A 55,225-nucleotide genomic window follows, 5' to 3' on the forward strand; every position below is an offset into this window, starting at 1 on the left:
GGCTGCGACACAGTCGATACATCTGCATACAGGGAATGCGGAGTACAACGAGCTGACGACCCGAAGGTGACCACCCGAATGAGCCTGACCACTGAAGAGCCCGCCAAGGTGAAGGCGACCCCGATGCGCGGGCGCGTGCGCGGCAAGGTGGTCATCCTGCTGTGCGTCATGTACGCGATCTCGTACATCGACCGCACCAACATCTCGACGGCGCTGCCTGACATCAAGGCCGACCTGTCGCTCACCGACACGCAGCTCGGCATCGTCGTAGCGGCATTCTCGATCCCGTACGCGCTGCTGCAGATCTTCGGCGGCCGCCTCGGCGAGAAGTTCGGGGCGCGCAAGGCCCTCTTCGTCATCGCGATCCTGTGGGGGATCGCCACGCTCGCGACGGGCATGTCGGTCGGCTTCTGGTCGCTGTTCATCGCCCGCCTCGTGCTCGGCTTCAGCGAGTCGGCGGCGTTCCCGACGGCGACCAGCGCCATGACGCGCTGGGTGCCGGCCGACCGCAACGGCTTCGTGCAGGGCGTCGTGCACTCCGCCTCCCGCCTCGGCAATGCCGCCGCGCCCCTGATCGTCGCCTACCTCATCGTCGCCTTCGGCTCGTGGCGCGAGATGTTCTTCATCCTCGGCGGCATCAGCGTGCTGTGGGGGATCGTCTGGTACTTCTACTTCCGCAACCGCCCCGACGAGCACAAGAGCATCACCAAGGTCGAGCTGGAGGAGATGCCCGACCGTCCCAAGAACGCCATCGCGCCTCCCGTGCCGTGGAAGCGCCTCGCCCGCACGATCCTGCCGGTCACCTTCGTCGACTTCGGCTACGGCTGGACCCTGTGGGTGTTCCTGACCTGGCTGCCCTCCTTCCTCGGCGACAGCTACGGCCTCAAGCTCACGACCTTCGCCCTCTTCACCTCGCTCGTCCTGCTCGGCGGCGTGGTCGGCGACACGTTCGGCGGCATGATGAGCGACGCGTTCTTCCGCCGCTCGCGCGACATGCGCACGGCCCGCCGCAACACGCTCATGATCGGCCTCATCGGGTCGGGGATCTGCCTCGTGCCGGTGTTCGTGTTCCACAGCCTGCCTGTCGCGATCGTCTCGCTGACCCTGTCGTTCTTCTTCCTAGAGCTCTGCAACGCCGTGCTCTGGGCGATCCCGATGGACACCGCCCCTGAGTGGTCGGGCACGGCCTCGGGCATGATGAACACCGGCTTCGGCATCGCCGGGATCTTCTCGCCCATCGTGTTCGGCGCCCTCGTCGACGCGACAGGCTGGCAGTGGCCGTTCGTCGCCTCGATCGTGCTGCTCGCGGCCGCCGCGTTCGTGGCCTGGCGCATGAACCCGCAGCGCATCTCATCGACCGACGGTCTCGCGAGGCAGCCGAAGCTCGCCTAGGCCGCGGCGCAGGTGAGTGCGGTCGGGCGTCAGCTCCGGGTCACCGTCGCCGTGACGGTACCGGCGCGCCAGCTGGCGGTGAAGCCGCTCTCGTCGAGCGTGATGCCCAGTGCGACGAAGGCCCCGACGTCGGCGCACGAGGTCGATCCGGGGCTGCCGTCGGGCGCCGAGACGCCGTCGTACGCGACCAGGCAGTAGCCGCCGCCCGCGTCGTCGGAACGCGCCACCCACAGTCGCCGGTCGCCGGTCGCCGTGGCCACCAGGCGCGTCGACGAGCGGAGGAAGCCGCTGAGGCCGGCTGCGGCCGGGAGGGCGTCGCCCTTCGTCGCCGGCGTCCTCAGCAGGATCTCGGCCGCCAGGATCGTCCGCCGCGAGTTGGCAGCGACCGCCGGATCGGACGCCTCGTCGCCGCCCCCGCCGAGCGTCGCGATGGGGGCGGCGGTCGCGCCAGCCGGTACGGCGGGCTGCGCCTGCTCCCGACCCCGGGCCAGGCCGAAACCCGCGACGCCGCCCATCACGAGCACCACCCCGACAGCGATCGCTGCCCGGGCCACCCGTCTCGGCCGGGCCGCGTCACTCGTCTGGGCCCCGCCTCTCGTCTGGGACCCGTCTCTCGTCTGGGCCCCGTCTCCCGTCTGGGGCGCAGGAACTCCCTCCGGCACCCCCGCCGACAGCCCTTCGGCCGCGTCGTCCCTCCGCCGCAGCTCGCGCACGGCCGCCGCGCTCGCCTCGGCGTCCGTCTCGGGCCCGAAGGCGTCGCGCTCGAGCGCCGCGCGCGTCCGGTCGTCGTCGCCCTCGGCCTCGCCCGCCGTGCTGCCGTCGCTCACGCGAGGGAGTCTAGGCCGTCGGCGCCTTCTTCTTCGCACCGGGGTGCAGCCCGTGGAACGGGCGCCCGGTGAGCGCCAGCGAGGCCGGAGTGCGGCGCAGGATCTCGACGAGCGCCACGGTGCCGATCACCACGAGCACGTAGAGCACGACGCTGAGCCACGGCGACGGGATCGCGTGCTTCAGCCAGCCGTCGCCGGCCAGAAGCAGGATCCAGATCAGGAACGGGTGGGCCAGGAAGATGCCGAACGACCGGTCGGACGCCGTGTCGACGAGCCGGGCCATCCGAGACGTGGCCACCCGCCGGTCGGCCCACTTCGTGCCGAGCGCGAGGAAGGCCAGCGCGATCGGGATCGACCAGACGATCACCACCGGCTGCAGCGCCTGCACGGCGTCGACGGCGCTCTGGCCGGTGCCGAGGTTGATCACGTACACCGCGATCGACAGCACCGCGCCGGCCACGGTCAGCAGCCCGATCAGCCGCCGGTGGCCGCGCACCCAGGCGAGGAACCCGTCGACATGGTCGGCGGCGACCGCCCCGGCGATGATCAAGAACTGGTAGCTCCAGAACTCGATCCGGCTGTAGCTGTTAAACCAGTCGGTCGCGGCCGGGAAGTACTGGTAGCTGCCGGTGAGCAGCAGCTCGACGGCGAGCGAGACTCCGAGCAGCGTCCAGTGATGCCCCCGGGTCTTCCGGATCAGCCACACGACGACCGGCAGCAGCAGGTACACCTGCATCGTCACGAGCAGGAAGTACAGGTGGTACCACGCGCCGCCGGTGTAGAGGTCGTGCCAGAAGGCCGCGAGCCAGTCGAGCAGGGTGACCCCGTCGGGCTTCACGATCCACGCGAGAGCGTCGTAGACGAGAGACCACGTCACGTACGGCACGATGACGAGCAGGAAGCGCTTCGGCCAGAACTCGCGCAGCGGCCGCGGCTTCGTCAAGAACGAGTAGACGAGCACGAAGGCCGTCAGCGCGAAGAACACCTCGCGGGTGAAGTGCACGAGGATGAGGAAGCCGTTCTGCACGAGCTGGTCGGACGCATCGATCGCGTGGCTCACCGTGTGCACGGCGATGACGCAGACGAAGGTCAGGATGCGCAGGATGTCGACCTCGTAGAGATGCCGACGCCGTCCCGATGGGGCCGCTGCCGGCGGGGCCGTCGGCGCCTCGGGCATCGCGTCTTCCCGGCGCCCGGCCTCGTCGGGCGCCGCCCCGGCCTGCGACGTGGTCACGCGTTCGACGTGCCCGCGACCATGTCGCGGGTGCGATTGCGCTGCACCTTGCCGGTCGGCGTGCGCGGCAGGTCATCGACGACGGTGATCTCCAGGGGCCGCTTGAAGCGGGGCAGCTCGGCGTCGCAGCGCGTCGTGAGATCGGCGACGAGCGAGGCGCGGACGTCGTCCGGCAGCTCGAGGTCGGCCGGGATGACGTAGGCGACCGGGACCGATCCGAGGATCGGGTCGGGCCGGGCGACGACGACGGCCTCGCGGACGCGTGCGTCTTCGAGCAGGACGTCTTCGACCTCGGCGGGGTAGACCTTCTCGCCGCCGCGGTTGATGACGTCGTCGGTCCGGCCGGCGAGGTAGACCCAGCCGTCGTCGTCGAGGTGCCCCAGGTCGCCGGTGCGCAGCCAGCCGTCGTCGTCGAAGCGGTCGGCGGCCCGGCCCTCGAAGTACGCGGTCACGACGCCGGGCCCGCGGATCCAGAGCTCGCCGATCTCGCCTGCGGGCAGCGCTGCGCCGTCGGCATCCCGAGGCTGCACCTCGTCGCCGACCGGGAGGCCGACCGAGCCTGGCCGGGGCTCCTGGCCGAGCGGGGTCGCGGTGATCTGGCTGGCCCCCTCGGTCATGCCGTAGCTGACGATCATCGGGATGCCGGCGAATGCGGTGCGGACGGCCTCAGGCAGCGCGCTCGACGCGCTGCGGACGAACCGCAGGCCCTCGGGCGGCACGGCCGGGCCGGACTTCGCCAGCACAGCGAGGATCGCCGGCACGGCGTTCAGCCAGGTGATGCGCCGCTCGGCGAGGAGCTCCCAGAAGCCGGTGCGGTGGAACCGCTGGTCGAGCACCAGCGTCGCGCCGGCGACCAGCGTCGAGAGCAGGCCGACGACCTCGGCGTTCACGTGGAAGAGGGGCAGCGAGCTGAAGCCGCGGTCGGCGGCGGTCAGGCCGTTGTGCTCGGCGATGGCGCGCGCGACGAAGAGCAGCTGCTGCTCGTCGAGCTCGACGCCCTTCGGCTGGCCGGTCGAACCCGACGTGAAGAGGATGACGGAGCCCGGGCTCTCGGCAGTCGTCAGCGGCTCGGAGGCCGCGGCGGGGGAGCCCGCCGGGGCGAGGGTCGCGGCGTCGGGGCGGATCAGCATGACGTCGGCCTCGCCCGGCTCGGCGCGATCGGTGACGATCGCCTCGCAGGAGCCGAGCCCGACGGCTTTGAGGATCTCGCCCCAGGTGCCGCCCGGGTTCACCGGGACTCCGCGGCGGCCCGAGGCCACCACCGACAGGTGGGCGACGGCGAACGACAGCGGATCGGCGACATCGAGCACGACAGTCGCTCCGGGGGAGACCGAGTCGGCGTCGAAGGCCGCTGCCCACTCGCCGACGAGGCGACCCAGGTCGCCGAACGTGACGGTGCGCTCGGACCGGGCGTCCTCCAGGTAGGCGGAGGAGGGCGTCTCAGCGGCACGCGACCGGATCAGCGATGCGAGGGTGTCCATCCGCTCAGATTAGACGCGGACCCTATGACACGCCTATGCCGGTGCCGGTGCCGGTATCAATACCAGTTGTGCGCGACCTCGTGCGACCAGGCGCCGCACGGAGAGCCGTAGACCGACTTGATGTAGCCGAGGCCCCAGGTGATCTGGGTGCGGTAGCTGGTCTGCCAGTCGAGGCCGGCCGCCGAGAGCTTGATGGCGGGCAGGGCCTGCGGAATGCCGTAGGCGCCGCTGGAGACGTTCAGCGCGCTGGTGCGCCAGCCGGACTCCTGGTTCCAGAGGGAGACCAGGCACGACATCTCGGACGACGCCCACCCGTACGACGGCAGCGCGCCGCGGGCGTAGGCCTGGGCGCCGGCAGGGTCGTCGACCACGCCGGATCCGAGGGATCCGCCGGACGATCCGCCGGAGCCTCCCGACGACACCGGCGTCCCGCCCGATCCCGACGATCCGGCGTCTCCGGAGCTCGACCCCGAGCCGGACGCGCCGGAGCCGGACGACCCCGAGGCGGCCTGCTCCTGTTGCTGAGCGGCGGCCGCGGCGGCAGCCCGGGCGTCCGCGGCCTTCTTGGCCAGGGCGGCGGCGTATGCGGCCTTGGCGGCCACGCCCTGGCGGTACCTCTTCTCGAGCGACGCCGTCGTGTCGTTGAGCGAGGCGAGCTGCGCGTAGAGGGTCTTCTGGTGGGCGGTAGCCGAGGCGACCTCGTCGTCGGCCGCCTGCTGCGCCGTCTGGGCGCCCGCCAGGGTGCTGGCGGCTTTGCTCGCCAGGGTGTCGCGCTCGTCGGCCGCGACCTTCGCCTGGGCTTCGAGCGACGACACCGACCTGCTTGCCACGGTCGCCTGGTCGAGCACTGTCTGCCACTGGGTGGTCAGCTGCGAGAGGGCCCCGAGCCTGTACAGGGTCTTGTCGGCGTCCGTCCCGGTCAGGAGCTGGCTGTCGAGCGACGACCCGCCGATCCTGTAGAGGTGCGCGGCCAGCTGGCCCGCCTCCTGGTGGGCCTCGTCGGCCTTCTTCTTCTGCGACGACACCTGAGCGGCCAGCGCCGATGCCTGCGCCTTCGCGACCGCGAGCTTCTGCTGGGCGGTGGAGTTCGCGGCGTCGGCCTTCAGCGCAGCCTCGCTGGCAGTCGCGGCCGTGCTCTCGAGCGAGTCGAGAGAGGAGGTGATCGTCTGCACCTGCCGCTTGGTGGCGCTCGCGTCGCCCTTGGCGGCCTCGACCTCGGACCATGTCGGGTACGCCGACGCCGACAGGGGGGCGATCAGGACGCCGCACGCGATGAGCACCACGGCGGCACCGCTCACGGCTGCCAGACCCCGGTTCCGGGGCGTGCGAGAAGGGCGCATGAAGCCGACTGTACTGCGAATCACACGAGTAACACCAGTAACACGGGCACCATGCCGCGCGTTCTGGGGGAGTGCGACACGCCGGGTGGTACCCTGTGACACTAAGAGCCGGCTGGCTCACGCTGCCGCAGAGACGTCGATCCGACGTCGCGATCGAGTGCACCATCTCGTGCCTCGAAGCCGCTCCGTGTCCTCCAGAAGACTCAGCTCTTCCTGGAGCGACACAGCACGACATCGCCTTCCACACGGGAAGACGATTCAAAACAAAGAGGAGAAAACCCCCATATGGAGGGTCCAGAAATCAAGTTCGCCGAAGCTGTCATCGACAATGGCAAGTACGGCACCCGCACGGTCCGGTTCGAAGCCGGCCGTCTCGCGCAGCAGGCTCAGGGAGCCGTCGCCGCGTACCTCGACGAAGAGACCATGCTTCTGTCGGCTACCAGCGCCTCGAAGAACCCGAAAGACAACTTCGACTTCTTCCCGCTGACCGTCGACGTCGAAGAGCGCTCGTACGCCGCCGGCAAGATCCCCGGCTCGTTCTTCCGTCGCGAGGGCCGCCCCTCCACCGAGGCGATCCTCGTCTGCCGTCTGATCGACCGGCCCCTGCGCCCGTCGTTCGTCGAGGGCCTCCGCAACGAGGTCCAGATCGTCATCACCGTCCTCTCGATCGCACCCGACGAGTTCTACGATGCGCTCGCCATCAACGCGGCGAGCATGTCGACCCAGATCTCGGGTCTGCCCTTCTCGGGCCCCATCGCCGGTGTGCGCCTCGCGCTCATCAAGGGCCAGTGGGTCGCCTTCCCGAAGGCGTCGCAGCTGGAGGACGCCGTCTTCGACCTGACCGTCGCCGGCCGCGTCGTCACCGACGCCGCGGGCAACGAGGACGTCGCGATCATGATGGTCGAGGCCGAGGCCACCGAGCACGCCTGGGGTCTCATCCAGGGCGGCGACGTCAAGCCCGACGAGGCCGTCGTCGCGCAGGGTCTCGAGGCGGCCAAGCCGTTCCTCAAGGCCCTCGTCGAGGCGCAGGCCAAGCTGGCCGCGCAGTCCGCCAAGGAGATCGCCGAGTACCCGGTCTTCCCGCCCTACACCGACGAGGTCTACTCGGCCGTCGCCGCCGTGGCGGAAGAGGACCTCAAGGGCGTCTACCAGATCGCAGCGAAGACCGAGCGCCAGGACGCCGACGACGCTCTCAAGAGCCGCGTCAAGGAGGCCGTCGCCGCCAAGGTCGAGGCCGGCGAGCTGCCCGGCACCGCCACCTCGCAGGTGTCGGCCGCCTACAAGTCGGTCACGAAGAAGGTCGTCCGCGGCCGCATCCTCTCCGAGCAGATCCGCATGGACGGCCGCGGCCTCGCCGACATCCGTCCGCTCGACGCCGAAGTGCAGGTCATCCCGCGCGTCCACGGCTCCGCCATCTTCCAGCGCGGCGAGACCCAGATCCTGGGCGTCACCACGCTGAACATGCTCAAGATGGAGCAGCAGATCGACTCGCTGAGCCCCATCACGAAGAAGCGGTACCTGCACCACTACAACTTCCCGCCCTACTCGACCGGTGAGACCGGCCGCGTCGGCAGTCCGAAGCGTCGCGAGATCGGCCACGGCTTCCTGGCCGAGCGCGCGCTCGTCCCGGTCCTGCCGAGCCGCGAGGAGTTCCCCTACGCGATCCGTCAGGTGTCCGAGGCGCTGTCCTCGAACGGCTCCACCTCCATGGGCTCCGTCTGCGCCTCGACGCTGTCGCTGCTCAACGCCGGTGTGCCGCTGAAGGCCCCCGTCGCCGGTATCGCCATGGGCCTCGTGTCCGACGAGGTCGACGGCCAGACCCGCTACGCGGCACTGACCGACATCCTCGGCGCCGAAGACGCCCTGGGCGACATGGACTTCAAGGTGGCCGGCACGTCCGAGTTCGTCACCGCGATCCAGCTCGACACCAAGCTCGACGGCATCCCCTCGGCAGTCCTCGACGCCGCTCTCAAGCAGGCGAAGGAGGCCCGCACGGCCATCCTGAACGTGCTGACGAGCGCGATCGACGCCCCCGACGAGATGGCCCCGACCGCGCCCCGCGTGATCTCGGTGCAGATCCCGCAGGACAAGATCGGCGAGCTGATCGGCCCGAAGGGCAAGACGATCAATGCGATCCAGGACGAGACCGGCGCCGACATCTCCATCGAGGAGGACGGTACCGTCTACATCGGCGCCGTCGACGGTCCGTCGGCCGAGGCCGCCCGCGCCCAGGTCAACGCCATCGCCAACCCGACCAACCCCGAGGTCGGCGAGCAGTTCCTCGGCACGGTCGTCAAGATCGCGACGTTCGGCGCGTTCGTCTCGCTCCTCCCCGGCAAGGACGGCCTGCTGCACATCAGCGAGGTCCGCAAGCTGGCCGGCGGCAAGCGCGTCGAGAACGTCGAAGACGTGCTCGGCGTGGGCCAGAAGATCCTCGTCGAGATCACGAAGATCGACGACCGCGGCAAGCTCTCGCTCGCCCCGGTGGTCGCCGAGGAGGCTGACACCGACTCGTCGGGCGCGGCTTCCGACTCGGTCGACGCGTCCGTCGAGGTCTAGTCCCTCAGCACGACCGCGAACCCCCGCTCTACCTCGGTAGGGCGGGGGTTCCGCGGTTCCTGCACCCGTGCACTGCCTGCTGATTGACGAAGGGCCCTTCGCGATCCCCACCGCGAAGAGCCCTTCTGACACCGGCCATGCGTACCGGCACTCGTGACGGCACCGCTCCCCACCACAGAAAACGATGCCCCGGCACCCTCCCAGGAACCGCACGAGAGAGACGTTACGGACGGCCCCTGTGCGGAGCACTCGGCGCCGCTATGTGTTTCCTGAGGGGTCTCGCCGAGCAGCCCCGTCGCCGGGCGGCGCCGCTCCGAACACCTGTCACCCCAGCACTGGGGTAACGATTTAGGTGAAGTTCTGGTGCGTCGGCGCCGACACCCGTCGAACAAGACGTAACCTCGACTTACAACCAGGATCAGGAGGCGCAGGTGACGGAGACCCGATCACGCATCGAGTCAATCGACACCGAGCCTCTTCGCGCCGAAAACCCCGCGCACGGCCGTCGTTCGGCGGTTCCGACACCGCTGTCGACGGTGCCGGTGGATCTCGGGATCATCCAGCCTCGCCGTCGTCTCGGCGTCTCAGACCTCCGCGTCTTCCCGGTCGCCCTGAGCGGCAACGTCTTCGGCTGGACCACCGACGAGGCTCAGACCTTCGACGTGCTCGACACCTACGTGCAGGTCGGCGGCAACTTCGTCGACACCGCCGACTCGTACACCCACGGCCGCAGCGAGGAGCTGATCGGCGAGTGGATGCACTCCCGCCGCATGCGCGACGACATCGTGCTCGCCACCAAGATCGGCAAGAGCCGCGACAACCCCGGCCTCACGCCGCTGGCCATCGAGCGGTCGGTCGACGCGTCGCTCAAGCGCCTGGGCACCGACCGCATCGACCTGCTGTACCTGCACATCGACGACACCGACGTCGCCTTCGAGCGCACGCTCCTCGGCGTGGATCGGCTCATCCGAGCCGGCAAGGTGCGCTGGTTCGGCGGCTCCGATCACTCCGGCAACCGGCTCTACGAGGCCCGGATCGCCGCCGGCATGCTCGGCGTCGCCCCGATGGTCGCGCTCCAGAACCAGTACAGCCTCGTCCGTCGCGCCGAGTTCGAGCGCGACCTCGCGCAGGTCGCCTCGCAGCAGCGCCTCGCTGTCATGCCCCGATTCCCGCTCGCCAGCGGGTTCCTCACAGGCAAGTACCGAGGCCGAGGCGACATCAAGGGCCACCGCCGGGGGAGCGAGGTGGCCAAGCTGGTCACCAAGCGCAACCTGAGGGTCCTGCACGAGCTCGACCGCATCGCGTCGCTGCACGCCGCGCCGGTGCCGGCCGTGGCGCTCGCCTGGCTGCTCGCCAAGCCGAACGTTGTCGCACCGGTCGCCAGCGCCACGTCACCGCAGCAGGTCGTGGAGCTCGTCGAGGCCGCCCGGGTGCAGCTCACGCGGCACGACGTGGCCGAGCTCGACCGCGTCAGCCACGGCAGCTTCTGATCGCGGCCGCCGCCCGCGGTGCCGGACCTCGGACACGCCTCGGCACGCCCGGCTGGAGGATTACCGGCAGTCGCCGAACAGTCGGTCGGCCACGCGCGTGAAGGCCGCAGCCGCGGCGATGGTGTCGCCGGCGTAGCCGCCCACCATCGCGCCGTCGCGGGCCAGCAGGAACTCGTCGGCCGCGTCGCCCGAGAGTGGATGGCCGGCCTCGCGGAACAGGTCGACGAGCGTCTCGGTGTACCAGTCGCGGTGCTGCAGGACGATCACGCGCACGGGGTGCTCCGGATCGGCGAACTCGGCGGCGGCGTTCACGAACGGGCAGCCGCGGAAGCCGGGACGCTGCAGATCGTCGACGATGGACACGACGATGCCGCGGAGCGTCGCGAGGGGGGAGTCGCTGGTCTCGCGAATGGATTCGAGCTCGGCCTCGGCGGCCGCGTGACGGCGGTTGACGTACTCGACGACGAGATTGTCCTTCGCACCGAAGTGCTTGTAGAAGGTGGCCTTCGTGACCGTCGACTCGGCGATGAGCCGGTCGACGCCGACGGTGCGGATGCCCTCGTCGTAGAAGAGGCGGTCGGCCGTGGTGAGAACGCGCATCTTGGCGCCGGGGCCGGGCTGATTGAGGGAACGCTGGACGGCCGATGGGGGGAATTCGACCGTCACAGCGTGGCTCCTCAAGGACTTTCGGCGGAAACCGTCGAGGGGGGAACGACGGCGCAGACATCGAAAGTCCGACTTGCCGCTGACCCGTTCCGGCTAGGGGCGAAACCGGTCAGTGAAATCAATATAACACAGAGGAGGACAAACAGACGAGTCTGTCTGTCCACAATCTCCGTACCCCAGTTCGGGTGTCATCGATCCCGTAGGCTCGAAGGCGATGAACGGTCCCGTCCCTCTCCCGCTCGATGTCGACGACATCTCTTTCCGCGCCACGGCCGGCGAGCTCGTTCGGCGAAGCATTCTCCCGACCGGCGTGCGCGTCCTCTCCGAGCAGATGCCCGGCGCGCGCAGCGCCACGGTCGGCTTCTGGGTCGCGGTCGGCTCGCGTGACGAGACCGAAGGCGAGCGGGGTTCCACGCACTTCCTCGAGCACCTCCTGTTCAAGGGCACGGCGACCCGCAGCGCGTTCGACATCTCGGTGAGCTTTGAGTCGGTCGGCGGCGAGCACAACGCCGCCACCGCGAAGGAGTACACCTGCTACTACGCCAAGGTGCGCGACGTCGACCTCGACATGGCCGTCGACGTGCTCGCCGACATGGTCATCTCGTCTCGGATCGACCCCGACGAGTTCGAGATCGAGCGCGGCGTGATCCTCGATGAGCTCGCGATGGCCGACGACGACGCGGCCGACCTCGGCAGCGAGCGCCTCTTCGAGTCGGTCTTCGGCGACCACGCCCTCGGCCGCCCGATCGGCGGCTCGCCCGACTCGATCCGTGCGGCGTCCCGCGACGACGTCGTGCGCCACTACCGCGCGAACTACCGCCCGCAGGATCTCGTCATCACAGTCGCCGGCGCCGTCGGGCACGACGCCCTCGTCGCCCGCATCGAGGCGGCGCTGAAGGCGGCAGGCTGGCCCGACGAGGCAGGCGAGCCCGTGCCGCGTCGCAGCACCGACGCCGTCGCCCTCACGCAGGGTCGACCGGTGCTGGTGGTTCCGCGGCCCCTCGAGCAGGCCACCGTGCTGCTCGGCGTGCCCGGCCTCGCGCTCACCGACGAGCGCCGACCCACCCTCAGCATCCTGAACGCCGTGCTCGGCGGGGGCATGTCGTCGCGCCTCTTCCAGGAGATCCGCGAGAAGCGCGGCCTGGCGTACTCGGTCTACTCGTTCACGCCCAGCTACTCCGACGCCGGCCTGTTCGGCCTCTACGCCGGCTGCGCGCCGCGCAACGCCGCCGAGGTCGCGTCGCTGATGCTCGAGGAGTTCGACCGGCTCGCGGCCGACGGGATCTCCGACCTCGAGCTCGAGCGCGCCATCGGCATGCTCGGCGGCGCGGCCGCGCTGGCGCTCGAAGACAGCGACACTCGCATGAACCGATTGGGTCGGGCAGAGATCTCGACGGGCGAGTTCGTCGACCTCGACGAGTCGCTGGTGCGGCTGGCGCGGGTCACGCCCGCGAGCGTGTCAACCCTCGCCGGCGATCTCCGCGCCGGCGTACTGTCCACCGTGGTCGTCGGAGATGTCGAGCCCGCTCTCTTCGACCCGACCTCCGCTGTTCAGCCTGCGGCAACGTCGCCGCAGGCCAGTTCGTGAAAGAGTCCCTCGTGTCGCACTACCTCTACTTCGTCCGCCACGGTGAGCAGCAGGACGCCGAGTACGGCCTGCCCGACGGCCCGCTCTCCGAGCGGGGCAAGCGTCAGGCGCGAGCCATCGCCGAGCGTCTCGGCGGCGTCCCGTTCGACTCCGCGTGGCACTCGCCGCTCGAAGGGGCCGCCGAGACGGCGCGGATCATGAGCGAGGTGATGCCCGCGCTCCGACCCGAGCCCTCGACGCTTCTCTTCGACTGCATCCCGTCCGGGCCGACTCCCGACATGCCGGCCGCCTTCAAGCCGTTCTACGGCGGCGTCACCGGCGAGCAGATCGAGGCCGGCGAGGCGCAGATGGCCGATGCGGTCGCCGAGTGGCTGACCCCGGCGCGCGAAGACCGCCACGACCTCCTCATCACGCACAACTTCGTGATCGGCTGGTTCGTGCGCGAGGTGTTCGGGGCCCCGGCCTGGCGCTGGATGGGCGTCAACCAGGCCAACGGCGGCCTGACGATCATTCGCGTGCGCTCGGCCAAGCCGCCGGAGCTCGTCACCCACAACGACCTCGCGCACCTCCCCGTCGAGCTGCGCACGGGCTTGCCGGTCGAGCAGCCGCTGTAACTCATTGGGCGGCGGGCGGCCGCGCACCGGACCTCGGACAAGCCTCGGTCGTCCGGTGTGCCGGCTGCCTGCCGCAGGGGCGCTAAAGGGCGGCAAGCCGCCTTCGTTCGCCGGCCGCTAGGGCGCTAAAGGGGGGCGGCAAGCCGCCTTAGCGGAGCGGCTTCCGGTACCAGTTGGTTGCGTTGGGGTTGTCGTTGTAGGGCTCGACGTCCTCGTAGCCGGTCGACCGGTACAGCCCGCCCGCGGCCGTCAGACTCGCATTCGTGTCGAGCACGGCCGAATCGGCGCCGAACTCGCGTGCGCGCCGCTCCAGCTCGGCCAGGAACGCCTTGCCGAGCCCGCGGCCGCGCCCGTCCGGCCCGACGTACAGGTGCTTGACCTCGTAGCGCACGCCGCCGTCGGGGTCGTCCGAGATGCGCCGGATCCCTCCGCACGCCACACCGGAGGCTCCCTCGACGTCGGCCACCAGGAAGACGCCGGCGGGCGGCACGAACGCGGCCGGCTCGGGGAACGTCGTCGTGTAGCCGACCGGGTCGGGGAAGGTCGCGATCCGCTCGTCGAAGTACGCCGCCAGGAGGGCGTGCGCTTCGGGGTCGTCGACGGCCAGGGCTCGGTACTCGGTCACGACGACCGATGCTACCGACCCCGGTAGGTTGGGGGCATGTCAACTCGCGTCGCCGTCGTCGGAGCCACCGGAAGAATGGGCGGCCTCTTCCGCCGCCTCATCGACGGGAGCGACTCGCTCGAGCTGCACGCGGCGCTGTCGTCGCGCGACGACCTGGCCGCCGTCGAGGGGGCCGACCTGGTCGTCGACGTGACCGTTCCCGCCGTGAGTCCGGGCATCGTCGAGACGGCGGTCCGCGCGGGCATCCCGGTGCTCGTCGGCACGTCGGGCTGGTCCGAGCCCCGCCTCGCCGACCTGCGCAGGATCGTGGCCGAGGTCGCGGGCCCAGGCGTCCTCGTGGTCCCCAACTTCTCCGTCGGGTCCGTCCTCGCGACGACGTTCGCCACCATGGCCGCGCGCTTCTACGAGTCCGTCGAGATCATCGAGACCCACCACCCCGGCAAGGTCGACTCGCCGTCGGGCACCGCGATCCGCACCGCCGAGCTCATCGCCGCGGCGAGGCGCGACCTCGGTCCGGTCGTCGCCCCCCATGTCGACCAGCGCGCCCGCGGCCAGCAGGTCGCCAGCGTGCCCGTGCACAGCCTCCGCCTGCCGGGCATCGAGGCCCGCCAGGAGGTCGTGTTCGGCGGCCCCGGCGAGACGCTGTCGCTGCAGCACGACACGACGTCGCAGACAGCGTACGAGCAGGGCATCCGCGTCGCCCTCGCCGCGGCCCCGTCGATCCAGGGCGTGGTCGTGGGGCTCGACAAGGTCCTGCCGCTCGGGCCCGCTCAGCAGTGAAGGGCCGCATCGCCGCGCTCGTGATGTGCGCGCTCCTCGTGGTCTACCTCGTGCTCGTCGCGCAGCGGGCCGTCCTGTTCATCCTGACCGGCGAGGTCGTCGCCGTGATCCTCGGCATCGCGCTGTTCGTGCTGCCGGTCATCGGAGTCGTCGCGCTGCTCTTCGAGCTCCGCTTCGGCATCCTCACCGAGCGCATCGTCACCCAGCTCGGCGCCGAGGGCGCGCTGCCCGTCGACGACCTGCCGAAGCGGCCTTCGGGGCGCTACGAGCGCGAGGCGGCCGACTCGGCGTTCCCCGCCTACGCGACCGCGGTCGAGCAGGCACCGGACGACTGGCGCGCGTGGTTCCGCCTGGGCCTGGCGTACGACGCCTGCGGCGACCGTCGCCGCGCGCGGGGCGCCATGCGGAAGTCGTTCTCTCTGCGGCGCGCGGAGCGCTGAGAAGGCGACCGCCCCGAGTTCCTGCGGGGAAAGCCTGCTGCCCCTACTTCAGGAGGGTGTCGAGCGCGCTCTCGATCGTCTCGTCGCGGAAGACGAAGCCGTCGGCGAGCAGCTTCTCGGGCACGACCTTCTGGCTCGACAGCAGCATCTCCTGGCCGGCGTCGCCCAGCAGAGTGCGGATGGCGAAGTCGGGCACGGCGAGCTTGTACGGGCGCCCGAGGTCCTTGGCGACGCGAGCCGTGAGGCGGTCGCTCGTCGCCGCGACCGGGCCGGTGAGGTTGACGGGGCCCTCGAGCGACGAGGTGAGCAGATGGACGATCGCGGCGGCCTCGTCGCGGAGGCTGATCCACGGCCAGATCTGAGCGCCGTTGCCCAGACGCGAGCCGAGGAACGCGCGGGTCAGCCCCAGGATCGGCTTCATCGCGCCGCCGGGGCCCACGACGATGCCGGTGCGGACCGTGGCGACGCGGGTGCCCTCGGGCGCCTGGTGGGCCTCGGCCTCCCAGTCCGAGACGACGTCGGCGAGGAAGCCGGTGCCGCGGGGAGACTCCTCGGTGAGGATGTCGAGCGGCCTGTCGCCGTAGATGCCTACGGCCGAGCCGCTCAGGAACACCGACGGCGGCGTGGCGGCGTGGTGCATCGCGTCGGCCAGAGTGTGCGTGGCGTCGACCCGGGACTGGCGGATCTCGTCTTTGTACGAGCGCGTCCACGGCAGCTTCGACAGCGAGGCGCCCGAGAGGTTGATGACGGCGTCGGCCCGGTCGAGCAGGTTGTAGTCGAGGATCCCGGCCTGCGGCGACCAGGTGAACTCGTCGCGGTTCGTCGTCGGGCGACGCACCAGCGTGAGGACCGTATGGCCCTTCGCCCGGGCCTGCTTCGCGACCTCCGTGCCGATCAGGCCCGATGCCCCCGCTATCAAGACCGTGAGTCCTGTGCCGTGCTCTGCTGTCATTGCCTGCCCTTCGTCGATCCCTCACACTAGGCGGGCGCGCTGACCGTGTCCGCGACCGCTACGGGTAGTCTCGTTGCGTGACCGATGAGACCCCCACCGCACCCGAGATCGAGTTCCGCAGCGACATGACGGTGGAGCTCGTCCGCTCCAGCGCCCATGACTCCGATGTGCTGTTCGCCGCGCGCGTGTCGACGATGGGCGAGCAGACGCTCGAGTCGGCGCAGGCCCCCGAGAGCGATGGCGCCCCCAAGGGCGCGGGCCTCATCAACTACCTGATGCGCGACCGCCACGGCTCGCCGTTCGAGCACAACTCCATGACCTTCTACGTGCAGGCGCCGATCTTCGTGTTCCGCGAGTTCATGCGGCACCGCATGGCGTCGTACAACGAGGAGTCGGGCCGCTACCGCGAGCTCAACCCCGTCTTCTACGTGCCCGCTGAGAACCGCAACCTCGTGCAGGTCGGCAAGCCCGGCGCCTACGACTTCCTGCCCGGCAGCCCCGAGCAGTACGAGCTGGTGTCGGAGGCCACCCGCGCCTCGTCGACGCTCGCCTTCGACGCATACCAGAAGATGCTCGAGGCTGGCGTGGCCCGCGAGGTCGCCCGCATCGTCCTCCCGCTCAACATCTACTCGTCGATGTACGTCACGGTGAACGCCCGCTCGCTCATGAACTTCCTCAGCCTGCGCACCAAGCGCGAGGGCACGCACTTCCCCTCCTTCCCGCAGCGCGAGATCGAGATGTGCGCCGAGAAGATGGAAGACATCTGGGCCGGCCTCATGCCGCTCACCTACTCCGCGTTCGAGAAGAACGGCCGCGTCGCCCCCTGACGGCGATCGCTGCGTCGCCGCCCGGCGGTAGGGGAGGGGCGTCGATCCCGATACTCTGTAGGGGTGTCGAACATCTCCAACCCCTTCGGGCAGGTCCTCGTCGCTCTCGTGACCCCCTTCACCGCCGACGGTGAAGTCGACTGGCCGGGCGTCGAGAAGCACATCGACGACTGCATCAGCGCGGGTGCCGACGGCATCGTCGTGACCGGCACCACGGGCGAGACCTCGACCCTCACCGACCCCGAGAAGCTCAAGCTCGTCGAGGTCGGCAAGTCGGTGGCGGCCGGCCGCGCGAAGATCATCACCGGCGGCGGCTCGAACGAGACCGCGCACGCGATCCAGCTCTACAAGGCCAGCGAGAAGGCCGGCGCCGACGGCGTCATGATCGTCACGCCCTACTACAACAAGCCCACGCAGGCCGGCATCCTCACGCACTTCCGCATGATCGCCGACGCGACCGACCTGCCTGTGCTGCTCTACGACATCCCCGGCCGCACCGGCGTCCCGATCCGGTACGAGACGATCCTGCGCGCCGCCAAGCACCCGAACATCGTCGGCGTCAAAGACGCGAAGGGCGACTTCGCCGAGGTCAGCCGAGTGCTCAACCAGACCGACCTGCTCTACTTCTCGGGCGACGACACCAACGTGCTGCCGCACCTGGCCATCGGCGCGACCGGCCTCATCGGCGTCACCGCCAACATCGCCGCGGCCCCGTACCGGACCATCGTCGACGCGGTCAACGCGGGCGACCTCCACACCGCGACCGCCGCCCACAGGCAGCTCGAGCCGCTGGTGCGCGCCGTCATGACCCACGTGCCCGGAACCGTCGCCGCCAAGTACATCCTCCACGGCCTCGGCCGTATCTCGAGCCCCCGCGTGCGCCTCCCGCTCGTCGGGCCGGAAGACACGGAGGCCGCCCTCATCGAAGACGAGCTGTCGCACGTGGGCGAGATCCCCGGCGTCGACTTCTCGAGGTTCCGCCCCGACCGCAATGCGGCCGCCGGCGGTGCGCTCCCGAAGGTGCACGGCACCACGCGCTAGGCGCGCCCCACGACTTACACCGGAGGCTCGCGGCCTCACACCAGAACACCAAGGAACACATGCCCACAACGATTCAGTCCCCTCCCGCCCTCGCGAAGGGCACCCTCCGAGTCATCCCGATCGGCGGTCTCGGCGAGATCGGTCGCAACATGACCGTCTACGAACTCGACGGCAAGCTCCTGATCGTCGACGCCGGCGTGCTCTTCCCCGAAGAGCACCAGCCCGGCGTCGACCTGATCCTGCCCGACTTCACCCCGATCAAGGACCGCCTCGACGACATCCTCGGCGTCGTGCTCACGCACGGCCACGAAGACCACATCGGCGCCGTGCCCTACCTCCTGCGCCTCCGTCAGGACATCCCGCTGCTCGGCTCCACGCTGACCCTCGCGCTCGTCGAGGCGAAGCTCAAGGAGCACCGCATCAAGCCCTACACGCTCGCCGTGAAGGAAGGGCAGATCGAGAAGCTCGGCCCGTTCGAGCTCGAGTTCATCGCCGTCAACCACTCCATCCCCGACGCTCTGGCCGTGGCCATCCGCACGTCGGCCGGCCTGGTGCTCCACACCGGCGACTTCAAGATGGACCAGCTGCCCCTCGACAACCGCATCACCGACCTCCGCGCCTTCGCGCGACTCGGCGAAGAGGGGGTCGACCTCTTCCTGCCCGACTCGACGAACTCCGACGTGCCCGGCTTCACCGCTCTCGAGCGCGACATCGGCCCGGTCCTCGACGACATCATCGCCCGAGCCCCGCGTCGCGTCGTCGTCGCCAGCTTCTCGAGCCACGTGCACCGCGTGCAGCAGGTGCTCGACGCCGCGCACATGAACGGCCGCCGCGTCGCCTTCATGGGCCGCTCGATGATCCGCAACATGACGATCGCGGCCGACCTCGGCTACCTCAGGGTGCCCGAGAACGTCCTCATCGACTCGAAGAAGGCGAAAGACCTCCCCGACGACCGCATCGTCTACATGTCGACCGGGTCGCAGGGCGAGCCGATGGCGGTCCTGGCCCGGATGGCCAACCTCGAGCACCAGATCGAGATCGGCGAGGGCGATACCGTCATCCTCGCCTCGAGCCTGATCCCGGGCAACGAGAACGCGGTCTACCGCGTGATCGACGGCCTGACCAAGCTCGGCGCCCACGTCGTGCACAAGGGCAACGCGAAGGTGCACGTCTCGGGCCACGCCTCGGCGGGCGAGCTGCTCTACTGCTACAACATCCTGCGCCCGAAGAACGTCCTCCCGGTCCACGGCGAGCACCGTCACCTCTACGCGAACGCCGCCCTTGCCGAGCGCACCGGCGTCAACCCGAAGAACATCATCACGGGGCAGGACGGCATCGTCGTCGACCTCCGCGACGGTGTGGCGAAGGTCGTCGGGCAGCTCGACCTCGGCTACGTCTACGTCGACGGCTCGACCGTGGGCGAGATCACCGACGCCGACCTGAAAGACCGCCGCGTTCTCGCCGAAGAGGGCTTCATCAGCATCTTCCTCGCGATCGACCCGCAGACCGGCCGCATCGTCGTGGGGCCGGAGATCCAATCGCGAGGCTTCGCCGAAGACGAGTCGGTCTTCGACGACGTCAAGCCGAAGATCGTCGCGGCGCTCACCGAGGCCGCGCAGAACGGCACCCGCGACGCGCACGCCTTCAGCCAGGTCGTCCGCCGCACGGTGGGCCGCTGGGTGAACTCGCAGCACCGCCGCCGCCCGATGATCGTCCCGGTGGTCATCTCGGCGTAGGCCTCACCCACCTCACCTGCGATGTTGTCGCCCCGGGGACATGGCTCCGCCATCGTCCCCGGGGCTCCGCCTTGCCTCTGATGCGATTGCGCCCTGCGCCCGTGGGAGCAGGCGCCCGACCGAACACGCGCAACATCCTTCACACCTTCAACCGGGGGTGCAAGGTACGTTTGCCGCATGGCTACGAGCACGAAACCTTCGCCGCGCGCGCGCACTTCCAATCGCGCACCCTCGCGCGCCGGGGGCTCCGGCCCGCGGGGCGGCGCCGCACCGACCAAGAAGCTCCCTGCCGCCAAGGCCCCGGTCGTCATCGATCACGGCCCCGGAATCGGAACACGCGCCTGGCTCGGGCTCGCCCACGTGGTCGGCGCCGGATTCCGCGTGCTCGGCCGCGAGTCGCTCGATCCTGCGGAGCGTCGTGACGGGGTGCCGTTCTTCCTCGTGCTCCTGGCGGTGGCCGGAGCGATCGTGGAGTGGCTCAACCCCGGCAACGCCGCGGCCATCGCCCTCGACCACTACACGTTCGGCGGGCTGTTCGGGCGGGTCGCCTACGCCCTGCCCGTGATCATGGTCGTGTTCGCGGGCTGGCTGTTCCGGCACCCGGCGTCGGTCCACGACAACACGCGCATCGGCATCGGCCTGGGCCTCATGGTCGTCTCGATTTCCGGGCTCTGCCACATCTACGGCGGGCGGCCCGAGGCGTCCGGCGGCATGGCCGGCCTGGCTTCCGGCGGCGGGATCCTCGGCTGGGTGGTCGCCTCGTGGATGGTCAACCTCCTGACCGTCTGGGTGGCCGTGCCGGTGGTCTCCATCGTGCTGGCGCTCTCGCTGCTCATCATCACGAAGACGCCGCCGAACCACATCGGCCGACGCCTGCACGAGCTCTACGCCTATCTCTTCGGCGCCCCCGGTCCGTCCGAGCCCGGTGCCGAGGGAGCGAAGGCAGGATCGTCGAAGGCCCTCTCGTCGACCGCGATCGAAGACGCCGTCGACGGAGACGACGAGGCCGCCGAGCTCCCCTGGTGGCGCCGCAACAAGAGCGGCCGCGAGGAAGACCCCGCCTACGACTCCCCGGTGGTCGCCGAGACCGGCCCCGTCGCGCGCAAGAGCCGAGGCCGCAAGCCGCGCGAGGAGGCGAACTCGTTCACCGACATCATCGAGGGCCCGAAGACCGAAGACGACTTCCCGACCGACGTCCTCTCCGGGCTGGGCTTCGCCGAGGCCGCAGCCGCCAAGAGTGCGCTCGGCCTGTCCGGGGCTCCTGCTGTCGCACCGGGCGCAGGAACGAGCGCCGCCGCCATCCCGACCCCGCCGGTCGCCGCACCCGCACCCGTCGTCCTGCCCGCCGCGGCCGCACTCGGCCCCTCGGACGCCGCGGCCGAGTTCTTCGAGCCCGACCCCGCCGACGAGCGTCCGAGCTTCGAGATCGCCGACACCGACGACGACGAGGCGCCCTACCGCCTGCCCGCGGTCTCGACCCTCAGCCCGGGCGACCCGGCCAAGACGCGAAGCGAGGCGAACGACACGATCGTCGCGGCCATCACCGAGGTGCTGACGCAGTTCAACGTCGACGCCCGCGTCATCGGCTTCAGCCGCGGACCGACGGTCACCCGCTACGAGATCGAGCTCGGCCCGGGCGTGAAGGTCGAGAAGGTCACCGCCCTGGCGAAGAACCTCTCGTACGCGGTCGCGTCGAACGAGGTCCGCATCCTCTCGCCGATCCCCGGCAAGAGCGCCATCGGCGTCGAGATCCCGAACACCGACCGCGAGATCGTGTCGCTCGGCGACGTGCTCCGCTCGTCGGCCGCGACCAAGAGCGCGCACCCGATGACCATCGGAGTGGGCAAGGACGTCGAGGGAGGCTTCGTCGTCGCCAACCTCGCGAAGATGCCCCACCTCCTGGTCGCCGGCTCCACCGGCTCCGGCAAGTCGAGCTTCGTCAACTCGATGATCACGTCGCTGCTGATGCGCGCCAAGCCGAGCGAGGTGCGGATGGTCCTCATCGACCCGAAGCGCGTCGAGCTCTCCATCTACGCCGGCGTGCCGCACCTGATCACGCCCATCATCACCAACGCCAAGAAGGCGGCCGAGGCGCTCCAGTGGGTCGTCAAGGAGATGGACATGCGGTACGACGACCTCGCGTCGTTCGGCTTCCGCCACATCGACGACTTCAACAAGGCCGTCGTCAACAACGAGATCGTGCTGCCGCAGGGGAGCGAGCGCTCGCTCAAGCCGTACCCGTACCTCCTCGTCGTGGTCGACGAGCTCGCCGACCTGATGATGGTCGCTCCGCGCGACGTCGAGGACTCCATCGTCCGCATCACGCAGCTGGCCCGCGCCTCGGGCATCCACCTCGTGCTCGCGACGCAGCGTCCGTCCGTCGACGTCGTCACCGGCCTCATCAAGGCCAACGTGCCGTCGCGCCTCGCCTTCGCCGTGACCAGCGTGACCGACTCGCGGGTCATCCTCGACCAGCCGGGCGCCGACAAGCTCATCGGCCAGGGCGACGCGCTCTTCCTGCCCATGGGGGCGTCCAAGGCCATGCGCGTCCAGGGCGCGTGGGTGCAGGAGAGCGAGGTCAACGACGTCGTCCAGCACGTGACCCGCCAGGCCCGCCCCGAGTACCGCAACGACGTGGCCCAGGTCGTCGAGAAGAAAGAGATCGACGGCGACATCGGCGACGACCTCGAGCTCCTGCTCGCCGCCGCCGAGCTCGTCGTGTCGACCCAGTTCGGCTCGACGTCGATGCTCCAGCGCAAGCTGCGCGTCGGCTTCGCCAAAGCCGGCAGGCTCATGGACCTCATGGAGTCGCGCGACATCGTGGGGCCCTCCGAGGGGTCGAAGGCGCGCGACGTCCTGGTGACCGTGGAGCAGCTCCCGGGGGTGCTGGCGAAGATCCGCGGCGGGGAGGATCCCGGCGCGGGGTCGGGGGCGCGAGTTCCTGAGCGCAGCACTCCGCCCTCGGCGCCGTCCGACGACCGGTACTCCGCCGACCCGGTCGGCGACATGACCTCGGGGTACCGAGAGGTCGACGCCGACGATTCGGAGGACGCCTGGGGTCTGACAGGACGAGACTGATCCCATGAGCCACGAACCTGCGTCCCCCCGCGCGAAGACCTTCCCCCTGACGGGGAGGATCGTCAGTCGCGGCGACGGACCGGCCTCGACCGCCAACATCGCGAACATCATCACGGTGGTGCGGATCCTGATGGCGCCGCTGTTCTTCGTCCTGCTGGTGGTCGACGACGGCAGCATGGGGGCTCTGCGGGTGTGGGCCGCGGTCATCTTCGTGGTGGCGATCCTGACCGACAGCCTCGACGGGTTCCTCGCGCGTCGGCAGAACCTCGTGTCCGACTTCGGCAAGATCGTCGACCCGCTGGCTGACAAGGTGTTGACCGGCGGCGCGTTCATCGTGCTGTCGGTGCTGGGCGAGCTGCCCTGGTGGGTGACCATCGTCATCCTCGTGCGCGAGATCGGCATCACGGTCTACCGCTTCGTCGCGCTCAGCGACCGCGTCATCCCCGCCTCGCGCGGCGGCAAGCTCAAGACGCTGCTGCAGGGCGTGGCCCTGACGCTCGCCCTCTTCCCGTTCACCACCTGGCTGGGCGACTGGTTCAACTGGGTCAACATCGTGCTCATGTCGGCCGCCTTCCTCGCCACCGTGCTGTCGGGGCTCGACTACATGCGGGTCGCGCTCCAGCACTCGCGATCGCGCACCCCCGCGGACGGCGCAGCGTGACGCTCGTCGTCGACCTCATGGCGTCTCTTCGGGCGCAGGAACTCACCGTCGCCGTCGCCGAGTCGCTCACCGGGGGACTGCTCGTCGCCGAGCTCGTCTCCGTGCCGGGCGCCTCCAGCGTCGTCGCCGGGGGAGTGGTGGCCTACCAGACCGAGGTCAAGCACTCGCTCCTCGGGGTGCCCGCGGCTCTCCTCGCCGAGCACGGCGCGGTCCACCCCGACGTCGCGGCGGCCATGGCGACGGGTGTCCGAGAACGCCTCACCATCGCCCACGCCCGGCCCACGTTCGGAATCGCGACGACAGGTGTCGCCGGCCCCGACCCCCAGGACGGCCAGCCGGTCGGCACCGTCTACGTGGGTATCGCCTGGGAGAATCATGTCGAAGTGGTGCCCCTCGCACTGGAGGGTGACCGCCAGGCAATCCGATCGGCTACAGTCGCCGAATCACTTGCAGCACTTCAGCGGGTGGTCGAGCGGTTCAGGGAATAGCGCGGGTTTCAGTCCTGTTACATCTCTCAGGTCGCACGGCACATCCAGACATTGCTGATTACAGTTGCACCTACCCACCTGGTACTCCGATCACGGTGGGTCGTCCTCAGGAGGAGGGTCCTATGGTTCTCGTACGTCAAGAAATCGGTGACGTCCTTCGTGACTTCCGCCTGCAAAAGGGCCGCACGCTTCGTCAGGTCGCATCCAAGGCCAGTGTCGCGCTCGGTTACCTCAGTGAGGTCGAGCGTGGCCAGAAAGAGGCCAGCTCTGAGATCCTCGCCTCGGTAGCGGATGCTCTCGAGACGCCCATCTCCACGATCATGCGTGAGGTCGGTGACCGCATGGCGGTCCTCGAGGGGCTCAGCCCCGTTCCCGACACGCTCCCCGACGACCTCGTCGCCGAGTTCGACGCCGACCTCGCGGTCCGCTAGAGCTCTCCGCGAGTCACACGAACGCCCCGGCCTGTCGGCCGGGGCGTTCGTGCGTCCGGGGTCGGGTTCGGCGCGTTCAGGTCGCGTTGCGTTCGGGGTCGGCGTTGCGCGGGTAGCCTCGACGCGTGCGCAAGAGTGAGTTCGCCCGAGCGGTCGTCGACGAGTTCGGCGAAGGGTACGGCCGGGTCGTGACGCGCGACGTCGTGCTGGCGGCGCTCGGCAGCGTGTCGGCCGACGAGGCGATCGGCCGGGGCGACGACCCGCGCGACGTGTGGCTTGCCCTATGCGAGGTAGAGAACGTGCCCGAGTCGCGCCGCTACGGCGTCGGGCTGCCCAAGCCGCGCCCGTAGTCCGCGCCGCCGGCGCTCCGCCCTCCTGCCGGCCCCGCCTGGCCTCCTGCCCGCCCGCGTCCCAAAAATTCAAGGAGATTTTCGCCGGCGTGGCCTGCGATGGCCGCGGGTTGGGCCTACACGGCCAAAATCTCCTTGAATTTCGGAGGTCGACACGCCGCGCCGCTCACTCGAACATGTGTTCGGTCGGGTGCTAGCCTCTCCTCCACAGGGGCGCTCCGGTGCCGGGTTCTCCACAGATGGCTGAGCGGCGCTTCGAGTGTCGGTGGCTCTCCGTAACGTTCTCGGCAACAGCGCTTCCCCTGAGCCTTGTCGAACACCTCCTGGCCTTGCACCACCGGCCCGGGCAGACGCGACAGCCTATAGGCGCACCGACTGACGTCGACGAGCATCGCTCGACGGCGACGACCCCGGCCGTCCGCGCGACGACCGAGAAGGAGACATCATGCCCTCAGTTGCAGATCGCGAGAAGGCCCTCGAGACGGCTCTCGCTCAGATCGATCGTCAGTTCGGCAAGGGCGCCGTCATGCGCCTCGGCAGCGACGAGCGCGCTCCCGTAGCCGTCATCCCCACGGGGTCGATCGCCCTCGACGTCGCACTCGGCATCGGCGGTCTTCCCCGCGGGCGCATCGTCGAGATCTACGGGCCCGAGTCGTCGGGTAAGACGACGCTCACCCTTCACGCCATAGCGAATGCTCAGGCCGCCGGCGGCATCGCCGCCTTCATCGACGCCGAGCACGCGCTCGACCCCGAGTATGCGAAGAAGCTCGGCGTCGACATCGACGCCCTCCTCGTGTCGCAGCCCGACACCGGTGAGCAGGCCCTCGAGATCGCCGACATGCTCGTGCGCTCCGGGTCCATCGACCTCGTCGTCATCGACTCCGTCGCCGCGCTCGTGCCCCGTGCCGAGATCGAGGGCGAGATGGGCGACTCGCACGTCGGCCTCCAGGCCCGACTCATGTCGCAGGCTCTCCGCAAGCTGACCGGTGGCCTCAGCCAGACCGGCACCACGATGATCTTCATCAACCAGCTGCGTGAGAAGATCGGCGTCTTCTTCGGAAGCCCCGAGACCACCGCCGGCGGTAAGGCGCTCAAGTTCTACGCGTCCGTCCGCCTCGACATCCGCCGCATCGAGACCCTGAAAGACGGTACCGACGCAGTCGGCAACCGCACCCGCGTCAAGGTCGTCAAGAACAAGATGGCGCCGCCCTTCAAGCAGGCCGAGTTCGACATCCTCTACGGCGTCGGCATCTCGCGTGAGGGCAGCCTGATCGACTTCGGCGTCGAGCACGGAATCGTCCGCAAGTCGGGCGCCTGGTACACCTACGAGGGCGACCAGCTCGGCCAGGGCAAAGAGAACTCGCGCAACTTCCTGCTCCAGAACGCGTCGATCGCACTCGAGATCGAGCAGAAGATCCTGGCGAAGCTCGGCGTCGGCACCGACGGGGCCGCGGCCAAGGCAGCCAACGACGCTGCCGCCGCCGCATCCGGCGAGCCGGCCGCCCCGACCCTCTCGGCGACCCAGCGCAAGCTGGCCGAGCGCAAGGGCGCGTAGTCATCGCCGACTCCACCGGGGGCGACGACCTCGCTCCCGTCACGCCGCTCTTCGGCGGGGGCCGTGCTTCGAAGCGCGGCCCCGCCGGCGAGGCTGGTCCTCGCGATGGCGCCGCCGGTGTGCCGGAAGGCTCGGCAGGCTCCCCGTGGGCCAGGGCGGATTCCGTGTGGGCCGACGATGCCGCCCCAGGCGCCGATGAGACCCTGGCTGACGCCGACGAGACGCTGGCTGACGCCGACGAGACGCCCGACGACCTCGACTCGGTTTCGGGCGCAGGATCCCGCGCGGCCGAATCCGATCTCGACGCCGCGGGGCAGGCCCGGCCCCTCCCGACCTACGAGGCGTTCGCCGCGAAGTCCGAGGCGCGCGAGCGCCTGTCGGCCGTGACGTCGCTCCCCGTGGGGCGCCGCGAAGGCGGGGCCGTCCCCGGTCGCGCACAGTCCGACCCCGTCCGATCCGGCTCGGAGTTCCCCGACAAGATCGACGCCGCCGTGATCGATGCCGCCGAGATGGACGCCGACGAGTCAGACGACGAGCCCGCTGAGACTCTCGACGCCGCGCGTGCCCGAGCCGAGAACATCAGCATGCACGCGCTGTCGCGCCGCGGGGTCTCCTCGTCCGAGTTGGCGAAGACCCTCCGATCCCGTGACCTCCCCGACGAGGTCGTGGAGGAGGAGATCGCGCGGCTCGAAGGAGTCGGTCTCCTGAACGACGCCGAGCTCGCCGAGAACCTGGTCCGCACCAAGCAAGACCGCAAGGGTCTCGGCAAGGGCGCCATCACCGCCGAGCTGCGTCAGCGGGGCCTCGCACAGGAGGCCATCGAAGCCGCGGTCGACGAGATCGACGACGACGAAGAGCAGTCGCGGGCCGACGAGTGGGCGCGCAAGCGCGCCGGGCAGCTCCGCGGGCTCGACCAGGCGACCGCCGAGCGCCGTCTCAACGGCTACCTGATGCGACGCGGCTACCGGTCCGAGGTCATCCGCCGTGCGGTCGAGAAGGCGCTGCCACGCGGTGGCTCGTCACGGGGCGGCGTCCGCTTCGAGTAGCCCCTGGCGGGGGCGGGGCCGGCGGCGCCGAGCGCGCGCCAGCGGTCGTGCGCGGCGCGACGGCGCTCAGTGGCACGGCCGGAGGCGACGCGGGAGCGCCACGGCCGGGCCGTGCGGCGTAGGCCCCATGAGGCGACCGGTGCTCGGCCCGCGAATGCCGAATTACACTGGGGGACTATGTCGACGGTCCTCGAAGCAAGCGCGGCAGCGGCCAGCGCTGCAGCAGCAGCCACCACCACCGGGGCAGCGGCGAGCCCCGCGCCCCGCACCTACGAGGTGCGCACCTTCGGGTGCCAGATGAACGTGCACGACTCGGAGCGCCTGAGCGGCTCGCTCGAGGCCGCCGGCTACGTTCCGGCCGACGGAGCCGAGGCCGACATCGTCGTCATCAACACGTGCGCAGTCCGCGAGAACGCCGACAACAAGCTCTACGGCACGCTCGGCCACCTGGCCAAGACGAAGCGGACCCACGAGGGCATGCAGATCGCCGTCGGCGGGTGCCTCGCCCAGAAAGACAAGTCGGTGATCCTCGACAAGGCGCCGTGGGTCGACGTCGTCTTCGGCACTCACAACATGGGTGCCCTGCCGACGCTGCTCGAGCGAGCACGCCACAACGACGAGGCGCAGCTCGAGATCCTCGAGTCGCTCGACGTGTTCCCGTCGACGTTGCCCACGAAACGCGACTCGACGTACAGCGGCTGGGTGTCGATCTCGGTCGGCTGCAACAACACCTGCACGTTCTGCATCGTCCCGTCGCTCCGCGGCAAGGAGAAGGACCGCCGCCCGGGCGAGATCCTCGCCGAGATCCAGGCCCTCGTCGACGACGGGGCCGTCGAGGTCACGCTGCTCGGGCAGAATGTCAACTCGTACGGCGTCGAGTTCGGCGACCGCGGCGCTTTCGCCAAGCTGCTCCGCGCCGCGGGCCAGATCGACGGCCTCGAGCGCGTCCGCTTCACCAGTCCGCACCCCGCGGCCTTCACCGACGACGTCATCGACGCCATGGCCGAGACCCCCTCGGTGATGCCGCAGCTGCACATGCCGCTGCAGTCGGGCTCCGACCGGATTCTCAAGGCCATGCGCCGCAGCTACCGGAGCGAGAAGTTCCTCGGCATCCTCGACCGGGTGCGCGCCGAGATCCCGAACGCGGCGATCAGCACCGACATCATCGTCGGCTTCCCCGGCGAGACGGAGGAGGACTTCCAAGAGACCCTCCGCGTCGTCGAGCAGTCGCGGTTCGCCACGGCGTTCACGTTCCAGTACTCGATCCGGCCCGGCACGCCCGCGGCCGACCTGCCCGACCAGATCGCCAAGGAGGTCGTGCAGGAGCGCTTCGAGCGGCTCACCGCCCTGCAAGACCGGATCAGCGCCGAGGAGAACGCGAAGCAGGTCGGCGCTCTCGTCGAGCTGCTCGTCGCGACCGGCGAAGGGCGCAAAGACACGGCGACGCATCGCCTCTCGGGCCGCGCCGCCGACTCGCGCCTGGTGCACTTCGAGGTTCCCGAGGGCGGCGACGTGCCGCGTCCCGGCGACATGGTGAGCGTCCGCATCACCGAGGCGAAGCCGTTCTACCTCCTCGCCGACCAGCCCGACGGCTCGATCTACGAGGTGCGCCGGACCCGCGCGGGCGACGCCTGGGACGCCGCCCAGGCCGCCTCCTGCGGTGTGCCAGCGGTCACGACGCCCGCGGGCGCTGCGACCGCCTCCGGCGCTCCGGCCCGTGTGTCGCTCGGCCTGCCCACGCTGCGCGTCGGAGTCCCGGCCCCGACGAGAGCGGGCGGCACCGGTGAGGGCGCCGCCGTGACCACTCCGATCTACGACGCACTCGACGGCGAGCGTCGCCCGGCCGACCTCGCCTAGGGCGTGACGGACTCCGAGCATCCCGACCTCGCCGTGGTGGTCGGGGCCACCGGCACCGGCAAGTCGGACTTCGCCCTCGACCTGGCCGACGAGCTGGGCCGCAGGGGCCGAAGCGCCGAGGTCGTCAACGCCGACGCGATGCAGCTGTACCGGGGGATGGACATCGGCACGGCCAAGCTTCCGCCGGCAGAGCGCCGCGGAGTCCCGCACCACCTGTTCGACGAGCTCCAGGTCTCGGACGAGGCGAGCGTCGAGTGGTACCAGCGGCGGGCGCGCGACGTCGTCGACGAGATCCTGGGGCGCGGGGCGGTCGCCATCCTGGTCGGCGGGTCCGGGCTCTACGTCTCGGGCGCCGTGTTCGACTTCCGCTTCCCGGGCACGGACGCGGTCGTACGCGAGCGCTACGAGCGGCTGGCTGCCGAGCGGGGGACCCGAGCGGCGTACGACCTCCTGAAGGAGCGTGATCCCGCTGCCGCCCTCGCCATCGGCCCGCACAATGCCCGCCGCATCGTGCGAGCCCTCGAGGTGGGCGAGATCACGGGCGAGCACTTCGCCGTGGGGCTTCCCGAAGACGCCCCGCTCTGGCGTCCTGCCGCGTTTGTCGGGCTCCGCGACGACCGCGACGTGCTGGTGGAGCGCCTCGACGGTCGCGTGGACGACATGTGGCGGCAGGGCCTCCTCGCCGAGGTGGAGGGGCTGCTGGCCGAGGGCCCCGCGCTGGGCGTCACGGCTTCGGGCGCCATCGGCTACGCGCAGGCGATCGCCGAGATTCGCGGCGAGCTGACCGAGACCGAGGCGCGCGACCTCACCAAGCAGCTGACCCGTCGCTACGCCCGACGCCAGGTCAGCTGGTTCAAGCGCTACCCGCGCGTGACCTGGGTCGAGAGCCGTGGCGACCTCGCCAGCGCCGTGTCAGCGGTCGCCGATACACTCACCGGGTGACCACCACCGCCACCATCCCCACCGTCGTCCGCTTCACCAAAGGCCAGGGCACGGGCAACGACTTCGTGCTCTTCGCCGACCCCGACGGAACGTTCGACCTGACGCCCGATCGCATCCGCGCGCTGGCCGACCGTCACTTCGGAGTCGGCGGCGACGGAGTCATCCGTGCCGTCCGCAGCGCCAGCCACCCCGAGGGGGCGGCCACGTTGGCCGAAGAGCCCGAGGCCGAGTGGTTCATGGATTACCACAACGCCGACGGCAGCGTCGCCGAGATGTGCGGCAACGGCATCCGCGTCTTCACCGCCTACCTCCTCGAGCAGGGTCTGGCGACGCTCGAGCCCGGGGAGACCCTGTCGATCGGCACCCGGGCCGGTGTCCGTGACGTCCAGCTGAACCGCGCCGGCTTCCAGGTCGACCTGGGCCGCTGGTCGCTCTCCGACGACCACCCCGAGGTGCGCGCCCGCGACCTCCACGCAGCGCGACCCGGCCTCGGCCTCAGCGTCGGCAACCCGCACGTCGTCGTGGCCCTCGCCTCTGCTGACGAGCTCGCCGGTATCGATCTCACCGTCATCCCCGTCCTCGACCCGGTCCCCACCGCCGGCGCCAACGTCGAGTTCGTCGTCCCGGCCGAGCCGCTCGTCGCAGACGGAGTCGGCCGCATCTCGATGCGCGTCCACGAGCGCGGCTCAGGCGAGACCCTCTCGTGTGGCACGGGCGCGGCCGCGGCCGCCTTGGCCGTCCGGTACTACGCCGGAGACAGCGCGCCCGACCAGTGGCGCGTCGACGTCCCCGGCGGCACGGTCGGCGTCCGCATGTTCGCGACCGAAGACGGCGAGCACGTCTCGCTGAGCGGCCCCGCCGAGCTGGTGTTCACCGGCGAGCTCGCGATCTGACGCGGGGCTGCACACGCCGTTCCGGCTCGATCCCGCCGGCTGCCTGGCGGGGCTGTGCCGCTTCGGCGGGTTCGGCCGGGTCGGGGCGGGCCCGGCGGCGTGGCACCCGCCGTTTCGGCTCGATCCCGCCGGCTGCCTGGCGGGCCTGTGCCGGTTCGGAGGGCTCCGTGGGGTCGGGGTGGCCCCGGCGGCGTCGTACCCGCCGTTTCGGCTCGATCCCGCTGCGATTGCCGCGGGGCTGTGCCGCTTCGACGGGCTCTGTGGGGTCGGGGTGGGCCCCGGCGCCGTCGTACCCGCCGTTCCGGCTCAATCCCGCCGCGGTTGCGGCGGGGCTGCGCCGCTTCGGCGGGCTCTGCTGGGTCGGGGTGGGCCCCGGCGGCGTCGCACCCGCCGTTCCGGTTCGATCCCGCCGCGATTGCCGCGGGGCTGTGCCGCTTCGGAGGGCACGCGCGCCGACACGCAACCCCTCACCGCGGGCGCAGGAACTCGCACCCCGCCACCACCGACCCCACCGGCGCGACCCAGCCACCGCCCACCCCTGGCCTCAGCGCCGCCAACCCGCTAAACTCGCACAATGAAGTTCTTCATCTGAGACCGAAGTCTCCCCGTGCAGTTCCTGCACCAGTTCGTATCAAGCGAACAGTCCCGACCGCGACACTCGGCGCGTCAGGCTAGCAAGTCGTCAGGCCAGCAGCTCGTCACGCCAGCGCCTCGTCAGGCCAGCCGCGTAGCCCGCAAGATCCGGTAGCCCTTCGACGTCGAATCCCGCTCGATCTCCACGACCGGGCCGAGTTCGTCGGCGATCCAGCGCTGGAGCGAGTCGGCTCCGAGGTTCTTCGCGACGACGAGGTACGCCTCCATGTCGATGCCGAGACGCGGCAGCCACGCCGACAGGATGTCGTGCAAGGTCTGCTTGCCGACCCGGATCGGCGGGTTCGACCAGATCCCGTCGAAGACGAGGTCGTCGGGCACGTCGCCCGGCAGCACGGCGTGCACGTTCGTCAGCCCGGCCCGCTTCGCGTTCTCGCGGAGAAGCTCGAGTACACGCTCGTTCACGTCGACGGCCCATACCTCGGCTTCGGGCGAGCGCAGCGCGAGCGTGAGAGCGATCGGCCCCCATCCACAACCCACATCCAAGAAAGTGCCGTCGCGCGGTGGCGTCGGCATGGATCCGAGAAGCACTGCGGTGCCCGGATCGATCCGCCCCGGACTGAAGACGCCCGCGGCGGTCGCCAGAGAGAGTTCGCGCCCGGCGAGCTCGACCGTGATCTCACGCGGTCGGAGCTCACTCGACGGCTGCGATGAGAAGTAGTGCTCGCTGGCCATCCCCACAGATTATCGAACCTGAAAGGTCTAATGTGACTGCAATGACTGAGCACACCAGCACCGATGCGCCGCGCGAGGAGAGCGACGACGTCGTCGACCGCATCCTGAGCAACGCGTCGTCGAGGGCTGGTCTGAGCGTGTTCGCTCCGGCCCAGGCGATCCAGACCGAAGGGCTCTCCGGTGCGGGCACCAGCCGCGACGAGAGCTTCGACGGCGAGCAGCTCGACGTCGCCGACCGCCAGGCGCTCCGGCGTGTGGCCGGTCTGTCGACCGAGCTCGAAGACGTCACCGAGGTTGAGTACCGACAGCTGCGGCTCGAGAACGTCGTGCTGATCGGCGTGTACTCCCAGGGGTCGCTCCAGGACGCCGAGAACTCGATCCGCGAGCTCGCCGCCCTGGCCGAGACCGCGGGCGCCGTCGTGCTCGACGGCCTCCTGCAGCGCCGGCCGAACCCCGACCCGTCGACGTACCTCGGATCGGGCAAGGCGCTCGAGCTGAAGGCCACTGTGCAGGCACTCGGTGCCGACACCGTGATCGCCGACACCGAGCTGGCACCGAGCCAGCGTCGTGCGCTCGAAGACGTGGTGAAGGTCAAGGTGATCGACCGGACGGCCGTGATCCTCGACATCTTCAGCCAGCACGCCAAGAGCCGCGAGGGCAAGGCGCAGGTCGAGCTCGCGCAGCTCGAGTACCTCCTCCCGAGGCTCCGCGGCTGGGGCGAGTCGATGTCGCGCCAGGCCGGTGGCCAGGTCGGCGCCGGCAACGGAATGGGCTCGCGCGGTCCGGGTGAGACGAAGATCGAGCTCGATCGACGCCGGATCCACACCCGGATGGCGATCCTGCGCAAGAAGATCAAGGAGATGAAGCCGGCACGCGAGGCGAAGCGGGCCAACCGCACGCGCAACGCGGTCCCGAGCGTCGCGATCGCCGGCTACACCAACGCCGGCAAGTCGAGCCTGCTCAACCGGATGACTCGCACCGGAGTCCTGGTCGAGAACGCCCTGTTCGCGACCCTCGACACCACCGTGCGCAAGTCGCTGACCGACGACGGCCGTCCGTTCACGTACGCCGACACGGTCGGCTTCGTGCGCAACCTGCCGCATCAGCTGGTCGAGGCCTTCCGCTCGACGCTCGAGGAGGTCCACGACAGCGACATCATCGTGCACGTCGTCGACGGCTCGCACCCCGACCCGGCTGCGCAGCTGGCGACGGTCCGCGAGGTCATCTCGGAGGTCGACGGGCGAGACATCCCCGAGGTCGTCGTCTTCAACAAGAGCGACCTGGTCGACGAGAGCCAGCGGCTCGTGCTGCGCGGGATGGTGCCCGACGCGATCTTCGTGTCGGCCCGCACCGGCGAGGGCATCGACGAGCTGCGTGCCACGCTCGCGGAGCTCCTGCCGCGGCCCGAGGTCGAGCTCGATCTGCTGGTCCCGTACGACCGAGGCGAGGTCATCGCGCGGATCCACGAGATCGGCACGGTCGTCGACGTCGAGTACCTCCCCGAGGGCACGCGCGTCACGGCCAAGGTCTACCCGCAGGACGCAGCGCCCCTGCGCGAGTTCGCCAACTGAGACGCACCCCTCACACCCGAATGGCCGCAGGAACTTCCTGCGGCCATTCGGCATTCTCGGGCGGCTTCGCCCCGTCGGGCCCCTAGAGAGACCGCAGGACGGCGACGACCTTGCCGAGGATCTGCGCGTGGTCGCCCATGATCGGCTCGAAGTTGGAGTTGCGCGGGAGCAGCCAGGTGTGACCGTCGCGCTGCCGGAACACCTTCACCGTCGCCTCGTCGTCGAGCATCGCCGCGACGATCTCGCCGTTCTCGGCGTTGCCCTGCTGACGGACGACGACCCAGTCGCCGTCGCAGATGGCGGCGTCGATCATGGACTCGCCGACGACCTTGAGCATGAACAGCTCGCCCTTGCCCACGAGGGTGCGGGGGAGGGGCATGACGTCTTCGACCTGCTGCTCGGCGGTGATCGGGATGCCTGCGGCGATGCGTCCGACCAGGGGCACGCGAGCGGTCACGTTGTCGTCATCGTCGTAGCGGACGATCGTCGGCTCGGGGACCACCTTGTCGGGGTCCTCGAGGAGCACCTCGAGAGCGCGGGGCCGGTTGGGGTCGCGGCGGATCGCACCGGCGAGCTCGAGCTGGTTGAGCTGGTGAGTGACGCTGGAGAGGGAGGCGAGGCCGACGGCGTCGCCGATCTCGCGCATGCTCGGCGGATAGCCGCGGCTGGCGATCGAGGCGCGGATGGCCGTCAGGATCAGGTTCTGCTTCGCCGTCAGGGGCTTTCGGGCACGGGGATCGGGCCCAGCCTCTGTAGTCGTTGCCTCGGGCACGCGCCCACCTCTCTCGAATGTCGGTGGCTGCTGTTCTACTGATCCCACCGATCGAAACTGTATCCGGTCGAAATGAGCAGAACAAACACATGTTCGAGTGTGTCGCGTGGTTTTTCTGCGATTTTCGGCTAGAGCCTCTTGAAATCGGTGTTAATCGAAGATATGTTCGGAAGTGTTCTTCGGAACACCTCTTCGTGTCAGGCGGCCCCGGCCGGCGGCCTGGCACGAAGACCACAGCCAAGTCGTCTCGACAGAATCGACAAGAGAGGTACGCATCATGAGCGCAACGATCACCGCCTTCCCCACGGCAGCTCCCGCGACCCGCACCGCATCCGTCTCCCACCTCCGCATCACCGCTCGGGGTCGCGTCGTCCTCACGATCGCCGTCCTCCTCGCCGCCGTCGCGATCATCGCCGGCTTCGTTCTGACGGGCGGCGGCGCGGTCGCCACCGGCCAAGCGGGCGACGTCCATTTCGACCACGTCACCGTGGCGGCTGGTGAGACGCTCTGGCAGGTCGCCGAAGATGTGGCCCCGACTGCCGATCCGCGTGACGTCATCTCCGACATCGTCTCGCTCAACAACCTGTCGAGCACGCAGGTCATGCCGGGGCAGTCGCTCGCGATCCCGACCAAGTATTCGAACTAGGCAGCTCGAACCAGGCAGCATCACCTCGCTCGCACCGTCGCCCGGCGCCGTCCCGCACTCGCGGGGCGGCGCTTCTGCGCGCGTGCTGTGCTTGGCGGGGCTTCGCAAGGATCTCGGCGGCAGCGATCCTTCATGAGCGCACGCCGCGCCGTGCAGTTCCTTGCAGCGCGTGCAACTCGCTCTCGAATGCCTTGTGAGCGAGCACCTCGTCCTCGTCTAAGGACACCCGGTACCGGGCGCAATACATGTCGCGACCCCCGTAAAATAGCCTCGTGGCCATTTCTCTCGACGACCTGCCCCTCCGCGACGACCTCCGTGGTCAGTCGCCTTACGGCGCCCCTCAGAAGAAGGTGCGCGTCGCGCTGAACGTCAACGAGAACACGCATCCCATCCCGGAAGACGTGGCGCGAGACATCGTCGAGTCGGTCGCGGCCGCCGTGCTCGAGGTCAATCGCTACCCCGACCGCGAGTTCACGACTCTGCGCGATTCCCTCGCCGCGTACCTCGGCCACGGCCTGACCGCCGACCAGATCTGGGCGGCGAACGGCTCGAACGAGGTCATCCAGCAGATTCTGCAGGCGTTCGGCGGCCCTGGTCGTCGTGTGCTCGGCTTCCCGCCCACCTATTCCATGCACTCGATCATCACGCGAGGCGTCGGCTCCGAGTGGGTCGAGGGCGTGCGCGACGCCGATTTCACGCTCTCGCCCGAGACGGTCCGCGCCGAGATCGAGCGCACCGACCCCGACGTCGTCTTCCTCTGCGCGCCGAACAACCCGACCGGCACCCCGATGGAGCTCGACGTGATCGAAGCGGCCTACGACGCGGCGCGCGGAATCGTCCTGGTCGACGAGGCCTACGCCGAGTTCATGCCGGCCGACCGGCCGAGCGCGGTCACGCTGCTCGAGGGGCGTCCGCGCCTGCTGGTCTCGCGCACCATGAGCAAGGCGTTCGCGTTCGCCGGCGCCCGCGTCGGCTATCTCGCGGCCGACCCGGTCGCGATCGACGCCCTCCGTCTCGTGCGCCTGCCGTACCACCTGTCGTCGCTCACCCAGGCGGCGGCGGTCGCGGCGCTCCGTCACTCCGACGAGATGCTCGCCATGGTCGACGACATCAAGGCCCAGCGCGACCGCATGGTCGAGACGCTGACCGGGCTCGGGTACCACGCGTGGCCGACCTGGTCGAACTTCGTGCTGTTCGGCGGCGTCGACGACCCGCACGCCGTCTTCGAGGCTCTCCTCGAGCGCGGCATCATCGTGCGCGACCTCGCGATCGAGGGCCACCTCCGCGTGAGCGCGGGCACCGAGGCCGAGACGACCGCGTTCCTGGACGCCATGCGCGACATTAGGCTCGGAGCATGAGCACCGACAGCGCCGCGCGCACGGCTACCGTCTCGCGGTCCACGAGCGAGTCCAGCATCGACCTATCCCTCGACCTCGACGGCACGGGCACCTCGCGCATCGACTCCTCGGTGCCGTTCTACGACCACCTGCTCACGGCCCTGTCGAAGCACTCGCTGATCGACCTCGACCTCAAGGCGACCGGCGACACCGACATCGACGTGCACCACACGGTCGAAGACATCGGCATCACCTTCGGCACCGCCCTCCGCGAGGCCCTCGGCGACAAGACGGGCATCCGCCGCTACGGCGACGCGCTCGTCCCGCTCGACGAGGCGCTCGTCCAGGCGGTCGTCGACGTCTCCGGGCGCCCGTACCTGGTGCACTCCGGTGAGCCGGAGGGCTTCGAGTTCCACCTGATCGGCGGTCACTTCACCGGCAGCATGGTGCGCCACGTCTTCGAGGCGATCACCTTCCACGCCGGCCTGACGGTGCACATCACCGTGCTGGGCGGCCGCGACCCGCACCACATCGCCGAAGCCGAGTTCAAGGCGTTCGCCCGTGCGCTCCGCGCCGCCATCGAGCCCGATCCGCGTGTCGACGGCATTCCGTCGACCAAGGGTGCGCTGTGACCGACGCTCAGGCCGATGCCAGAGGGTCTGCCGAAGCCGCCGAGTCCACTGCCCGCACGGCTCCGAGCGGCGCGGCCCGCCCCCGCGTCGTCGTCCTCGACTACGGCAGCGGCAACGTCCACTCCGCCATCAAGGCGCTCGAGCTGGCCGGAGCCGAGGTCGAGCTCACGGCCGACAGCGACCGTGTGGCCAAGGCCGACGGTCTCTTCGTCCCGGGTGTGGGTGCTTTCTCCGCCGTCATGTCGCAGCTCCGGTCGGTGCGCGGCGCCGAGAAGATCGACCGCCGCCTCGCCGGCGGCCGCCCCGTCCTCGGCATCTGCGTCGGCATGCAGGTGCTCTTCGAGACCGGCGTCGAGCGGGGTCAGACCACCGAGGGCCTGGGGGAGTGGCCGGGCACGATCGACGAGCTCAAGGCCGACGTCCTCCCGCACATGGGCTGGAATACCGTGTCCGCTCCCGATGAGTCCATGCTCTTCGAGGGCATCCGTGACGAGCGGTTCTACTTCGTGCACTCCTACGCCGCGCAGGAGTGGTCGCTCGACGGCCACGGCGCGCGCAAGTCGCCGCTCGTGACCTGGGCCGACCACGGCGGGCCCTTCGTGGCGGCCGTCGAGAACGGACCGCTCTGGGCCACGCAGTTCCACCCCGAGAAGTCCGGCGCCCCGGGCATCCGCCTCCTGACCAACTGGCTCCAGACCCTCTAGCGCCTGCCGCCGCGAGCGGCGACCCACACCGGAAAGCACCATGACCGACTTCACCAGCACTCCCGCCCTCACGCTGCTCCCCGCGGTCGACGTCGCCGACGGCAAGGCCGTCCGCCTCACCCAGGGCGAGGCCGGCACCGAGACCAACTACGGCGACCCCGTCGACGCCGCCGCCGACTGGAAAGACCAGGGCGCCGAGTGGCTCCACCTGGTCGACCTCGATGCGGCCTTCGGCCGTGGCGACAACCGCGAGGTCATCCGCCGCGTCATCTCGCACGTCAAGGGCATCGACGTCGAGCTGTCAGGCGGAATCCGCGACGACGCGTCGCTCGAGGCGGCCCTCGAGACCGGCGTGAAGCGGATCAACCTCGGCACGGCCGCCCTCGAGAACCCCGAGTGGGCGGCCCACGTCATCGCCCAGTACGGCGACGCCATCGCGGTGGGCCTGGATGTGCGCGGCACGACGCTGGCCGCGCGCGGCTGGACGCAGGAAGGCGGCGACCTGTTCGAGGTGCTCGCCCGCCTCGAGGAGGCCGGCTGCGCCCGCTACGTCGTCACCGACGTCACGAAAGACGGCACTCTCCAGGGGCCGAACATCGAGCTCCTCAAGCAGGTCATGGAGCGCACCGACCGCCCGGTCGTCGCCTCGGGCGGCATCTCCAGCCTCGACGACCTGGTCGCACTCCGCGAGCTCGTCCCGCACGGCCTCGAGGGCGCCATCGTCGGCAAGGCCCTCTACGCGGGCGCCTTCACGCTCGGCGCGGCTCTGGACGTCGCCGGGCACTGATGGCCGAGCCGCTCGATCACGGCCACGACCAGGCCGAGGCGCACGGATTCGCCCGGTCGCTCGGCGCCGACAGCGCCGGGAACCCCTGGGAGGGGCGCACCTTCCAGGCGCACGACACCGCCTACGCCGGCGACGACGGATCAGCCGACCCCGCCCTCCTGGCCGCGCTCGAAGCCCATCTCGCAGGGCAGGCCGACGAGGCGGCGGTGCTCGACGCCCTGCGCGCCGCCCGCCTCCTCATCCCGCTCCTGGCGCACGCGGGCGACGAGGGCGCGGGCGAGCACGGCGTACGGGTCGACAAGACGCAGGAACTCGCGATCGTGACCGTGGCCGGCCCCGACGGCCGCACGGTGCTGCCGGCCTTCACCTCGGTGCGGACGCTCCAGGCGTGGAACAGGTTCGCACGTCCAGTTCCTGCGCAGTCGCGCCGGATCGCCATCGCGGCGGCGGCGGAGTCGACCGAGCTGATGGTGCTCGATCCCGGCTCGGAGACCGAGTTCGGCGTGCGGAGACCAGCACTCTGGGCTCTTGCGCAGGACCTGCCGTGGGTCCCGGCGGCCCTCGATCCCGACGTAGCCCGGGCGTTCGTCGCGTCGGTCGAGCTCGAGCCCGCAGTCGCATCCGTCGGACTCGCGCCCCAGCCTGGACCGTCCGCGCTCACGGGGCCCGAGGTCGTCGTGCAGCTGGGGCTCCGGCCGGGGCTCGACCGCGCCGAGCTGTCGGCCCTGCTCCAGCGACTTCAGCAGGCCTGGGCCCTTGACCCGGTCATCGCGGAGCGCGTCGACAGCCTGGGTCTCAAGGTCGTCGCCGCTAGTTGACGGGCCCGGTGTACTTCTCGCCCGGCCCCTGCCCCACGGCGTCCGGGATCGGCGAGGCTTCGCGGAACGCCAGCTGGAGGCTGCGCAGTCCGTCGCGAAGAGCCCGCGCGTGCGTGTCGCCGATCTCGGGGGCTGCGGCCGTGACGAGGCCGGCCAGGGCGGTGATGAGCTTGCGGGCCTCGTCGAGGTCGGTCTGCTCGTCGGGGGAGTCGGCGAGCCCGACCTTGACGGCCGCGGCGCTGAGGAGGTGGACGGCTACGGTGTTGATGACCTCGACGGCCGGCACCTCGGCGATGTCGCGTTCGGCGCCGACTTCGTCGACGCCGTCGCCCATCGAGTCGTAGGGCGAGACGTGATCGGCGTTGGTGTGGCTCACTGGCATTCTCTCTGCTAAGCTTCTAGACGGCTACGGGCGCCTGCGCCCGTATTGAAAGTGGAGTCTCTCCCACCCGCGACCTCAGGTTACCGGGTAGTTGTCACCCCGATCTTCACGTGCACTGCACGCGAGTTCAGCTGTAAGGGTGTGGATGCCTGTTCCGACGTGCATCGACCGCTCCTCTTTCGCCCGCGTGACCAACCGTCGCGTGTTGACTCAGTTAGAGGAGCCCCGCATCAGCGATCCCCGTACCAACGACCGCATCCGCGTCCCTGAGGTCCGACTTGTCGGACCCGCCGGCGAGCAGGTGGGCGTTGTCCCCATCGCCATGGCTCTGCGCCTTGCCGCAGAGGCCGACCTGGATCTGGTCGAAGTTGCACCGAACTCGAAGCCGCCCGTCGCAAAGATCATGGACTACGGCAAGTTCAAGTACGAGGCTGCGCAGAAGGCCAAGGAGGCCCGGCGCAACCAGGCGAACACGATCCTCAAAGAGGTTCGCTTCCGCCTGAAGATCGACAAGCACGACTACGAGACCAAGCTCAAGCGCGCCGAGGGCTTCCTCCAGTCCGGCGACAAGGTCAAGGCCATGATCCTGTTCCGCGGTCGCGAGCAGTCGCGTCCCGAGCAGGGCGTCCGTCTGCTCCAGCGCTTCGCCGAGGACGTGCAGGAGTGGGGCACTGTCGAGAACAACCCCACCATCGACGGCCGCAACATGGTCATGGTCATCGGTCCGCTGAAGAACAAGGCCGAGGCGAAAGCCGAGTCCGAAGCTCGCAAGCAGGCCAACAAGCCCCCCAAGCATCCCGCACCTGCGGAGGCACCCGCTGCCGCCGCCGAGACCACGACCACCGAGGCACCGGCCGAGTAACACCGGCCCGCTTCGCGCCACCCGGGCCATCCCGGGTGGTTCCTAGAAGAAAGTAACGACTATGCCCAAGATGAAGACCCACTCCGGCTCCAAGAAGCGGTTCAAGGTCACCGGCACCGGCAAGCTCATGAAGCAGCAGGCCGGCATGCGTCACAACCTCGAGGTCAAGAGCGCCAAGCGCAAGGCCCGCCTGAACCAGGACCAGGTGCTGGCTCCGGCCGACGCCAAGGTCATCAAGAAGCTTCTCGGCCGCTGAGCCGCGCGAACGTAAGGGAATAAGAAAATGGCAAGAGTCAAGAGGGCGGTCAACGCCGCCAAGAAGCGTCGCGTTGTCCTCGAGCGCGCCGAGGGCTACCGCGGTCAGCGTTCGCGCCTGTACCGCAAGGCCAAGGAGCAGGTCACTCACTCGCTCGTCTACTCGTACCGCGACCGCCGCGCCAGGAAGGGCGAGTTCCGTCGCCTCTGGATCCAGCGCATCAACGCCGCGTCGCGTGCGAACGGCCTCACCTACAACCGCCTCATCCAGGGCCTCGCCCTGGCCGGCGTCGAGGTCGACCGTCGTCTGCTCGCCGACCTCGCGGTCAACGAGCCCGCTACCTTCGCCGGCCTCGTCGCCACCGCGAAGGCGGCCCTTCCCGCCGACACGTCGGCCCCGAAGGTCGACGCTGCGTAATTATCTGCGTGTCTGAGGCAGGATTGCATCCGTGCCCAGCAACCAGATGATCGACAACCCGCGTTCGCCCCGAGTGCGCGCGGTGGCCAAACTGGCCAAGAGAGATGCCCGGTCCCAGACCGGGCTCTTTCTGTTGGAAGGCCCGCAGTCCGTCACGGAGGCCTTGACCTTCCGGCCCGAGCTGGTGGTCGAGCTCTTCGCCACTCCGACGGCGCTCGAGCGCTACACGGAGCTTGCGCAGGCTGCGGTCGACGCTGGCGTCGACATCGAGTTCGTCTCCGAGGACGTCCTCGCGACGATGGCCGACACGGTCACGCCGCAGGGCCTCGTGGCGGTCTGCCGCCAGTTCCCGACCAGCGTGAAAGACATCTTCGGCGACTCCGAGGTGCGCCTCGTGGCGATCCTCGAAGAAGTGCGCGACCCCGGCAACGCGGGCACCATCATCCGCGCGGCCGACGCCGCCGGAGCCGACGCCGTCATCATGACCGGCCGCAGCGTCGACCTGTACAACCCGAAGGTGGTGCGAGCGACCACCGGCTCGCTGTTCCACGTGCCCGTGGCCGTCGGCATCGAGCTGCCGGCCGTGCTGGCGCTGGCCACGCAGGCGGGGCTTCAGGTGCTGGCCGCCGACGTCAAGGGCGGCGACCTCCTGGAAGCGCGCAAGGAGGGCATCCTCGCCGCCCCGACGGCCTGGCTGTTCGGCAACGAGGCCCGCGGCCTCAGCGACGAGGACCTCGCCAAAGCCGACCGGGCTGTCGTCGTGCCGATCTACGGCCACGCCGAGAGCATGAACCTCGCGACGGCCGCGTCCGTCTGCCTCTACGAGAGCGCGTTCGCGCAGCGCAGCTAGCGCCGGCGCGCCTCCCGCCGAGAGTGAGATCTTTGTCGCAAATCGGCCCGATTCGGACGACGGCTGGCGCATGATGCGGGTCGCGGCGGACGAGGCGCGTCGGGACTTCATCGCGACGACGGCCCGCGTGATCCGACTCCTCACAGAACGGGGGCAGGAACTGAACCGACCGTCTGCCCCCGTTCGGTAGGCTTGCTTCTCGTGTCAGACACGCCAGCCATCACCGAATCCACCGTCGAGAGCGCCGTCGCCGCGGCCCTCGCGGCCGTCGAGGCGGCCTCGACCGTCGCCGAGCTGAAGACGGTGCGCGGCGAGCACACCGGCGAGCAGTCGACGCTCGCGCGAATGAACGCCGGCCTCCGCTCTCTGCCGAACGACCAGAAGGCGTCGGCGGGCAAGCTGATGGGCGCGGCCCGGGGCCGTGTCAACCAGGCGGTCGCCGCACGCGAGGAGGCCCTCGCCGCTGTGGAGGAGGCCGCGCGCCTGGAGTCCGAGCGGATCGACGTGACGGCGCTGCCGGTCCGTCGTGCCCAGGGCAGCCGTCACCCGCTGAGCCTGCTCCAGGAGAAGATGGCCGACATCTTCATCGCCATGGGCTGGGAGCTGTCCGACGGCCCGGAGCTCGAGCACGAGTGGTTCAACTTCGACGCCCTCAACTTCGACGCCGACCACCCGGCCCGCGCCATGCAAGACACCTTCTTCGTCGAGCCCGTCGACCAGCACCTGCTTCTGCGCACGCACACGTCGCCGGTGCAGATCCGCACGTTGCTCGCGAAGGGCGTGCCGGTCTACAACGTCGCGACCGGCCGCGTCTTCCGAACCGACGAGCTCGACGCCACGCACACGCCCGTCTTCACCCAGATCGAGGCCATCGCCATCGACCGCGGTCTCACGATGGCGCACCTCCGCGGCACCCTCGAGCACCTCGCGCGCCAGATGTTCGGCCCCGACGCGCAGATTCGCCTGCGCCCCAACTACTTCCCCTTCACCGAGCCCAGCGCCGAGATGGACGTCTGGCAGCCGAACGCCAAGGGCGGTGCCCGCTGGGTCGAGTGGGGCGGCTGCGGCATGGTCAACCCCAACGTCCTCCGCTCGGCGGGTCTCGACCCCGACGAGTACCAGGGCTTCGCCTTCGGCATGGGTGTCGAGCGCACGCTTCAGTTCCGCAACGACCTGAACGACATGCGCGACATGGTCGAGGGCGACGTCCGCTTCAGTGAGCAGTTCGGAATGGTGGTCTGATGCGCGTCCCTCTCTCTTGGCTCGGCGAGTACGTCGACCTTCCCGACGACGTCACGCTCGAGCACGTCCACGAGGCCCTCGTCGCCGTCGGCTTCGAAGAAGAAGACGTGCACCTCTCCGAGGTGACCGGTCCCCTGGTCGTCGGGCAGGTCCTCGAGTTCACGCCCGAGCCGCAGTCGAACGGCAAGACCATCAACTGGTGCCGCATCGCAGTCGGTCCGGACCACGCCAGCGACGAGGCCGACGTGCGCGGCATCGTCTGCGGCGCCCACAACTTCGCCGTCGGCGACAAGGTCGTCGTATCCCTGCCCGGCGCCGTGCTGCCCGGGCCGTTCCCGATCGCCGCGCGCAAGACGTACGGCCACGTGTCCGAGGGCATGATGGCGTCGACGCGCGAGCTCGGTCTCGGCGAGGAGCACGACGGCATCCTCCTGCTGAAAGACCTGGGTCTCGATCCCGAGGTCGGCACCGACGCGATCCCGTTGCTCGGGCTCGACGACGCCGCCGTCGAGATCAACGTCACGCCCGACCGCGGCTACGCGTTCAGCATCCGCGGCGTCGCCCGCGAGTACTCGCACTCGACCGGAGCCGCGTACCGCGATCCGGCTGACGCGCAGTCGCCCGTCGCCCGGCAGGGTTTCCGCGTCGACGTCGTCGACGGGGCACCGGTCCGCGACCGCGCCGGAGTCAGCACGTTCATCACCGCGGTCGTCCGCGGCATCGACGCGTCGCGCCCGACACCGCCGTGGATGCGCTCGCGCCTCCGCCTCGCCGGCATCCGCTCGATCAGCCTGCCCGTCGACATCACCAACTACGTGATGCTCGAGACCGGCCAGCCGCTACACGCCTACGATCTGGCCACCGTCGCCGGAGGGTTCACGGTGCGCCGCGCGAACGCGGGGGAGCACCTCACCACTCTCGACGGCAGAGACCGCGCGCTCGACGTCGAAGACCTCCTCATCACGGACGACGATGGCCCGATCGGCCTCGCCGGGGTCATGGGGGGTGAGCGCACCGAGGTCTCGTCTACCACGACCGACGTCGTGGTCGAGGCCGCGACCTTCGAGCCGATCAGCATCGCTCGCACCGCGCGCCGCCAGAAGCTCCCGAGCGAGGCCTCGCGCCGCTTCGAGCGCGGCGTCGACCCGGCGGTGAGCCGTCCCGCTGCCGAGCGCGCCGTCCAGCTCCTCGTCGAGCTCGCCGGCGGCACCGCCGACACGCTCGGCTCCGTCTACGACGTCTCCGTCGCGCCGTCGGCGATCTTCCTCGCCGAAGACCGCGCCGGTCGCATGATGGGCGTGGACTACACGACGGCCGAGGTGGAAGAGAGCCTCCTGGCCATCGGCGCCGCGGTCGAGCCCGCCGACGGCGGCTTCACCGTCACCCCGCCGACCTGGCGACCCGACCTCCTCACCTCGGCCGACCTCGTCGAGGAGGTCGCGCGGATCACCGGCTACGACCGCATCCCGTCTGTCCTTCCTGTCGCTCCTCCCGGGCGAGGCCTGACGCGCGAGCAGTCGCTGCGTCGCGCCGTCTCGGCGGGCCTTGCGGCATCGGGTCTCACCGAGGTCTTCGCGTACCCCTTCGTCGCACCCGCCCGCAACGCCGCGTTCTCGCCCGTGCTCGACGGCCCCGATGCGGCGACGCCGATCACGCTGGCCAACCCGCTCGACACCGATGCCGCCGAGATGCGCATGTCGTTGATTCCCGGGCTGCTCGACACCGCCCGACGCAACCTGTCGCGCGGCCTGCTCGACCTGGCGCTGTACGAGTCGGGCTCGGTCTTCTACGTGAAGCCCGGTGCTTCAACCGGGACCGACTTCATCCCCGTCGGCGCCGCCCGCCCCGACGACGAGACCCTTGCGGCGCTGAATGCCAGCCTTCCGAGCCAGCCCAGGCATCTCGCGTTCCTGCGCTCCGGTTCTACAGTCGAGCGCCAGCCCGGTCAGGCGGCCCAGTCGGCCGACCTCGCCGACGTGCTCGACGATGTCCGCACCGCCGTCCGCCAGGTCGCGGCCGAGGTGAGCGTCCGTCAGGGTCGCCACGTCTCGCTGCACCCGGGCCGGACAGCCGAGCTGATCGTTGCAGGCGAGGTCGTCGGTATCGCCGGCGAGCTGCTGCCGGCGGTGGCGGCCGACCTCGACCTGCCGCGCGGCGTCGTCGTCGCCGAGCTCGATCTCGACCGTGTCATGGCCCTGGCCCGGGTGGAGCCGGCTCCGGTGCCGATATCGGCGTACCCGGTCGCGACTCAAGACCTGTCGCTCGTCGTCGGGGCCGATGCCCCGGCCGGCGAGGTGCTCGAGGCCGTCGTGTCCGGTGCCGGCGAGCTTCTCGAGTATGCTCGCCTCGTGGACGACTACCGCGGCGAAGGCATCGATCAGGGCTCGAAGTCCCTCACGTTCGCGCTGCGCTTCCGCGCGACCGACCGCACTCTGACCGCTGCCGAAGCCTCCGAGGCCAAGCAGGGCTCCGTGCGTCTCGCTGGCGAGCGATTCGGGGCGACGCTCCGCGACTGACCGTCGCGAGGCGCCGCCGCCCCGTCATCGTCCAGTCGAACATTAAGGTAGAAGCATGCCTTTATCCGTCGCCGTTGCAGGCGCAAGCGGTTACGCCGGTGGGGAACTCCTCCGCATCCTCAGTCAGCACCCCGAATTCGAGGTGACCACGGTCACCGCATTCACGAACGCCGGCCAGCCGCTCCTCGCGGCGCAGCCGCACCTGCGATCCCTCGCGCACCTGACACTCGTCACGACCACGGCCGAGAACCTCGCGGGCCACGATGTCGTCTTCCTCGCCCTGCCGCACGGCAAGTCGGGTGAGATCACGGCCGAGCTGCCCGAGGGGACGCTGGTCGTCGACTGCGGCGCCGACCACCGCCTCACGAGCGAGGCGGACTGGGCGGCGTTCTACGGCGGCGAGTTCTACGGCGCCTGGAGCTACGGCATGCCCGAGCTCATCCACTCCGGCGGGGGCAAGCAGCGCGGCGAGCTCGAGGGCACGAAGCGCATCGCGGTTCCCGGGTGCAATGTCACGGCCATGTCGCTGGGGCTGGCACCCGCCGTCGAGGCCGGCCTGGTCGAGGCCGACGACATCGTCGCCGTTCTGGCCGTGGGCCCGTCGGGGGCCGGCAAGTCGCTCAAGCCGCACCTGCTGGCCAGCGAGCTGATGGGCTCCGCCTCTGCATACGGCGTGGGCGGCAGCCACCGGCACATCCCCGAGACGCAGCAGAATCTCCGGGTGGCCGGCGCCACGCGCGTGAGCCTGTCGTTCACCCCGGTGCTCGTGCCGATGTCGCGCGGCATCCTCGCGACCACGACGGCCAAGCTCGCACCCGGCGTCACCGAGTCGGACGTCCGCCGCGCCTACGAGCTCGCGTACGGCGACGAGCCCTTCGTGCACGTGCTCCCGGCGGGGGAGTACCCCCGCGTCGCCGACACAGTCGGGGCCAACACCTGTCTCATCGGCCTCGCCGTCGACGAGGCCGCGGGTCGCCTCGTCGCGATCAGCGCGCTCGACAACCTGGTCAAAGGAACCGCAGGCGCCGCCGTCCAGTCGGCCAACATCGCGCTCGGCCTTCCCGAGATGCTCGGCCTCACCATGAACGGAGTCGCCCCGTGAGCGTCACAGCAGCGCAGGGCTTCCAGGCCGCGGGAGTCGCAGCCGGTCTCAAGTCGACGGGCAGGCCCGACGTGGCGCTCGTCGTCAACACGGGTCGCAGCGCGGCAGTCGCCGGCGTCTTCACCAGCAACCGAGCGAAGGCGCACCCCGTCGTCTGGTCGCAGCAGGTCGTGGCCGACGGCCAGGCCCGCGCGGTGATCCTCAACTCGGGCGGGGCCAACTGCTTCACGGGCCCGTTCGGCTTCCAGACCACCCACCAGACGGCCGAGCTCGCAGCCGAGGTGCTCGACGTCTCGGCGGGCGACGTGATCGTCTGCTCGACGGGGCTCATCGGCGTCGGTGACCAGGTCTTCCGCGACAAGGTCCTGGCGGGCACGAGGGCGGCCGCGTCCGAGCTCACGGCCGATGGCGGTCTCGCTGCCGCCACCGCCATCATGACGACCGACACCCACCCCAAGCAGGCGGTCGTGCACGGCGACGGCTGGGTCGTCGGCGGGATGGCGAAGGGCGCCGGCATGCTGGCCCCCGGCCTCGCGACGATGCTGGTCGTCCTGACGACCGACGCCGATGCCTCGGACCGAGAGCTGGACGCAGCACTCCGGCAGGCGACCCGCGTCACCTTCGACCGCCTCGACTCCGACGGCTGCATGTCGACGAACGACACGGTCGTTCTCCTGGCCAGCGGCGAGTCGGGCGTCACGCCGTCGCCGGACGAGCTCGCCGCCGCCGTCACCGAGCTCTGCGCCGATCTGGCCGCGCAGCTCCAGGGCGATGCCGAGGGTGCCTCGCACGACATCACGATCGACGTCTCGGGCGCCGTCACCGAGGAGGACGCCGTCGAGGTCGGCCGCTCGCTGGCCCGGAGCAACCTCCTGATGGCCGCCGTCTTCGGCAACGATCCGAACTGGGGACGCGTGCTCGCGGCGATCGGCACGACGAGCGCCGAATTCGACCCGTACGACGTCGACGTGTCGTTCAACGGCGTCCGGCTCTGCGCCGAGGGTGCTCCCGACCGCCCGGTGACCGAGGTCGACATGACCCCCCGCGCGCTCCGCATCGAGCTCGACCTGCACGCGGGTCAGTCACGGGCGACGATCCTGACGAACGATCTCACGCACGACTACGTGCATGAGAACAGCGCGTACTCGAGCTGAGCGGCATGGATACCGAACAGGCGCTGCGCCGCGAGCAAGACCTGGCTGCCGTCAAGGCGGCGACGCTCATCGAGTCGCTCCCCTGGCTGCTCAACTACCGTGACCGCGTCGTGGTCGTGAAGTTCGGCGGCAACGCGATGGTGAACGACGATCTCAAGCGCGCCTTCGCCGAAGACATGGTCTACCTGCGCACGGTCGGCCTGCACCCTGTCGTCGTCCACGGCGGCGGTCCTCAGATCTCGGCGGCGCTCAAGGCGGCCGGCATCGAGTCCGAGTTCCGCGGTGGCTACCGCGTGACGACGACTGAGGCCATCTCGGTGGTCCGCGATGTGCTGGCCGGCGAGGTCAACCGCGAGATCGTCGACATGATGAACGAGCACGGCGACCTCGCGCGGGGCGTGTTCAGCGACGGCACCGACTCCGCGCGGCTCTTCGAGGGTCACGTGCGCGGCGTCGAGGTCGACGGCGAGACCTTCGATCTCGGCCACGTCGGCGACATCACGAGCGTCGACCCGTCGCGTGTGCTCGCCGAGATCGAGGCCGGCAGGATCCCCGTCGTCTCGTCCATCGCCGTCAACGACATGGATCGCGACTCGGCCCTCAACGTGAATGCCGACGCAGCGGCCGCAGCTCTGGCCATCGCGCTCCAGGCGTCGAAGCTGATCATGTTGACGGACGTGCCCGGCCTGTACGCCGACTGGCCGAACCGCGACTCGCTCGTCGCGCTGATCACGGTCGACGAGCTGACCGAGATGCTGCCGAGCCTCGAGAGCGGCATGATCCCCAAGATGACCGCCTGCCTCGACGCCGTCGTCGCGGGCGTCGGCGGGGCGACCATCATCGACGGCCGCATCCAGCACTCCATCCTCCTCGAGATCTTCACCCAGCGTGGTGCGGGCACCGAGGTCATCCCCAACGGCAAGGCGAAAATCGCCTTACCGCACCAGCCACCCCAGGCAGATCAGAAGAGAGGACAGTCATGACCACGACCACACCGACAACCGAAGGCACGTGGCAGCGCCGATTCGGTGACTCCATCATGAAGAGCCTCTCGACCCCCAAGGTCATGCTCGAGCGGGGCCAGGGCTGCCAGGTCTGGGACGTCGACGGGAAGCGCTATCTCGACTTCCTCGCCGGCATCGCCGTCAACGCGCTGGGCCACGCGCACCCCGTGCTGGTCGACGCGGTCTCGAAGCAGGCTGCGACGCTCATCCACGTCTCCAACTACTTCGCCTCGCCGTCGCAGGTCGAGCTCGCCGAGCTGCTCAAGCGCATCACCGGGGCGGGCGACCGCGGCCGCGTCTACTACGGCAACTCCGGGGCCGAGGCGAACGAGGCGGCCTTCAAGCTGTTCCGTCTCAACAAGGGCGCCGACGGCAGGAAGACCCGCATCCTCGCGCTTCAGAGCGCCTTCCACGGCCGCACCATGGGTGCGCTCGCCCTCACCGGCAAGCCGGCTCTGCGCGAGCCGTTCGAGCCGATGCTCCCGGGCGTCGAGCACATCGAGACGTCCATCGAGGCGCTCGAGCAGGCGATGGACGACACCGTCGCCGGCTTGATCATCGAGCCGATCAAGGGCGAGGCCGGGGTGGTCGACCTGCCCGAGGGCTACCTCAAGGCCGCGCGCGAGCTCACCGCCAAGCACGGTGCTCTGCTGATCCTCGACGAGATCCAGACCGGCGTCGGCCGCACGGGCACCTGGTTCACCTTCCAGCAGTTCGACATCGTGCCCGATGCGGTCACCATCGCCAAGGGCATCGCCGGAGGCATCCCGATCGGCGCACTCGTCACCTTCGGCGACACCAGCGACCTGTTCGAGGCCGGCCAGCACGGCTCGACCTTCGGCGGCAACCCGTTCGCGACCAGTGCGGCGGTCGCCGTGCTCGGCGAGATCGAGGCATCCGACCTGGTCGGCAACGCAGCACGCCGCGGTGCGGAGATCCGAGCCGCGATCGAGGCCATCGGGTCGCCGCTGGTCAAGGAGGTCCGCGGTCGGGGGCTCCTGATCGGCGTGGGGCTCCACGAGCCGATCGCGAACGAGATCAACGCGCGCTGCCTCGAGGCCGGCCTCATCGTGAACGCCGCCAACGACTCCAGCATCCGCATCGCGCCGCCTCTGATCGTCGGCGACGCCGAGATCGCCGAGTTCGTCGAGATCTTCTCCTCCGTTCTGAAAGGTCTTGAATGACCCGCCACTTCCTCCGCGACGACGACCTCACGCAGGCCGAGCAGAGCGCCGTTCTCGACCTCGCCCAGAAGCTGAAGGCCGACCGGTACTCAGCGCGCCCGCTCGCGGGCCCGCAGACCGTCGCCGTGATCTTCGACAAGTCGTCGACCCGCACCCGCGTCTCGTTCGCGGTCGGCATCGCCGACCTCGGGGGAGTGCCGCTCATCATCGCCACCGCGTCGAGCCAGCTCGGCGGCAAGGAGACGCCGAGCGACACCGCTCGCGTGCTCGAGCGCCAGGTCGCCGCGATCGTGTGGCGCACCTACGGTCAGGCCGGCCTCGAGGAGATGGCCGCGGGCACGACGGTTCCCGTCGTCAACGCGCTGTCGGACGACTTCCACCCGTGCCAGCTGCTCGCCGACCTGCTGACCATCCGCGAGCAGAAGGGCACGCTCGCCGGCCTGACGGTGGCGTTCGTCGGTGACGGGCGCTGCAACATGGCGCAGTCGTACCTGCTTGCGGGAGCGACGGCGGGCATGCACGTGCGGATCGGGGCCCCGGAGGAGTTCCTGCCCGAGACTGCTGTTCTCGAGGATGCCCAGCGCATCGCCGCCGTGAACGGCGGATCGGCCGTCGTCGTCACCGACGCGGTCGAGGCCGTCGCCGGCGCCGACATCGTCGTGACCGACACCTGGGTGTCGATGGGCAAGGAAGACGAGAAAGCGCACCGCGTCGCGACCTTCGGCTCGTACAAGGTCGACCACGCGCTCATGGCGCACGCCGACGACGACGCGATCTTCTTGCACTGCCTTCCGGCCGACCGCGGCTACGAGGTGGAGGCCGACGTCATCGACGGCCCGCGCAGCGTGATCTGGGACGAGGCCGAGAACCGTCTGCACGCCCAGAAGGCCCTCCTGACGTGGCTGCTGGAGCAGGAATGACGACCGGGGGCAATCGCGCGGCCGAGGCAGGCGCTCTCTGGGGCGGTCGCTTCGCGTCGGGTCCGAGCCCGGAGCTGCAGGCGCTGAGCAAGTCGACGCAGTTCGACTGGCAGCTGTACCCGTACGACATCGCCGGATCGCGTGCGCACGCTAAAGCTCTGGCTGCGGCCGGCTATCTCGACGAGTCCGAGCTGGGCGGGATGCTGGGGGCCCTCGACACCCTCGAGGCCGGGGTCGCCGACGGCACCTACACGGCGGCCGCGTCGGACGAAGACGTGCACTCCGCGCTGGAGCGGCATCTCATGTCGATCGCCGGGCCCGAGCTGGGCGGCAAGCTCCGCGCCGGCCGCAGCCGCAATGACCAGATCGCCACCCTCGTGCGGATGTACCTGCGCGACCACGGCCAGGTCATCGCGCACCAGGTCACCGACCTGATCGACGCGATCGCCGGACAGGCGAGCGCCAATCAGAGGGCCGTGATGCCCGGTCGCACGCACCTCCAGCACGCTCAGCCCGTGCTGCTCGCGCACCACCTGCTCGCGCACGCCTGGCCCCTGGTCCGCGATCTCGAGCGCCTGCGCGACTGGTCGCGACGAGCTGCCGCGTCGCCCTACGGCTCGGGTGCCCTGGCCGGCTCGTCGCTCGGGCTCGACCCGGCGCTCGTCGCCCGCGAGCTGGGCTTCGACCGCACGACCGAGAACTCGATCGACGCCACCGCCTCGCGCGACGTGGTCGCCGAGTTCGCCTTCGTCACGGCGTCGATCGGCATCGACCTCTCGCGCCTGGCCGAAGAGGTGATCATCTGGAACACCCGCGAGTTCGGCTTCGTGAAGCTGCACGACGGCTACTCCACCGGATCGTCGATCATGCCTCAGAAGAAGAACCCCGACATCGCCGAGCTCGCGCGCGGCAAGTCGGGCCGCCTGATCGGCAACCTGACCGGTCTCCTCGCGACGTTCAAGGGATTGCCCCTGGCGTACAACCGCGACCTTCAAGAAGACAAAGAGCCCGTCTTCGACACCGTCACTCAGCTCGAGGTGCTCCTGCCGGCGTTCACCGGCATGATCGCGACGCTCGAGTTCGACACGGAGCGTCTCGCAGAGCTGGCTCCGCAGGGTTTCTCTCTGGCGACCGACGTCGCCGAGTGGCTGGTCAAGCAGGGGGTGCCGTTCCGCGACGCCCACGAGATCAGCGGGTCGCTCGTGCAGTTCTGCGAGACCCACGGCCTCGACCTCGACGAGCCGACCGACGAGCAGTACGCCGCCGTCTCGGAGCATCTCACGCCGAGCATCCGAACGGTGCTGACCGTCGAGGGCTCGATCGCGAGCCGTGACGGCGTCGGCGGCACCGCTCCGGTGCGCGTGGCCGAGCAGCTGGCTTCGCTCACCGCTCAGGTGCGCGCCCTGGTCGCCGAACTCGACCCGAAGGCCGTGTGACGATGACCGACGACACCCGTTCCACGCGGCCCTGGCTCCTCCGCATCATCATCGCGATCGCGGTCGTCGTCGTGGTCGCCGCGATCGTCTACACGATCGCGACCGGGCAGCGCTTCCTCTGAGACGCTCCGTCGTGGAACCCCACCCGCTCGCCCGCCCCGCGCTCGAGGCGGCGCCGCTGCTGCTCGGCGCTGTGTTCCGGGCGGGCGAGGTGGCGGTGCGGATCACCGAGGTCGAGGCCTATCACGGCCAGGGCCAGGACCCCGGCTCGCACGCGCACCGCGGGTTCACCGAGCGCAGCGCCAGCCTCTGGGGCGGCCCGGGAACCCTGTACGTGTACCTGTCGTACGGAATCCACCGCTGCCTCAACATCGTCTGCGGCCCGGAGGGCTACGCGTCGGGATGCCTGCTGCGGTCGGGCGAAGTGATCGACGGCCTCGATGTCGCGAGGTCGCGGCGCCCAACGGCCCGCACCGACATCGAGCTCGCGAAAGGACCTGGACGGCTCGGATCAGCCCTCGGCATCGAGCTGTCCGACGACGGCTCGTCGATCGCGACACCTCCGTTCTCGCTCGAATTGCCGAGAGAACCGGTCGCAGGAACCACCGGACCCCGCGTCGGGGTCTCCGGCCACGCCGGCACCGATGCCTTCCCCTGGCGGTTCTGGATCGCCGACGATTCGACCGTGTCGGCGTACCGCGCCGCCGTGAGTCGCCGCCGCGGCTAAAGTTGTCGGGTGACGAGTCTGACGACGGCCGACATCCTGGCCACCCAATCCAACGATCCCGAGTTCGACAACGTGTGGGACGAACTGGTCTATCGCGGGCTCGTCCATGTCTCGACCGACCAGGAGGCTCTCCGCGAGCTGCTCGGCGGCGAGGCGATCACGTACTACTGCGGCTTCGACCCGACGGCCCCCAGCCTGCACCTCGGCAATCTCGTGCAGCTGCTCGTGATGCGGCGCCTCCAGCTCGCCGGCCACAAGCCGCTCGGCCTCGTCGGCGGCTCGACCGGTCTCATCGGCGATCCGCGTCCCACGGCCGAACGCGTCCTCAAGTCGCGCGAGCAGACGGCGGAGTGGGTCGACAGGATCCGGGTGCACGTCGAGAAGTTCCTGTCGTCCGAGGGTGACAACGCCCTCCGCATCGTCAACAACCTCGACTGGACCGAGCCTCTCAGCGCCATCGAGTTTCTTCGCGACATCGGCAAGAACTTCCGCGTCGGCACGATGCTCAAGAAAGACGCCGTGTCGGCGCGTCTCAACTCGGATGCCGGCATCAGCTACACGGAGTTCAGCTACCAGATCCTGCAGGGTCTCGACTTCCGCGAGCTGTACCGCGCCTACGGGTGCGTGCTCCAGACCGGCGGGAGCGACCAGTGGGGCAACCTGACCAGCGGAACCGACCTGATCCGTCGCTCGGAGGGGGTGTCGGTGCATGCCATCGGCACGCCGCTCATCACGAACTCCGATGGCACCAAGTTCGGCAAGAGCGAGGGCAACGCCATCTGGCTCGATCCCGAGATGACCTCGCCCTACGCCTTCTACCAGTTCTGGCTCAACCAAGACGACGCCGACGTCGTCGATCGGCTCAAGATATTCACGTTCCTCACGAAGGCTCAGGTGCAGGAACTCGCCGACCAGGTCGAAGCCCGGCCGTTCGCGCGCGAAGCCCAGAAGCGCCTCGCGTACGAGGTGACCGCACTCGTTCACGGTCACGACGCCGCCCAGGCCGCCATCGATGCGTCCGCCGCGCTGTTCGGCCAGGGTGATCTCGCCCTGCTGCCGGCCGACGTGCTCGCTTCGGCGATCGCCGAGTTGCCGCACGCGACCGTCGCTCCCGGGACCACGGTGTCGCAGGCACTCGTGGCGACCGAGCTCGTCGCCTCGCTGGGTGCTGCCCGGAGGGCGACGGCCGAGGGAGGCGTCTACGTGAACAATGAGCGGGTCGCCGATGAGGCGACGGACATCGCGAGCCTCACCCTGTCGGGTGGTCACGCCGTGCTCCGCCGAGGCAAGAAGACCCTCGCGGGCATCACCGTCCAGGCCTGACGCCCGGGATTCCGGGGGAGTAGCGTGCGACACGCCCGAGATGCACGCAGGATTTGCCGCATCTGCGACCCGCACGTATTGTTTTCTCTTGTCACCCCAAAGGAACGGAAACGGGCCTGGATCTGATCCAGTTCAACCTTCCTCAAGCGGGACACCTGCTCCTCATCTCCTTGCTTGCAAGTCGAGATGATTGTGAGTAAGGTTGCAACTCTTCACCTGGCAAGCACAGCTTGCAAGCGGCACCTCGTCTCGGGGGGCCGAAGTCTAGTCGGAAACGTTCGCAAGAACGGGTTTGACAGGGCCCGATCGGGTGGATAAGGTTTCAAAGTTGCCTCGGGCGAAGATGGTTTAGATCGTCGGGTTT

At 69.8% G+C, this 55,225-nt stretch carries 51 protein-coding genes; 41 read left to right on the forward strand and 10 right to left on the reverse strand.

Features of this window, described 5'->3' with window-relative positions; genetic code table 11:
- Positions 1-78 precede the first annotated feature (78 nt).
- Positions 79-1,392: an MFS transporter gene (locus tag AC07TY_RS17035; protein ID WP_494786102.1), complete on the forward strand. Its 1,314-nt coding sequence runs from the start codon at positions 79-81 to the stop codon at positions 1,390-1,392.
- 29 nt (positions 1,393-1,421) lie between these two features.
- Here the strand turns inward: AC07TY_RS17035 and AC07TY_RS17040 are convergent, their stop codons facing one another.
- Genes AC07TY_RS17040 through AC07TY_RS17055 form a run of 4 tightly spaced genes read right to left on the reverse strand, consistent with a single transcriptional unit; the run spans position 1,422 to position 6,232 of the window.
- A complete protein-coding gene (locus AC07TY_RS17040; RefSeq protein ID WP_488625940.1) occupies positions 1,422-2,219 on the reverse strand; it encodes a hypothetical protein in 798 nt (265 codons plus the stop codon).
- Between the two features lie 10 nt (positions 2,220-2,229).
- On the reverse strand, positions 2,230-3,453 hold the full coding sequence (locus AC07TY_RS17045) for an acyltransferase (protein WP_494786103.1): 1,224 nt from the start codon (positions 3,451-3,453) through the stop codon (positions 2,230-2,232).
- Positions 3,450-4,934, reverse strand: coding sequence for a class I adenylate-forming enzyme family protein (locus tag AC07TY_RS17050; protein WP_494786104.1), 1,485 nt, complete (start codon positions 4,932-4,934; stop codon positions 3,450-3,452). The genes AC07TY_RS17045 and AC07TY_RS17050 overlap by 4 nt, the downstream gene beginning before the upstream one ends.
- 56 nt (positions 4,935-4,990) lie before the next feature.
- Complete coding sequence (locus tag AC07TY_RS17055) at positions 4,991-6,232, reverse strand: coiled-coil domain-containing protein (protein WP_494786105.1); 1,242 nt, start codon at positions 6,230-6,232, stop codon at positions 4,991-4,993.
- Between the two features lie 327 nt (positions 6,233-6,559).
- On the opposite strand from AC07TY_RS17055, the gene AC07TY_RS17060 reads away from it, so the two are divergent.
- Both AC07TY_RS17060 and AC07TY_RS17065 read left to right on the forward strand, forming a co-directional pair.
- The gene (locus tag AC07TY_RS17060; RefSeq protein WP_123505981.1) at positions 6,560-8,833 is read left to right on the forward strand and encodes a polyribonucleotide nucleotidyltransferase; all 2,274 of its coding nucleotides are present in this window, start codon (positions 6,560-6,562) and stop codon (positions 8,831-8,833) included.
- Positions 8,834-9,264: 431 nt separating this feature from the next.
- Positions 9,265-10,323, forward strand: coding sequence for an aldo/keto reductase (locus tag AC07TY_RS17065; protein WP_488625944.1), 1,059 nt, complete (start codon positions 9,265-9,267; stop codon positions 10,321-10,323).
- Between the two features lie 60 nt (positions 10,324-10,383).
- Here the strand turns inward: AC07TY_RS17065 and AC07TY_RS17070 are convergent, their stop codons facing one another.
- The gene (locus AC07TY_RS17070; protein WP_494786106.1) at positions 10,384-10,989 is read right to left on the reverse strand and encodes a TetR/AcrR family transcriptional regulator; all 606 of its coding nucleotides are present in this window, start codon (positions 10,987-10,989) and stop codon (positions 10,384-10,386) included.
- A 214-nt stretch (positions 10,990-11,203) separates the two neighbouring features.
- Here AC07TY_RS17070 and AC07TY_RS17075 point away from each other — a divergent pair, with 214 nt between their 5' ends.
- The gene (locus AC07TY_RS17075; RefSeq protein ID WP_494786107.1) at positions 11,204-12,577 is read left to right on the forward strand and encodes a M16 family metallopeptidase; all 1,374 of its coding nucleotides are present in this window, start codon (positions 11,204-11,206) and stop codon (positions 12,575-12,577) included.
- A gap of 11 nt (positions 12,578-12,588) precedes the next feature.
- The gene (locus tag AC07TY_RS17080; protein ID WP_123505979.1) at positions 12,589-13,191 is read left to right on the forward strand and encodes a histidine phosphatase family protein; all 603 of its coding nucleotides are present in this window, start codon (positions 12,589-12,591) and stop codon (positions 13,189-13,191) included.
- A gap of 148 nt (positions 13,192-13,339) precedes the next feature.
- Here AC07TY_RS17080 and AC07TY_RS17085 read toward each other — a convergent pair whose 3' ends face one another.
- Positions 13,340-13,816, reverse strand: a complete 477-nt coding sequence (locus tag AC07TY_RS17085) for a GNAT family N-acetyltransferase (RefSeq protein ID WP_494786108.1) — start codon at positions 13,814-13,816, stop codon at positions 13,340-13,342.
- Positions 13,817-13,852: 36 nt separating this feature from the next.
- Here AC07TY_RS17085 and dapB point away from each other — a divergent pair, with 36 nt between their 5' ends.
- Together dapB and AC07TY_RS17095 are read left to right on the forward strand one after the other, a co-directional pair.
- Positions 13,853-14,596 carry a 4-hydroxy-tetrahydrodipicolinate reductase gene (gene dapB / locus AC07TY_RS17090; RefSeq protein ID WP_494786109.1) on the forward strand — a complete coding sequence of 248 codons (744 nt, stop codon included), beginning with the start codon at positions 13,853-13,855 and terminating at the stop codon, positions 14,594-14,596.
- On the forward strand, positions 14,593-15,036 hold the full coding sequence (locus AC07TY_RS17095; RefSeq protein ID WP_488625948.1) for a hypothetical protein: 444 nt from the start codon (positions 14,593-14,595) through the stop codon (positions 15,034-15,036). Before dapB ends, AC07TY_RS17095 begins: the two co-directional genes overlap by 4 nt.
- Positions 15,037-15,079: 43 nt before the next feature.
- On the opposite strand, the gene AC07TY_RS17100 is transcribed toward AC07TY_RS17095, so the two are convergent.
- On the reverse strand, positions 15,080-15,988 hold the full coding sequence (locus tag AC07TY_RS17100; RefSeq protein WP_488625949.1) for a TIGR01777 family oxidoreductase: 909 nt from the start codon (positions 15,986-15,988) through the stop codon (positions 15,080-15,082).
- Positions 15,989-16,113: 125 nt separating this feature from the next.
- Between AC07TY_RS17100 and thyX the strand changes: the two genes are divergently transcribed.
- From thyX to dapF, 13 genes are all read left to right on the forward strand, one after another.
- Positions 16,114-16,815 (forward strand): FAD-dependent thymidylate synthase, encoded by a 702-nt coding sequence (gene thyX, locus AC07TY_RS17105; protein WP_123506493.1) that lies wholly within the window; start codon positions 16,114-16,116, stop codon positions 16,813-16,815.
- A 63-nt stretch (positions 16,816-16,878) separates the two neighbouring features.
- Positions 16,879-17,856, forward strand: a complete 978-nt coding sequence (gene dapA, locus AC07TY_RS17110; RefSeq protein WP_494786110.1) for a 4-hydroxy-tetrahydrodipicolinate synthase — start codon at positions 16,879-16,881, stop codon at positions 17,854-17,856.
- A 59-nt stretch (positions 17,857-17,915) separates the two neighbouring features.
- Positions 17,916-19,592 (forward strand): ribonuclease J, encoded by a 1,677-nt coding sequence (locus tag AC07TY_RS17115; protein WP_488625951.1) that lies wholly within the window; start codon positions 17,916-17,918, stop codon positions 19,590-19,592.
- A 177-nt stretch (positions 19,593-19,769) separates the two neighbouring features.
- Entirely contained in the window at positions 19,770-22,670 is a 2,901-nt protein-coding gene (locus AC07TY_RS17120) for an FtsK/SpoIIIE family DNA translocase (protein WP_494786111.1), read from the forward strand.
- 4 nt (positions 22,671-22,674) lie between these two features.
- Positions 22,675-23,331 (forward strand): CDP-diacylglycerol--glycerol-3-phosphate 3-phosphatidyltransferase, encoded by a 657-nt coding sequence (gene pgsA, locus AC07TY_RS17125; RefSeq protein ID WP_494786112.1) that lies wholly within the window; start codon positions 22,675-22,677, stop codon positions 23,329-23,331.
- A gap of 17 nt (positions 23,332-23,348) precedes the next feature.
- Positions 23,349-23,819, forward strand: a complete 471-nt coding sequence (locus AC07TY_RS17130; protein ID WP_494786129.1) for a CinA family protein — start codon at positions 23,349-23,351, stop codon at positions 23,817-23,819.
- A gap of 122 nt (positions 23,820-23,941) precedes the next feature.
- On the forward strand, positions 23,942-24,250 hold the full coding sequence (locus tag AC07TY_RS17135) for a helix-turn-helix domain-containing protein (RefSeq protein ID WP_123505971.1): 309 nt from the start codon (positions 23,942-23,944) through the stop codon (positions 24,248-24,250).
- 125 nt (positions 24,251-24,375) lie between these two features.
- Positions 24,376-24,600, forward strand: coding sequence for a DUF3046 domain-containing protein (locus tag AC07TY_RS17140; protein WP_123505970.1), 225 nt, complete (start codon positions 24,376-24,378; stop codon positions 24,598-24,600).
- Positions 24,601-25,045: 445 nt separating this feature from the next.
- Positions 25,046-26,155, forward strand: coding sequence for a recombinase RecA (recA, locus tag AC07TY_RS17145; RefSeq protein ID WP_488625954.1), 1,110 nt, complete (start codon positions 25,046-25,048; stop codon positions 26,153-26,155).
- Positions 26,156-26,319: 164 nt separating this feature from the next.
- The gene (locus tag AC07TY_RS17150) at positions 26,320-27,201 is read left to right on the forward strand and encodes a regulatory protein RecX (RefSeq protein ID WP_494786113.1); all 882 of its coding nucleotides are present in this window, start codon (positions 26,320-26,322) and stop codon (positions 27,199-27,201) included.
- Positions 27,202-27,378: 177 nt separating this feature from the next.
- On the forward strand, positions 27,379-29,058 hold the full coding sequence (gene miaB / locus AC07TY_RS17155; RefSeq protein ID WP_494786114.1) for a tRNA (N6-isopentenyl adenosine(37)-C2)-methylthiotransferase MiaB: 1,680 nt from the start codon (positions 27,379-27,381) through the stop codon (positions 29,056-29,058).
- Between the two features lie 3 nt (positions 29,059-29,061).
- Positions 29,062-30,000 carry a tRNA (adenosine(37)-N6)-dimethylallyltransferase MiaA gene (gene miaA / locus AC07TY_RS17160; RefSeq protein WP_494786115.1) on the forward strand — a complete coding sequence of 313 codons (939 nt, stop codon included), beginning with the start codon at positions 29,062-29,064 and terminating at the stop codon, positions 29,998-30,000.
- Positions 29,997-30,893, forward strand: a complete 897-nt coding sequence (gene dapF, locus AC07TY_RS17165) for a diaminopimelate epimerase (protein ID WP_494786116.1) — start codon at positions 29,997-29,999, stop codon at positions 30,891-30,893. The genes miaA and dapF overlap by 4 nt, the downstream gene beginning before the upstream one ends.
- 714 nt (positions 30,894-31,607) lie before the next feature.
- Here dapF and AC07TY_RS17170 read toward each other — a convergent pair.
- Complete coding sequence (locus tag AC07TY_RS17170; protein WP_494786117.1) at positions 31,608-32,219, reverse strand: class I SAM-dependent methyltransferase; 612 nt, start codon at positions 32,217-32,219, stop codon at positions 31,608-31,610.
- Positions 32,220-32,260: 41 nt separating this feature from the next.
- On the opposite strand from AC07TY_RS17170, the gene hflX reads away from it, so the two are divergent.
- Positions 32,261-33,790, forward strand: coding sequence for a GTPase HflX (gene hflX / locus AC07TY_RS17175; RefSeq protein WP_123505966.1), 1,530 nt, complete (start codon positions 32,261-32,263; stop codon positions 33,788-33,790).
- A gap of 82 nt (positions 33,791-33,872) precedes the next feature.
- On the opposite strand, the gene lexA is transcribed toward hflX, so the two are convergent.
- A complete protein-coding gene (gene lexA, locus AC07TY_RS17180; RefSeq protein WP_488625960.1) occupies positions 33,873-34,562 on the reverse strand; it encodes a transcriptional repressor LexA in 690 nt (229 codons plus the stop codon).
- Positions 34,563-34,839: 277 nt separating this feature from the next.
- Between lexA and AC07TY_RS17185 the strand changes: the two genes are divergently transcribed.
- The 6 genes from AC07TY_RS17185 to AC07TY_RS17210 all read left to right on the forward strand — a co-directional run bounded on the left by AC07TY_RS17185 (position 34,840) and on the right by AC07TY_RS17210 (position 39,486).
- Positions 34,840-35,208 carry a LysM peptidoglycan-binding domain-containing protein gene (locus AC07TY_RS17185; protein WP_123505964.1) on the forward strand — a complete coding sequence of 123 codons (369 nt, stop codon included), beginning with the start codon at positions 34,840-34,842 and terminating at the stop codon, positions 35,206-35,208.
- 272 nt (positions 35,209-35,480) lie between these two features.
- Entirely contained in the window at positions 35,481-36,566 is a 1,086-nt protein-coding gene (locus AC07TY_RS17190; RefSeq protein ID WP_488625961.1) for a histidinol-phosphate transaminase, read from the forward strand.
- Positions 36,563-37,177 (forward strand): imidazoleglycerol-phosphate dehydratase HisB, encoded by a 615-nt coding sequence (gene hisB / locus AC07TY_RS17195; RefSeq protein WP_488625962.1) that lies wholly within the window; start codon positions 36,563-36,565, stop codon positions 37,175-37,177. Before AC07TY_RS17190 ends, hisB begins: the two co-directional genes overlap by 4 nt.
- A complete protein-coding gene (gene hisH / locus AC07TY_RS17200; protein ID WP_488625963.1) occupies positions 37,174-37,881 on the forward strand; it encodes an imidazole glycerol phosphate synthase subunit HisH in 708 nt (235 codons plus the stop codon). The genes hisB and hisH overlap by 4 nt, the downstream gene beginning before the upstream one ends.
- Positions 37,882-37,921: 40 nt before the next feature.
- The gene (gene priA, locus AC07TY_RS17205) at positions 37,922-38,668 is read left to right on the forward strand and encodes a bifunctional 1-(5-phosphoribosyl)-5-((5-phosphoribosylamino)methylideneamino)imidazole-4-carboxamide isomerase/phosphoribosylanthranilate isomerase PriA (RefSeq protein WP_488625964.1); all 747 of its coding nucleotides are present in this window, start codon (positions 37,922-37,924) and stop codon (positions 38,666-38,668) included.
- Entirely contained in the window at positions 38,668-39,486 is an 819-nt protein-coding gene (locus AC07TY_RS17210; RefSeq protein WP_494786118.1) for an SseB family protein, read from the forward strand. The genes priA and AC07TY_RS17210 overlap by 1 nt, the downstream gene beginning before the upstream one ends.
- Here the strand turns inward: AC07TY_RS17210 and AC07TY_RS17215 are convergent.
- Positions 39,479-39,820 carry a DUF1844 domain-containing protein gene (locus AC07TY_RS17215; protein ID WP_123506489.1) on the reverse strand — a complete coding sequence of 114 codons (342 nt, stop codon included), beginning with the start codon at positions 39,818-39,820 and terminating at the stop codon, positions 39,479-39,481. The genes AC07TY_RS17210 and AC07TY_RS17215 overlap by 8 nt on opposite strands.
- 250 nt (positions 39,821-40,070) lie before the next feature.
- Between AC07TY_RS17215 and infC the strand changes: the two genes are divergently transcribed.
- From infC to tyrS, 14 genes are all read left to right on the forward strand, one after another.
- Positions 40,071-40,730: a translation initiation factor IF-3 gene (gene infC / locus AC07TY_RS17220; RefSeq protein ID WP_494786119.1), complete on the forward strand. Its 660-nt coding sequence runs from the start codon at positions 40,071-40,073 to the stop codon at positions 40,728-40,730.
- Positions 40,731-40,791: 61 nt separating this feature from the next.
- Positions 40,792-40,986, forward strand: coding sequence for a 50S ribosomal protein L35 (gene rpmI, locus AC07TY_RS17225; protein ID WP_055962484.1), 195 nt, complete (start codon positions 40,792-40,794; stop codon positions 40,984-40,986).
- Positions 40,987-41,013: 27 nt separating this feature from the next.
- Complete coding sequence (rplT, locus tag AC07TY_RS17230; RefSeq protein ID WP_123505957.1) at positions 41,014-41,403, forward strand: 50S ribosomal protein L20; 390 nt, start codon at positions 41,014-41,016, stop codon at positions 41,401-41,403.
- Between the two features lie 46 nt (positions 41,404-41,449).
- Positions 41,450-42,253: a TrmH family RNA methyltransferase gene (locus AC07TY_RS17235; RefSeq protein ID WP_123506488.1), complete on the forward strand. Its 804-nt coding sequence runs from the start codon at positions 41,450-41,452 to the stop codon at positions 42,251-42,253.
- Positions 42,254-42,454: 201 nt separating this feature from the next.
- Entirely contained in the window at positions 42,455-43,495 is a 1,041-nt protein-coding gene (pheS, locus tag AC07TY_RS17240) for a phenylalanine--tRNA ligase subunit alpha (protein ID WP_494786120.1), read from the forward strand.
- Positions 43,495-46,011 (forward strand): phenylalanine--tRNA ligase subunit beta, encoded by a 2,517-nt coding sequence (pheT, locus tag AC07TY_RS17245; RefSeq protein WP_494786121.1) that lies wholly within the window; start codon positions 43,495-43,497, stop codon positions 46,009-46,011. Before pheS ends, pheT begins: the two co-directional genes overlap by 1 nt.
- A gap of 55 nt (positions 46,012-46,066) precedes the next feature.
- Positions 46,067-47,113, forward strand: coding sequence for an N-acetyl-gamma-glutamyl-phosphate reductase (gene argC, locus AC07TY_RS17250; protein ID WP_494786122.1), 1,047 nt, complete (start codon positions 46,067-46,069; stop codon positions 47,111-47,113).
- Entirely contained in the window at positions 47,110-48,267 is a 1,158-nt protein-coding gene (argJ, locus tag AC07TY_RS17255; RefSeq protein ID WP_494786123.1) for a bifunctional glutamate N-acetyltransferase/amino-acid acetyltransferase ArgJ, read from the forward strand. The genes argC and argJ overlap by 4 nt, the downstream gene beginning before the upstream one ends.
- Before the next feature lie 5 nt (positions 48,268-48,272).
- Entirely contained in the window at positions 48,273-49,250 is a 978-nt protein-coding gene (argB, locus tag AC07TY_RS17260) for an acetylglutamate kinase (RefSeq protein WP_494786124.1), read from the forward strand.
- Positions 49,247-50,455 (forward strand): acetylornithine transaminase, encoded by a 1,209-nt coding sequence (locus tag AC07TY_RS17265; protein ID WP_123505951.1) that lies wholly within the window; start codon positions 49,247-49,249, stop codon positions 50,453-50,455. Before argB ends, AC07TY_RS17265 begins: the two co-directional genes overlap by 4 nt.
- Positions 50,452-51,375, forward strand: a complete 924-nt coding sequence (argF, locus tag AC07TY_RS17270; protein ID WP_494786125.1) for an ornithine carbamoyltransferase — start codon at positions 50,452-50,454, stop codon at positions 51,373-51,375. The genes AC07TY_RS17265 and argF overlap by 4 nt, the downstream gene beginning before the upstream one ends.
- Positions 51,372-52,811 carry an argininosuccinate lyase gene (argH, locus tag AC07TY_RS17275; RefSeq protein ID WP_494786126.1) on the forward strand — a complete coding sequence of 480 codons (1,440 nt, stop codon included), beginning with the start codon at positions 51,372-51,374 and terminating at the stop codon, positions 52,809-52,811. The genes argF and argH overlap by 4 nt, the downstream gene beginning before the upstream one ends.
- 133 nt (positions 52,812-52,944) lie before the next feature.
- Entirely contained in the window at positions 52,945-53,538 is a 594-nt protein-coding gene (locus tag AC07TY_RS17280) for a DNA-3-methyladenine glycosylase (protein WP_494786127.1), read from the forward strand.
- Between the two features lie 18 nt (positions 53,539-53,556).
- Complete coding sequence (gene tyrS / locus AC07TY_RS17285) at positions 53,557-54,861, forward strand: tyrosine--tRNA ligase (RefSeq protein WP_123506486.1); 1,305 nt, start codon at positions 53,557-53,559, stop codon at positions 54,859-54,861.
- The last annotated feature ends 364 nt before the right edge of the window (positions 54,862-55,225 follow it).

Source organism: Frondihabitans sp. GW821-FHT04F02 (assembly GCF_059420045.1).

What these genes read in the sequence shown, in the direction of transcription:
- dapB (WP_494786109.1), top strand. Translation starts at nt 13,853, where the DNA reads ATGTCAACTCGCGTCGCCGTCGTCGGAGCCACCGGAAGAATGGGCGGC.
- pgsA (WP_494786112.1), top strand. Translation starts at nt 22,675, where the DNA reads ATGAGCCACGAACCTGCGTCCCCCCGCGCGAAGACCTTCCCCCTGACG.
- argH (WP_494786126.1), top strand. Translation starts at nt 51,372, where the DNA reads ATGACGACCGGGGGCAATCGCGCGGCCGAGGCAGGCGCTCTCTGGGGC.
- AC07TY_RS17210 (WP_494786118.1), top strand. Translation starts at nt 38,668, where the DNA reads ATGGCCGAGCCGCTCGATCACGGCCACGACCAGGCCGAGGCGCACGGA.
- AC07TY_RS17100 (WP_488625949.1), bottom strand. Translation starts at nt 15,988, where the DNA reads ATGACAGCAGAGCACGGCACAGGACTCACGGTCTTGATAGCGGGGGCA.
- AC07TY_RS17115 (WP_488625951.1), top strand. Translation starts at nt 17,916, where the DNA reads ATGCCCACAACGATTCAGTCCCCTCCCGCCCTCGCGAAGGGCACCCTC.
- AC07TY_RS17050 (WP_494786104.1), bottom strand. Translation starts at nt 4,934, where the DNA reads ATGGACACCCTCGCATCGCTGATCCGGTCGCGTGCCGCTGAGACGCCC.
- thyX (WP_123506493.1), top strand. Translation starts at nt 16,114, where the DNA reads ATGACGGTGGAGCTCGTCCGCTCCAGCGCCCATGACTCCGATGTGCTG.
- AC07TY_RS17035 (WP_494786102.1), top strand. Translation starts at nt 79, where the DNA reads ATGAGCCTGACCACTGAAGAGCCCGCCAAGGTGAAGGCGACCCCGATG.
- argC (WP_494786122.1), top strand. Translation starts at nt 46,067, where the DNA reads ATGCCTTTATCCGTCGCCGTTGCAGGCGCAAGCGGTTACGCCGGTGGG.
- pheT (WP_494786121.1), top strand. Translation starts at nt 43,495, where the DNA reads ATGCGCGTCCCTCTCTCTTGGCTCGGCGAGTACGTCGACCTTCCCGAC.
- rpmI (WP_055962484.1), top strand. Translation starts at nt 40,792, where the DNA reads ATGCCCAAGATGAAGACCCACTCCGGCTCCAAGAAGCGGTTCAAGGTC.
- AC07TY_RS17135 (WP_123505971.1), top strand. Translation starts at nt 23,942, where the DNA reads ATGGTTCTCGTACGTCAAGAAATCGGTGACGTCCTTCGTGACTTCCGC.
- AC07TY_RS17130 (WP_494786129.1), top strand. Translation starts at nt 23,349, where the DNA reads ATGGCGTCTCTTCGGGCGCAGGAACTCACCGTCGCCGTCGCCGAGTCG.
- rplT (WP_123505957.1), top strand. Translation starts at nt 41,014, where the DNA reads ATGGCAAGAGTCAAGAGGGCGGTCAACGCCGCCAAGAAGCGTCGCGTT.
- AC07TY_RS17170 (WP_494786117.1), bottom strand. Translation starts at nt 32,219, where the DNA reads ATGGCCAGCGAGCACTACTTCTCATCGCAGCCGTCGAGTGAGCTCCGA.
- priA (WP_488625964.1), top strand. Translation starts at nt 37,922, where the DNA reads ATGACCGACTTCACCAGCACTCCCGCCCTCACGCTGCTCCCCGCGGTC.
- AC07TY_RS17060 (WP_123505981.1), top strand. Translation starts at nt 6,560, where the DNA reads ATGGAGGGTCCAGAAATCAAGTTCGCCGAAGCTGTCATCGACAATGGC.
- miaB (WP_494786114.1), top strand. Translation starts at nt 27,379, where the DNA reads ATGTCGACGGTCCTCGAAGCAAGCGCGGCAGCGGCCAGCGCTGCAGCA.
- recA (WP_488625954.1), top strand. Translation starts at nt 25,046, where the DNA reads ATGCCCTCAGTTGCAGATCGCGAGAAGGCCCTCGAGACGGCTCTCGCT.
- AC07TY_RS17185 (WP_123505964.1), top strand. Translation starts at nt 34,840, where the DNA reads ATGAGCGCAACGATCACCGCCTTCCCCACGGCAGCTCCCGCGACCCGC.
- AC07TY_RS17120 (WP_494786111.1), top strand. Translation starts at nt 19,770, where the DNA reads ATGGCTACGAGCACGAAACCTTCGCCGCGCGCGCGCACTTCCAATCGC.
- hisB (WP_488625962.1), top strand. Translation starts at nt 36,563, where the DNA reads ATGAGCACCGACAGCGCCGCGCGCACGGCTACCGTCTCGCGGTCCACG.
- AC07TY_RS17235 (WP_123506488.1), top strand. Translation starts at nt 41,450, where the DNA reads ATGATCGACAACCCGCGTTCGCCCCGAGTGCGCGCGGTGGCCAAACTG.
- argF (WP_494786125.1), top strand. Translation starts at nt 50,452, where the DNA reads ATGACCCGCCACTTCCTCCGCGACGACGACCTCACGCAGGCCGAGCAG.
- AC07TY_RS17075 (WP_494786107.1), top strand. Translation starts at nt 11,204, where the DNA reads ATGAACGGTCCCGTCCCTCTCCCGCTCGATGTCGACGACATCTCTTTC.
- hflX (WP_123505966.1), top strand. Translation starts at nt 32,261, where the DNA reads ATGACTGAGCACACCAGCACCGATGCGCCGCGCGAGGAGAGCGACGAC.
- argB (WP_494786124.1), top strand. Translation starts at nt 48,273, where the DNA reads ATGGATACCGAACAGGCGCTGCGCCGCGAGCAAGACCTGGCTGCCGTC.
- AC07TY_RS17265 (WP_123505951.1), top strand. Translation starts at nt 49,247, where the DNA reads ATGACCACGACCACACCGACAACCGAAGGCACGTGGCAGCGCCGATTC.
- AC07TY_RS17215 (WP_123506489.1), bottom strand. Translation starts at nt 39,820, where the DNA reads ATGGGCGACGGCGTCGACGAAGTCGGCGCCGAACGCGACATCGCCGAG.